48 protein-coding genes and 2 pseudogenes (1 of these 50 running past the window's edge) are annotated in these 57,671 nt (G+C 46.1%); 30 read left to right on the top strand and 20 right to left on the bottom strand.

The annotated features are described in order from the left end of the window. Window positions 1-954: the 5' portion of a phosphatidylserine/phosphatidylglycerophosphate/cardiolipin synthase family protein gene (locus tag ACE3T3_RS12440; RefSeq protein WP_374667386.1), read on the bottom strand. 681 nt of this gene lie to the left of the window's left edge; only the first 954 of its 1,635 coding nucleotides appear in the window; the start codon lies at window positions 952-954; the stop codon falls past the left edge of the window. A 103-nt stretch (window positions 955-1,057) separates the two neighbouring features. Between ACE3T3_RS12440 and ACE3T3_RS12435 the strand changes: the two genes are divergently transcribed. Together ACE3T3_RS12435 and ACE3T3_RS12430 are read left to right on the top strand one after the other, a co-directional pair. Beyond that, on the top strand, window positions 1,058-2,068 hold the full coding sequence (locus tag ACE3T3_RS12435) for a metallophosphoesterase (RefSeq protein WP_374667384.1): 1,011 nt from the start codon (window positions 1,058-1,060) through the stop codon (window positions 2,066-2,068). Between the two features lie 162 nt (window positions 2,069-2,230). Beyond that, window positions 2,231-2,578 carry a hypothetical protein gene (locus tag ACE3T3_RS12430; protein ID WP_374667382.1) on the top strand — a complete coding sequence of 116 codons (348 nt, stop codon included), beginning with the start codon at window positions 2,231-2,233 and terminating at the stop codon, window positions 2,576-2,578. Between the two features lie 105 nt (window positions 2,579-2,683). Here the strand turns inward: ACE3T3_RS12430 and ACE3T3_RS12425 are convergent, their stop codons facing one another. Then, window positions 2,684-3,997 (bottom strand): MFS transporter, encoded by a 1,314-nt coding sequence (locus ACE3T3_RS12425; protein WP_374667380.1) that lies wholly within the window; start codon window positions 3,995-3,997, stop codon window positions 2,684-2,686. 145 nt (window positions 3,998-4,142) lie between these two features. After that, on the bottom strand, window positions 4,143-4,787 hold the full coding sequence (locus ACE3T3_RS12420) for a hemolysin III family protein (RefSeq protein ID WP_374667404.1): 645 nt from the start codon (window positions 4,785-4,787) through the stop codon (window positions 4,143-4,145). A gap of 105 nt (window positions 4,788-4,892) precedes the next feature. Between ACE3T3_RS12420 and ACE3T3_RS12415 the strand changes: the two genes are divergently transcribed. Then, complete coding sequence (locus ACE3T3_RS12415; RefSeq protein WP_374667378.1) at window positions 4,893-6,116, top strand: SAM-dependent methyltransferase; 1,224 nt, start codon at window positions 4,893-4,895, stop codon at window positions 6,114-6,116. A gap of 11 nt (window positions 6,117-6,127) precedes the next feature. After that, window positions 6,128-6,550, top strand: coding sequence for a GNAT family N-acetyltransferase (locus ACE3T3_RS12410; protein ID WP_374667376.1), 423 nt, complete (start codon window positions 6,128-6,130; stop codon window positions 6,548-6,550). Between the two features lie 59 nt (window positions 6,551-6,609). On the opposite strand, the gene ACE3T3_RS12405 is transcribed toward ACE3T3_RS12410, so the two are convergent. The 4 genes from ACE3T3_RS12405 to ACE3T3_RS12390 all read right to left on the bottom strand — a co-directional run bounded on the left by ACE3T3_RS12405 (window position 6,610) and on the right by ACE3T3_RS12390 (window position 11,766). Continuing rightward, on the bottom strand, window positions 6,610-6,936 hold the full coding sequence (locus ACE3T3_RS12405) for a hypothetical protein (protein ID WP_374667374.1): 327 nt from the start codon (window positions 6,934-6,936) through the stop codon (window positions 6,610-6,612). 161 nt (window positions 6,937-7,097) lie between these two features. Then, window positions 7,098-9,230: a 3-hydroxyacyl-CoA dehydrogenase NAD-binding domain-containing protein gene (locus ACE3T3_RS12400; RefSeq protein WP_374667373.1), complete on the bottom strand. Its 2,133-nt coding sequence runs from the start codon at window positions 9,228-9,230 to the stop codon at window positions 7,098-7,100. 11 nt (window positions 9,231-9,241) lie between these two features. Continuing rightward, entirely contained in the window at window positions 9,242-10,447 is a 1,206-nt protein-coding gene (locus ACE3T3_RS12395; RefSeq protein ID WP_374667371.1) for an acetyl-CoA C-acetyltransferase, read from the bottom strand. 308 nt (window positions 10,448-10,755) lie between these two features. Continuing rightward, window positions 10,756-11,766 carry an AraC family transcriptional regulator gene (locus ACE3T3_RS12390; RefSeq protein WP_374667369.1) on the bottom strand — a complete coding sequence of 337 codons (1,011 nt, stop codon included), beginning with the start codon at window positions 11,764-11,766 and terminating at the stop codon, window positions 10,756-10,758. A gap of 211 nt (window positions 11,767-11,977) precedes the next feature. On the opposite strand from ACE3T3_RS12390, the gene ACE3T3_RS12385 reads away from it, so the two are divergent. The 6 genes from ACE3T3_RS12385 (at window position 11,978) to ACE3T3_RS12360 (ending at window position 20,706) form a co-directional block, all read left to right on the top strand. Then, on the top strand, window positions 11,978-13,096 hold the full coding sequence (locus ACE3T3_RS12385) for a CaiB/BaiF CoA transferase family protein (protein ID WP_374667367.1): 1,119 nt from the start codon (window positions 11,978-11,980) through the stop codon (window positions 13,094-13,096). A 125-nt stretch (window positions 13,097-13,221) separates the two neighbouring features. Further along, window positions 13,222-14,502, top strand: a complete 1,281-nt coding sequence (locus ACE3T3_RS12380) for a carbohydrate porin (protein ID WP_374667365.1) — start codon at window positions 13,222-13,224, stop codon at window positions 14,500-14,502. A gap of 139 nt (window positions 14,503-14,641) precedes the next feature. Then, a complete protein-coding gene (locus ACE3T3_RS12375) occupies window positions 14,642-17,044 on the top strand; it encodes a glucose/quinate/shikimate family membrane-bound PQQ-dependent dehydrogenase (protein ID WP_374667363.1) in 2,403 nt (800 codons plus the stop codon). A 254-nt stretch (window positions 17,045-17,298) separates the two neighbouring features. Beyond that, window positions 17,299-18,942, top strand: coding sequence for a nitrite/sulfite reductase (locus ACE3T3_RS12370; protein ID WP_374667361.1), 1,644 nt, complete (start codon window positions 17,299-17,301; stop codon window positions 18,940-18,942). Then, window positions 18,935-19,420 carry a DUF934 domain-containing protein gene (locus ACE3T3_RS12365; protein WP_374667359.1) on the top strand — a complete coding sequence of 162 codons (486 nt, stop codon included), beginning with the start codon at window positions 18,935-18,937 and terminating at the stop codon, window positions 19,418-19,420. Before ACE3T3_RS12370 ends, ACE3T3_RS12365 begins: the two co-directional genes overlap by 8 nt. Window positions 19,421-19,719: 299 nt before the next feature. Beyond that, window positions 19,720-20,706, top strand: coding sequence for a diaminopimelate dehydrogenase (locus ACE3T3_RS12360; protein ID WP_374667357.1), 987 nt, complete (start codon window positions 19,720-19,722; stop codon window positions 20,704-20,706). Window positions 20,707-20,843: 137 nt separating this feature from the next. Here the strand turns inward: ACE3T3_RS12360 and ACE3T3_RS12355 are convergent, their stop codons facing one another. From ACE3T3_RS12355 to ACE3T3_RS12345, 3 genes are all read right to left on the bottom strand, one after another. Next, complete coding sequence (locus ACE3T3_RS12355) at window positions 20,844-21,293, bottom strand: VOC family protein (RefSeq protein ID WP_374667356.1); 450 nt, start codon at window positions 21,291-21,293, stop codon at window positions 20,844-20,846. A gap of 207 nt (window positions 21,294-21,500) precedes the next feature. Then, a complete protein-coding gene (locus ACE3T3_RS12350) occupies window positions 21,501-22,676 on the bottom strand; it encodes an acetyl-CoA C-acyltransferase (RefSeq protein ID WP_374667354.1) in 1,176 nt (391 codons plus the stop codon). A 110-nt stretch (window positions 22,677-22,786) separates the two neighbouring features. Beyond that, window positions 22,787-23,308, bottom strand: a complete 522-nt coding sequence (locus ACE3T3_RS12345; RefSeq protein ID WP_374667353.1) for a GspH/FimT family protein — start codon at window positions 23,306-23,308, stop codon at window positions 22,787-22,789. A gap of 378 nt (window positions 23,309-23,686) precedes the next feature. Here ACE3T3_RS12345 and omp38 point away from each other — a divergent pair, with 378 nt between their 5' ends. After that, on the top strand, window positions 23,687-24,736 hold the full coding sequence (gene omp38 / locus ACE3T3_RS12340) for an outer membrane protein Omp38 (RefSeq protein ID WP_374667351.1): 1,050 nt from the start codon (window positions 23,687-23,689) through the stop codon (window positions 24,734-24,736). Window positions 24,737-25,521: 785 nt separating this feature from the next. Here the strand turns inward: omp38 and ACE3T3_RS12335 are convergent. The 3 genes from ACE3T3_RS12335 to ACE3T3_RS12325 all read right to left on the bottom strand — a co-directional run bounded on the left by ACE3T3_RS12335 (window position 25,522) and on the right by ACE3T3_RS12325 (window position 29,457). Continuing rightward, window positions 25,522-26,985, bottom strand: a complete 1,464-nt coding sequence (locus ACE3T3_RS12335; protein ID WP_374667349.1) for an amino acid permease — start codon at window positions 26,983-26,985, stop codon at window positions 25,522-25,524. Window positions 26,986-26,994: 9 nt separating this feature from the next. Beyond that, on the bottom strand, window positions 26,995-28,020 hold the full coding sequence (locus tag ACE3T3_RS12330) for a methyltransferase (RefSeq protein ID WP_374667347.1): 1,026 nt from the start codon (window positions 28,018-28,020) through the stop codon (window positions 26,995-26,997). Between the two features lie 66 nt (window positions 28,021-28,086). Beyond that, on the bottom strand, window positions 28,087-29,457 hold the full coding sequence (locus ACE3T3_RS12325) for a uracil-xanthine permease family protein (protein ID WP_374667345.1): 1,371 nt from the start codon (window positions 29,455-29,457) through the stop codon (window positions 28,087-28,089). 452 nt (window positions 29,458-29,909) lie between these two features. Here ACE3T3_RS12325 and ACE3T3_RS12320 point away from each other — a divergent pair, with 452 nt between their 5' ends. The 3 genes from ACE3T3_RS12320 (at window position 29,910) to mscL (ending at window position 32,728) form a co-directional block, all read left to right on the top strand. Then, on the top strand, window positions 29,910-30,098 hold the full coding sequence (locus ACE3T3_RS12320; protein ID WP_374667343.1) for a hypothetical protein: 189 nt from the start codon (window positions 29,910-29,912) through the stop codon (window positions 30,096-30,098). 132 nt (window positions 30,099-30,230) lie between these two features. Continuing rightward, entirely contained in the window at window positions 30,231-32,069 is a 1,839-nt protein-coding gene (gene typA / locus ACE3T3_RS12315; RefSeq protein WP_374667341.1) for a translational GTPase TypA, read from the top strand. Between the two features lie 224 nt (window positions 32,070-32,293). After that, window positions 32,294-32,728: a large conductance mechanosensitive channel protein MscL gene (gene mscL / locus ACE3T3_RS12310; protein WP_374667339.1), complete on the top strand. Its 435-nt coding sequence runs from the start codon at window positions 32,294-32,296 to the stop codon at window positions 32,726-32,728. Window positions 32,729-32,766: 38 nt separating this feature from the next. Here mscL and ACE3T3_RS12305 read toward each other — a convergent pair whose 3' ends face one another. From ACE3T3_RS12305 to mutM, 3 genes are all read right to left on the bottom strand, one after another. Beyond that, window positions 32,767-33,141 carry a hypothetical protein gene (locus ACE3T3_RS12305; protein ID WP_374667337.1) on the bottom strand — a complete coding sequence of 125 codons (375 nt, stop codon included), beginning with the start codon at window positions 33,139-33,141 and terminating at the stop codon, window positions 32,767-32,769. Between the two features lie 198 nt (window positions 33,142-33,339). Then, complete coding sequence (locus tag ACE3T3_RS12300) at window positions 33,340-33,618, bottom strand: peptidylprolyl isomerase (protein WP_374667335.1); 279 nt, start codon at window positions 33,616-33,618, stop codon at window positions 33,340-33,342. A 13-nt stretch (window positions 33,619-33,631) separates the two neighbouring features. Beyond that, window positions 33,632-34,468 carry a bifunctional DNA-formamidopyrimidine glycosylase/DNA-(apurinic or apyrimidinic site) lyase gene (gene mutM, locus ACE3T3_RS12295; RefSeq protein WP_374667333.1) on the bottom strand — a complete coding sequence of 279 codons (837 nt, stop codon included), beginning with the start codon at window positions 34,466-34,468 and terminating at the stop codon, window positions 33,632-33,634. 373 nt (window positions 34,469-34,841) lie between these two features. On the opposite strand from mutM, the gene ACE3T3_RS12290 reads away from it, so the two are divergent. The 4 genes from ACE3T3_RS12290 to ACE3T3_RS12275 all read left to right on the top strand — a co-directional run bounded on the left by ACE3T3_RS12290 (window position 34,842) and on the right by ACE3T3_RS12275 (window position 40,724). Beyond that, window positions 34,842-36,107, top strand: coding sequence for a carbohydrate porin (locus ACE3T3_RS12290; protein ID WP_374667331.1), 1,266 nt, complete (start codon window positions 34,842-34,844; stop codon window positions 36,105-36,107). Between the two features lie 24 nt (window positions 36,108-36,131). Then, a complete protein-coding gene (locus ACE3T3_RS12285) occupies window positions 36,132-38,270 on the top strand; it encodes a TonB-dependent receptor domain-containing protein (RefSeq protein WP_374667329.1) in 2,139 nt (712 codons plus the stop codon). A 230-nt stretch (window positions 38,271-38,500) separates the two neighbouring features. Then, entirely contained in the window at window positions 38,501-39,622 is a 1,122-nt protein-coding gene (locus ACE3T3_RS12280; RefSeq protein WP_374667402.1) for an NADH:flavin oxidoreductase/NADH oxidase, read from the top strand. Window positions 39,623-39,737: 115 nt separating this feature from the next. Further along, window positions 39,738-40,724 carry an AEC family transporter gene (locus ACE3T3_RS12275; protein WP_374667327.1) on the top strand — a complete coding sequence of 329 codons (987 nt, stop codon included), beginning with the start codon at window positions 39,738-39,740 and terminating at the stop codon, window positions 40,722-40,724. 166 nt (window positions 40,725-40,890) lie between these two features. Here the strand turns inward: ACE3T3_RS12275 and ACE3T3_RS12270 are convergent, their stop codons facing one another. Next, entirely contained in the window at window positions 40,891-41,697 is an 807-nt protein-coding gene (locus tag ACE3T3_RS12270; protein ID WP_374667325.1) for a tetratricopeptide repeat protein, read from the bottom strand. A 293-nt stretch (window positions 41,698-41,990) separates the two neighbouring features. Between ACE3T3_RS12270 and ACE3T3_RS12265 the strand changes: the two genes are divergently transcribed. Continuing rightward, entirely contained in the window at window positions 41,991-42,236 is a 246-nt protein-coding gene (locus tag ACE3T3_RS12265) for a hypothetical protein (RefSeq protein ID WP_374667323.1), read from the top strand. Between the two features lie 209 nt (window positions 42,237-42,445). After that, window positions 42,446-43,630 (top strand): sorbosone dehydrogenase family protein, encoded by a 1,185-nt coding sequence (locus ACE3T3_RS12260; protein ID WP_374667321.1) that lies wholly within the window; start codon window positions 42,446-42,448, stop codon window positions 43,628-43,630. Window positions 43,631-43,668: 38 nt separating this feature from the next. Here ACE3T3_RS12260 and ACE3T3_RS12255 read toward each other — a convergent pair whose 3' ends face one another. Together ACE3T3_RS12255 and ACE3T3_RS12250 are read right to left on the bottom strand one after the other, a co-directional pair. Beyond that, window positions 43,669-44,394 (bottom strand): folate-binding protein YgfZ, encoded by a 726-nt coding sequence (locus ACE3T3_RS12255; RefSeq protein ID WP_374667319.1) that lies wholly within the window; start codon window positions 44,392-44,394, stop codon window positions 43,669-43,671. 132 nt (window positions 44,395-44,526) lie between these two features. Next, window positions 44,527-46,662: a multicopper oxidase family protein gene (locus tag ACE3T3_RS12250; protein WP_374667317.1), complete on the bottom strand. Its 2,136-nt coding sequence runs from the start codon at window positions 46,660-46,662 to the stop codon at window positions 44,527-44,529. 660 nt (window positions 46,663-47,322) lie between these two features. Between ACE3T3_RS12250 and acnD the strand changes: the two genes are divergently transcribed. The 3 genes and pseudogenes from acnD to ACE3T3_RS12235 all read left to right on the top strand — a co-directional run bounded on the left by acnD (window position 47,323) and on the right by ACE3T3_RS12235 (window position 51,665). Continuing rightward, complete coding sequence (acnD, locus tag ACE3T3_RS12245) at window positions 47,323-49,941, top strand: Fe/S-dependent 2-methylisocitrate dehydratase AcnD (protein WP_374667315.1); 2,619 nt, start codon at window positions 47,323-47,325, stop codon at window positions 49,939-49,941. Window positions 49,942-50,015: 74 nt separating this feature from the next. Then, the gene (locus ACE3T3_RS12240; protein WP_374667313.1) at window positions 50,016-51,356 is read left to right on the top strand and encodes an SIR2 family protein; all 1,341 of its coding nucleotides are present in this window, start codon (window positions 50,016-50,018) and stop codon (window positions 51,354-51,356) included. Between the two features lie 77 nt (window positions 51,357-51,433). Next, window positions 51,434-51,665, top strand: a pseudogene (locus ACE3T3_RS12235) (antitoxin). 136 nt (window positions 51,666-51,801) lie between these two features. On the opposite strand, the gene ACE3T3_RS12230 reads toward ACE3T3_RS12235, so the two are convergent. Then, complete coding sequence (locus tag ACE3T3_RS12230) at window positions 51,802-52,155, bottom strand: hypothetical protein (RefSeq protein ID WP_374667310.1); 354 nt, start codon at window positions 52,153-52,155, stop codon at window positions 51,802-51,804. Window positions 52,156-52,521: 366 nt separating this feature from the next. On the opposite strand from ACE3T3_RS12230, the gene ACE3T3_RS12225 reads away from it, so the two are divergent. From ACE3T3_RS12225 to ACE3T3_RS12195, 7 genes and pseudogenes are all read left to right on the top strand, one after another. Then, a complete protein-coding gene (locus ACE3T3_RS12225) occupies window positions 52,522-52,665 on the top strand; it encodes a hypothetical protein (protein WP_086179435.1) in 144 nt (47 codons plus the stop codon). 148 nt (window positions 52,666-52,813) lie between these two features. Next, window positions 52,814-53,392 (top strand): DUF4126 domain-containing protein, encoded by a 579-nt coding sequence (locus tag ACE3T3_RS12220; RefSeq protein WP_374667400.1) that lies wholly within the window; start codon window positions 52,814-52,816, stop codon window positions 53,390-53,392. Window positions 53,393-53,584: 192 nt separating this feature from the next. Then, on the top strand, window positions 53,585-53,791 hold the full coding sequence (locus tag ACE3T3_RS12215; RefSeq protein WP_374667308.1) for a hypothetical protein: 207 nt from the start codon (window positions 53,585-53,587) through the stop codon (window positions 53,789-53,791). Between the two features lie 413 nt (window positions 53,792-54,204). Next, window positions 54,205-54,948 (top strand): annotated as a pseudogene (locus ACE3T3_RS12210) (hypothetical protein). A gap of 78 nt (window positions 54,949-55,026) precedes the next feature. Then, window positions 55,027-55,269 carry a DUF6868 family protein gene (locus ACE3T3_RS12205; protein WP_374667306.1) on the top strand — a complete coding sequence of 81 codons (243 nt, stop codon included), beginning with the start codon at window positions 55,027-55,029 and terminating at the stop codon, window positions 55,267-55,269. A gap of 111 nt (window positions 55,270-55,380) precedes the next feature. Next, the gene (locus ACE3T3_RS12200; RefSeq protein WP_374667304.1) at window positions 55,381-56,085 is read left to right on the top strand and encodes a DUF1003 domain-containing protein; all 705 of its coding nucleotides are present in this window, start codon (window positions 55,381-55,383) and stop codon (window positions 56,083-56,085) included. 771 nt (window positions 56,086-56,856) lie between these two features. Then, entirely contained in the window at window positions 56,857-57,306 is a 450-nt protein-coding gene (locus tag ACE3T3_RS12195; RefSeq protein ID WP_374667302.1) for a hypothetical protein, read from the top strand. Window positions 57,307-57,671 lie beyond the last annotated feature (365 nt).

The raw sequence follows: 57,671 nt of genomic DNA, 5'->3' as shown, positions 1-57,671 counted from the left end.
AATTTTGCTCGGCGAGTCTTTGACTACTTCTGCCTTAACCCAGTCAAACTGAATTTGATTATTCAGCCAATTTTCAAAGGCGTGCGAACGGTTGGCCAAATCCAGATAATTCTGCACGGTGATTTCCTGGTTGAAATCCTCCAGCTGCTGTTTCAGCCCTTCAAAGCGCAGGGTGTAATGGCGCGGATTGACCAGCTGCTTGACCGGAAAAGCATAGTCATCGTTCCAGTATTCATCAAAAGAATGAATAATTTCATCAGACGCGGAGCCGACTAGCATGACGTCTACATCGGAAAATTGGTAGTTGTCGCTCAGGTTGTAGTATTGATTGCTCATGTTGCGCCCGCCGATGAGCGCAATCTGATTGTCGGCAATAAAGCTCTTGTTGTGCATGCGGCGGTTGATGCGCTTCAGATTCAGCAGCATGTCCATGGCGCGGTAATGCCGGAAGCGGTAGGGGTTATACAGGCGGACTTCAATATTGGCGTGCTGGTCCAGCGCCAGATAAATGCCTTCCATTTTCTTTGAATTGTTGTCATCAATCAGCAGGCGGACTTTGACGCCGCGGTCTGCCGCCTGAATAATCGAATGCAGCGCCATGGAACCGATTTTGTCGTTGTCCCAAATGTAATACTGCAAATCTAAAGATTTTTCGGCTTTCTTGATCAGTTCCATACGGGCCGCCAGCGCTTCCAGCGGGTCATACAGCACATGATAGCCTGTCAGCCCGGGATTGGCATTGCGCAGCGGCAGCACGATTTTCGCTAATGGTGTTGCATCTGTGGGCGTGCTGAAGGCATATTCCATGGGCTGCGGTGTTTGCTTGGGCAGCGTCGAACAGGCGGGAAGCCCCAAAATTAAACTGCAGCCGAGCACGATGGCCGCTGACTGAGCGGGATTGCGCACTTTGGCAGCATCGGCAGCTGTATATGCAGTATTGAGGGGATTGGTCATGCGTGCAGAAAATCAAAAAATTAGAATTGAGTATAATTGCGAGCTATGAAAAGATAAATATAAGGATGGTGAATTCCAGCCGGTCAATTTGTTGAGTATTCGTATGTGGGATCGAGATTCTGTTGTGATTTATTTTTATATCGGTATGGGACTGCTGGCGCTCTGGGCGATTTCTCAGGCGTGGCTGAGCCAATCGCGTACGGAAACGATCCATCCTTTTAAAGCCTTTGTGCATCTGCTGGCATTCTATTTGTCGTATCTGCTGATTCCTCTGTTTTTCTTCAGCCTGTATGCCGGGCTGAGCGGCTATTATTTCCTGCATGAAGCGGTTTTTGTGTTCTTGGTCTGCGGCGTGCTGTGCTATGCGCGCTTTATCGAGCCGCATTTGGTGCGCTTAAAAACCACGCGCTATCAGCTGAATGAAGACAAGGCGCTGCTGAAGCCGGTGAAAATTGCGCTGGTGGCGGATCTGCATATTGGCTTGTTTTCAGGGCATGAGCGCCAGCTGAAGCTGATCGTGAAAAAAATCAATAAAGCGCAGCCGGATTTGGTTGTGGTCGCTGGCGATTGGACTTATGAGCCGGAAAACAAGCTGGCGGAAGAACTGGCTGTCTTAAAAGAGATTCATGCGCCTGTATATTCAGTCAATGGCAATCATGATGAGCAGTATCCAGGGCCGCCGATTCAGGAACTGCTGCGCAATGCGCTGCAGCAGAATGATGTCATGGATATTGAAGGCCAAGTGGTCGAGTTTAATGAATTCCGGCTGATCGGCATTGGCGATTTATGGGCAGGCAAGGCGGATATGCGTTTCATGCCTGAGCTGCCGCAAGACAAGCCTTGGGTTATTTTGTCGCATAACCCGGATACGGTGGATATGGTGCCGGCTTTGCCGAGCCGCCCGCTGATGCTGTCTGGGCATACCCATGGCGGGCAGGTTGAATTGCCGTGGCTGACCGATTATGTGATGAAAAAGGTCTCTATTCTTGGACATAAAAAGGGGCTGTACCGCCATGAGCACGCCGATGTCTTTGTGACAGTCGGCACAGGAATGGTCGGTGTGCCTTTTCGCTTCAGAGTGCCGCCTACAATTGATATTATTGAATTAATTTGATTTTACTGCTTGTTTTGTAGACGTATTTCACATTATATTTAAACGGTTAAATGCTCATTTTAACGAAACGGCAATGCCATATTTGCGTCAACATGCGCATTTCTGCGGACCTTGAATCAAGAGCTTTGACACAGCGCAACGTGAAAATAAGAGTAAAACAATATGTCGGAATTTTATAAAGAAGTTGGAACTCTATTTGGGCTCTCTGAGCAGCAGGCGGCACGGCTGGAAGAGGGCTTAAACCAGCTGGCGCAAGATTTTTCTGCTGCCGGTCAAGTGGATGATCAGGCATTTTCTGCAGGCTTTTATCAGAAATTTCAACAGCTGGCTTTGAACAATGGATTGCAGGAAAGTGATCTGGAGCCTTTGATTGGCGTGCTGTATTTTACTGAGGGGCATCAGCAGGTTACCGCTTATATCGTGCCGAGCTTTTACAATGCCGGCGGTGACCGTGAAATGTATGCAGACACGTATCAATTAATGATGGACGAGCTGAAACAGGCTATTTAAACCGCTGAGCGCATATTTGTTCTGCGGAAGACCTTTTCATGCTAAATCTTAGAACAATACAAAAAAAGCCGGCGCTGGACGCCGGCTTTTTTTGAGTCAACCGTTTTAGATTTGGTTGTTTACATCATCATTTTTCGTTTCACGGATCAGCAGGAATGCGATCAGGGAAAGAATAGACGCGGCTGTCAGATAGTAGCCTACCGCATAGAGGCCATAGCCTGTCGCCAGCTTAGTCGCAATCAGCGGCGCAAAAGATGCACCGAAAATGCCAGCTAAGTTGAATGTCAGCGCAGAACCGGTATAGCGTACTGAGGTCGGGAAGATTTCAGACAATACTGTGCCGATTGGGCCATAGGTTAAGCCCATGATGGCCAAACCGATGCAGAGGAAGAGGAATACAATGGCGGTGCTGCCGGATTCCAGCATTGCAGAGAATACGAGACCGAAAAGGGCGGATACAACACATACCGCAATGGATGTGGTTTTACGGCCGAATTTCTCAGCAAAGACTGCAGACAGCGGAATAAAGGCGGCGAAGCACAGTGTCGCGATCAATTGCAGCTTTAAGAACTCTTCACGAGTATAGCCGAGCTGCGTTGTTCCCCATTGCAATGCAAAGACGGTTGTCAAATAGAACACCACGAAAGTGCAGATGGCGGCAATGGTGCCTAAAATCAGCATGCCCCAGTGCTTGGTCAGCACTTCTTTAAACGGAACATTGACTTCTTTCTGCTTGTTTAAAACTTTTTGGAACGCTGGGGTTTCATGCAGTTTTAAACGAATCCACAGGCCCATGATCACCAGCAGCGCGCTTGAGATGAAGGGAATGCGCCAGCCCCATTGCATAAACTCAGCTTCAGACATGAAGTGGCCCAAGGTCAGGAATGAACCTGTTGCCAGGATGAAGCCGATCGGTGCGCCCAGCTGCGGGAACATGCCGTACCATGCGCGTTTGCCTTCCGGCGCATTTTCGGTTGCAAGAAGCACCGCGCCAGACCATTCACCGCCCAAACCTAGTCCTTGCCCTAAGCGGCAAAGCGCCAGCAATAACGGCGCAGCAATGCCGATTTGCGTATAGGTTGGCAGCAGGCCAATGCACACGGTTGAAATGCCCATGGTCAGCAGCGCGGCGACCAAGGTGGCTTTACGTCCAATTCTGTCGCCTAAATGGCCGAAGAATGCCGCGCCAATCGGGCGGGCAATAAAGGCAATTGCAAAGGTGGCTAAAGACTGAATGGTTGCAGTGGTCGGATCTGTGCTTGCAGGGAAGAACAGATGCGGAAAAATAATCACTGCAGCCGTAGCATAGATATAGAAATCGAAGAATTCGATTGTTGTACCTACAAGACTTGCTGTAAGTACGCGGAATTTTGAATTTGTTGGTTGCTGTTCTGATACAGCAGCACTTGAAGACGCCATGGTAGACCTTACACTTACTAAAAATAATTGAACTTAGTTTTAATAGCGTAATCTTTTTAAAAAAGGCGTAATTTCTTAAAAAAACACGAAATACCTGCTTACAATCTGCGGAATTAGGGTCACTAAAGAATGCAGTGTGAGCGGTTTATATCACGTAGAGATAAATCGACAGGAAATGTGATCCTGCACCTATCAATACAAAAATATGCCAGATAGCGTGGGTATATCTTACTCTTTTTAATGCATAAAACAATGCGCCAACGGTGTATGAAAGCCCGCCGATGATGAGGCAGGTTAAAGCTTGAGCATTTAGAAAGCGTTGCATATCGTCAATGACAAGCAAGGCGAGCCAGCCCATGACCAAATATGCAATCAGCGAAATTTTCTGGAAAGAGTTAATGAATATTAACTTGAATAGTGTTCCAATTATGGCGATCACCCATAACGCGATCAGCAAATAGTGCGCTTTAGCTGTGGGAATGGCGATGGCGAGAAAGGGTGTATAGGTGCCGGCAATTAAATAATAAATGGCAGTATGATCGAGTTTTTTATAAAAATAGCGCCGGTCTGCAGACGTGGACATGTGATAAAGCGTTGATGCCGAAAACAGCAGAATCATGCTGAGGGCATACACCCAGAGGCCAAACCACTGGCCGGCTGGCAAGTATGATCCTTTAATAATCAATAAAATACCGGAAATGAGAGCCAGTGCAGCGCCAATGCCGTGACTGAGAAAATTCAGGCGTTCTTCAAGCGGGTCGTAATCGGGGGCAAATGGAGCGTTGTTTATCATTTAATGTCGCTCAAGTAAAATATACAAATGTATAGTAATTCAATTTTGCATTTAGCGTAAGACGATTTAAACTTTAGATGCAATTCTTTTCAGGTCTCTATTATGTCCGCTTCGGCTTCTCTTTTTCCACAGGAACAGCAATTCTTGGATGCGTTTCAGCAAGCGCTTGATTCGCAGAAGTTTGAGCGCTTGATTCTAAGCCAATATAAAGGCGAATTAGAACATTTGGAAAAAATGACCTTAAGGGTCATTTCGCTGCAAAATGAAAAAATGCTGAGCTGCCTGTACCGCTATAAAACGCAGGATGTGACCAAGAACTTCCCTTTGGCGGATGCCGTGGCCTTTGTCCGCAGTTTGCTGCCGAGCTGCAAGCAGGCCAACTTATTTACAGCTGAAGAAGAGCTGCAGCTGAAAAAAAATAAGAAAAAAGCCATGCTGACGGTGAGCAAAAGCCAATCAGACAGCAAGAAAATGATGAATGATGCGCAAGGCCATGACCGCGCCAAACAGCGCTATGTCGATCAGGACAGCTTCTTTTTGCAGCCGCTGGGCATTACCGATGCCAAAATGCAGATTATTCCGAGCATGGCGCGCAAATGGAAACAGATCAATAAATTTGTTGAAATCTGCGCAGGCGCCTTGGAACAGCTGAAAAAAACCGATCAGCCGCTGCATGTGGTGGATTTTGGATCAGGCAAGGGGTATTTGACCTTCGCGCTGTATGATTATTTGGCCAAGCATCAGCAAACGCCTTTTGTGACAGGTGTCGAGCTGAATCCGAAAATGGTGGCGTTTTGCCAAGAGGTGGCCGTGCAGTCGCATTTCAGCCAGCTGGATTTTTTCCAAGGCGATGTGCGCACCTATAATCCGGCACAGCTGGATGTGATGATTGCCTTGCATGCCTGTGATGTGGCGACGGATTTCGCTATTCATACTGGCATCCGCCTGAATGCGCAGATGATTATGTGCGCGCCTTGCTGCCATAAGGAGCTGCGTCCCCAGCTGACAGCGCCGAAAGTGCTGGCGCCGATGCTGCAGTTTGGCATTCATGCCGGGCAGCAGGCGGAAATGCTGACCGACACGATTCGCGCCTTGCTGCTGAAAGCCTATGGCTATGAGACCAAGGTCTTTGAATTTGTGGCGCTGGAGCATACCAGTAAAAATAAAATGATATTGGCTGTGAAGCGTAAAGACTATGCCGCACCGGATCAGGCTGTTTTAGCGCAGATTCAGGCATTGAAAGAGATGTACGGCATTCAGAAGCATTCCTTGGAGCTGCTGCTGAATGATCAATGGGATCAGCAGGATATTGGCTGTAAGTGCTGAGGGAGGAAAGTATGCAGCAGCTGCAAATTCGTTCGGGAAAATGGGCGCAATTAGAACAGGATGCGAAACTGATCCGTGAACAGGTGTTTATTCAGGAACAGCAGATCGCACCGGAAGATGAATGGGATGCAGAGGACGCGGTTTCATTGCATTTCATGGTTTATGATCAGGCGCAGCCGGTAGCGACAGCCCGCCTGTTGAACAGCAACAGCATTGGCCGTGTAGCGGTGCTGAAAGCCTATCGCGGTCAAGGCATTGGCAAATTGCTAATGGAAGCCGTGATTTCACAGGCGCGTACTGAGCGCCGTGAATTTTTAAAACTGTCATCGCAAGTACATGCGGTTCCGTTTTATGCCGGGCTGGGCTTTGCTGTGCATGGTGAAGAATACTTGGATTGCGGCATCCCGCATATCGACATGCAGATGCAGTTTTAGCAAAAATAAAAAGCGCTGAATATTCAGCGCTTTTTACAGATGGCTTTACCGCTGCTTGATCAGTGGCCTGCTGCCTCATGCTGCATATTATCCATATGCGCATGTTCATTTTCAGTCATGCTCATATCCGCTGCAGCTGGCTTTTGAGCTGCTTCACGGGCTTCTTTTTGCTGCTGCGCTTCGGCCATTTGTTCCTGAGACATAGCAGGCGCATTTTTAAACGCATGCTGCTGGGTATTGTCTTTCTTTTGCTGGCTTGGCATGTAATCCGGCTCATTGCTGACCGCAAGCCAGAAGAAAACCATGAATAACAGGCCTAAAATGCAGGCGATAATCAGCGCTTTCCAGCCCCAAGGTGATTTTTCAGGAGAAGAATGATCTGTCATAACAGCATACTCAATCGGATAAAAAGAATTCAAATATTTGTTACTTTATAACATGAAAACGGCTGAACGCATGCGTAAATTTTAGACTGGCTGCAGATCCGCAGATTGAGCAGCGTGAAAAAAGGAGCGCTCGGCTCCTTATTTAATTTGCATCGGATGGATCAGATCAGCTCATTTTTTGCGGCTTTGTCTTTCAGCAATTGCGGCGTTTTAAAGCGTTCGCCGTATTTCGCTTCCAGTGTATTGGCGCGTACCAATGCTTTTTCCAAACCATATTGATTGAGGAATTGCAGCGCGCCGCCTGTCCATGGGGCAAAGCCAATGCCGAAAATTGAACCGACATTGCCATCTACAGTCGATTCCAGCACGCCTTCTTCTAGGCAGCGCAGAGTATCTAAAGACTGCACAAACAGGAAGCGGTCAATCATTTCCTGTTCAGAAATGTCAGTATCCTTTTGCCATTTGCTTAAGCCTGCCCATAGGTGCTTTTTGCCGCCTTCCGGATAGTCATAGAAGCCTGCGCCCGCGGTTTTGCCTTTGCGGCCAAACTCATGAATCATGCTTTGAATCACTTCATCAGCGCCTGAATGCGGCAAGTCTTTGCCTTCTGCCTGCAGCGCTTTACGAGTTTCATTCGCTACATGTTCAGATAGCGTCAGCGAGACTTCGTCTTGAATGGCCAGTGGGCCGACAGGCATGCCGGCTTTCAGCGCAGCCATTTCAATCCGTGCAGGATGAACGCCTTCGTGCAATAATCGCAAACCTTCCTGTACAAAGGTGCCGAATACACGGCTGGTGAAGAAGCCGCGGCTGTCATTGACCACAATTGGGGTTTTGCCAATTTGCTGTACGTAGTCGTAGGCTTTGGCTAAGGTTTCTGCCGAAGTATTTTTTCCTTTGATGATTTCCACCAGTTGCATTTTATCGACTGGACTGAAAAAATGAAGGCCAATAAAATGCGCTTGATCTTTTGAGGCTTCCGCTAGACCTGAAATCGGCAAAGTCGAGGTATTGGATGCAAAGACACTGTTATCGGCCAAATAGGCTTCGGCTTCTTGAGTGACTTGGGCTTTCAGTTGCTGATTTTCAAACACGGCTTCAATGATCAAGTCACAGCCTTGCAAATCCGCTGCTTCTGCTGTGGCATGAATCAATCCTAAAACTTGATCACGCTGTTCTACGCTGAGACGACCTTGCGAAACTTTTTTATCCAGCAATTTTTGGCTATAAGCTTTGCCTTTTTCTGCATTTTCAAGGGATACATCTTTCAGTACAACGGCAATGCCTTTGGACGCAGTCGCATAGGCAATACCGGCACCCATCATGCCTGCACCTAAAATACCGACTTTAGCCGCTTTCCATTTCGCTACATCTTTGGGGCGGCTGGCGCCAGATTTAATTGCATTCAACCCATGCCAGAAAGTGCCGATCATATTTTTGGAAATTTGACCGGTGGCTAAATAAGTGAAATAGCGCGACTCAATGGTCAGTGCGGTATCAACATCAACCTGAGCGCCTTCAACCGCAGCCGCCATAATCGCTTCAGGCGCTGGGTAACAGCCTTTGGTTTTATCGCGCAGCATCGCAGGGGCAATCGCCAGCATTTGCGCCACAGCAGGCGTAGAGGGCGTGCCACCCGGAATTTTATAGCCTTTGACATCAAAAGGCTGCTGTGATTTTGGATTGGCTTTAACCCAAGCTATCGCTTTGTCTAGTAATTCTTGCTCTGAATCTGCTGTATCATGAATTAGCCCGAGTGATTTAGCTTTATCCACACCAAATTGTTTACCTTCCATCAAAAATGGAAACGCATTTTGCAGACCAAGTAAACGCGTCATACGTACCACACCGCCACCACCTGGCAGTAAGCCTATAGTTACTTCTGGCAAGCCAAATTTTGCCTTAGCATCATTTAAAGCGACACGGTAGTGACAGCCTAAAGCTAACTCCCAGCCGCCGCCTAAAGCGGTGCCATTCAGTGCTGCTGCCACAGGGATGCCACGGGTTTCGATGTAGCGCAGTTTGGCTTTCATGTCTTCAACCATGTTGAAGAAGTCAGCTGCATGTTCGGGTGTAGCTTGAATCAGTTCATCCAGATCACCGCCGGCAAAGAAGGTCTTTTTTACGGAACGGAAGATGATACCCGCAATGTTTTCATCGGCTTGCAGTTTTGCTACTGTTTCACCCAGTGCTGTGCGGAAGTCTGCATTCATGGTGTTGGCAGACTGGTTTGGAGAATCCAGTGTGAGGATGGCGATGTTGTCGGCATTTTTTTCAAATTGAATTGCGCTCATTTTTATTCTCCTTATACCAGCTCAATAATGGTGGCAATGCCCATACCGCCGCCCACACACAAAGTCGCTAAACCGCGTTTTTTTCCTTGGCGCTCCAGTTCATCGAGCAGTGTGCCTAAAATCATCGCGCCTGTGGCCCCTAGTGGATGCCCCATGGCAATTGCGCCACCATTCACATTGACTTTAGCTGGATCTACGTGAAGTTCATTAATGAAGCGCATGACCACTGCAGCAAAGGCTTCATTCACTTCAAATAGGTCAATATCGTCAATGGTTAAGCCAGCTTTGGCTAAAGCTTTACGCGCAGCGGGCGCAGGGCCGGTCAGCATGATGGTCGGATCAGCACCGACTAATGCCGTTGCCAGCACTTTGGCACGCGGCTTTAAACCTTGTTCTTTGACTGCTTTTTCAGATGCCAATAAAACCACGGCAGCACCATCGACAATGCCGGATGAATTGCCCGCATGATGCACATGATGAATCGTGCCAACTTCAGGGTATTTTTGCAGTGCAATGGCGTCAAAACCCATTTGCCCCATCATGGCGAAACTTGGATTCAGTTTGCTGAGGCCTTCTGTTGTTGTGCTCGGTTTAATAAATTCATCTTGGGCTAAAATCGTCACGCCCGCTTTGTCTTTGACAGGTACGACCGATTTATTGAAATAGCCATTGGCTTGGGCTGCTGCCGCTTTTTTCTGAGAGTTTGCGGCAAAGGCATCGACATCTGCACGGCTATAGCCGTCAATGGTGGCAATAAGATCCGCACCAATGCCTTGCGGCACAAAATGTGATTTTAAATTGGTTTCTGGATCCAGCGCCCAAGGCCCGCCATCGGAACCCATCGGTACGCGCGACATGGATTCAACACCGCCCGCAACCACTAAATCTTCCCAACCCGAACGGACTTTTTGCGCAGCCATGTTGACGGCTTCCAAACCGGACGCGCAGAAACGGTTAATCTGCACGCCTGCAACATCATTGTCCCAGCCGGCAGCAATGGCCGCTGTTTTGGCAATATCCGCCCCTTGATCGCCAATAGGGGTGACACAGCCTAAAACAATGTCATCGACTGCGGCGGTGTCAAATTGATGGCGGCTTTGCAGTTCATTCAGCAGGCCGGTGAGCAGGCTGATCGGTTTAACTTCATGCAATGAACCGTCTTTTTTCCCTTTGCCGCGCGGTGTGCGAATGGCATCAATGATGTAAGCCTCGCTCATAACTGTATCCCTTTATTTATGCATTAAAATTTTTATGTGTTTTTGAGTGTACGCATTAATTGAGCGAGTGCAATGACGAGAACGGATCAGATCATTTGACATTTTTTGCCATGAAGCGGTTGCGAGCGTTGGAATATTTAAGCTTCAGGCGCTGAGCTGGAGCTCATATCCTGTAAGGTGTACGCGGATTCAAAGGATTATTTTTTAAAATTGGCTTTTTTAACCAGCCGTTGCCAGCCGATCTGTTCTTGATCTGCGCTTTAAAAAAAAGCGCCTTTTTAGGCGCTTTTTTGAATCTGGAATAAAACTTAGTGATAGCCGTGCAGCTGGCGGTACAGCCCCGGTGTAACCCCGGTCCATTTTTTGAATGCGCGGTGGAAAGTACTGGTTTCACTGAAACCGACTTGCTGGGCCACATCTTCCAAAGTCAATTCTGGGTTTAGCAGCAGGTGAATCGCGGCGTCACGGCGCAGGGCATCTTTCACGCCTTGATAGCTCTTGCCTTCAGCAGCCAAGCGGCGGCGCAAGGTTTGCGGCGACAGATACAGCATGGAAGCCACATCGTTCAGCGTCGGCATTTCTTCGCCAATCTGGCTCTTCAAGACTTCACGGATGCGCGAAGTTAAAGAGTTGGTGTTTTTGAATTTCACCAGCAGCTGCGCAGGCGCGGCTTTTAAGAATTCTTCCAAAGACTCTTCATTTTGGCGGATCGGCAGATCCAGATAATCCGCTGCAAAAGTGATTTCTGTGCGCGGCGCATCAAACTGCATTACCGGCGCAAAGAACAGCGCATCGTACTCATCGGCATGTTCTGGGCGGCTGTAGCCGAAATGCACGCGCTCTAAAGGCAGGCGGCGTTCAATCAGCCAAGACGCCAAGCCGTGCCAAATCATCAGCATGCTTTCAGTAATAAAATGATCCGGGTCCATCGATTTGGGAATCAGCGGCACCAGGCGCGCTTCGTGCTTATCGCGCTCCAGTGATACAGACCATTCATCGCCGAATAATTTATAGAATTGCGATGAAAGTTCCAGCGCCGCGCCCAGCGTTTTGGCATGGATGATCAGCTGGCACATGATGGCAAAAGTGCCCAGACGGCGCGGCTGAATATCAAAGCCGACGTGTTCATCCTGAGTCACCATCCACAGCATTTTAATAAAGCGGGTGTATTGTTCGGGTGAAATACGCGCCTTAGGCTGACGCAGAAGTTCTGCCTCAATGCCGACATGAGACAATAAAGTTTCGACATCCATGCCCAGGCGCTTGACACCGGATAAGGCTGCGTTGACGAAATGGATACTGATCGTATCGCGACTCATGTTAATTCCTTCAGTCTCTTTAATGTTCACTAATGTTTGACCTAAATGACGCTAAAAAATATATGTATGGCAATTTACAACAGCAATTTTACCATTTTTACATGTTAAATTGCCGAAACTATCAAGGTAAATGGCTGAACATGACATTGTTTTCATTCTTTTATATTTCTAATATGCCTGAAAATGCAATATAAATAGAGTAAAAACTCCAATGGCTTATCCGTTAAAAGGTTTGAAAGTTCTCGATTTTTCCACACTGCTTCCCGGCCCATTTGCAACCTTGTACTTGGCGGACATGGGAGCGGAGGTTGTGCATATTGAATCACCGACGCGCCCGGATTTAGTACGCCTGATGCCGCCATATTCGCATGGACAGGCGGCTTCGCACAATTACTTAAACCGCAATAAACAGTCTGTGGCCTTGGATTTAAAGAATCCTGAAAGCATTGCGCTGCTCAAATCCAAAATATCTGAATACGACATTGTCGTGGAGCAATTCCGGCCGGGGGTGATGCAGCGCCTAGGGCTGGACTATCAAAGCCTGGCGGAAATCCATCCGCAATTGATTTACTGCTCGATTACCGGCTATGGCCAAACCGGCCATTATAAAGACCGTGCTGGACACGATATTAATTATTTGGCGCTCTCCGGCATTGCTGGCCACAGCGGCCGTCAGGACAGCGGCCCGCCGCCGCTGGGCATTCAAGTTGCTGATGTCGCAGGCGGCTCGCTGCATGCGGTAATTGCCATTTTAAGCGCAGTGATTGAGCGTAGCCAAAGCGGTCAGGGCCAGCATATTGATATCTCCATGACGGATTGCGCCGCCACCTTGAACAATATGGCGGCCGCAGCAGAAATTGCCGGTAATGAACGGCAGCAGCCGGAGCATTCGCATCTCAATGGCGGCACCTTTTATGACTATTATGAAACGCGTGATGGGCGCTATTTATCCATCGGCAGTCTGGAACCGCAGTTTATGCTTGGGCTGGCACAGCTTCTGGAATTGCCGATTGTGGCTGAAAAGGGCGCGTCCTTTGCTGCGGATGACCGGCGGGCGGTGAAACAAGCCATACAGGATAAAATCCGCACTCAGGATTTTGCGTTTTGGACGGAATTGTTCCGCACGCAGGATGTCTGTGTTGAGCCGGTATTGAGCCTGGAAGAAGCCTTGCATTCAACGCTTGCAGAGGAGCGGGGCTGGCTGGTTGCTGTTCCGCTACAAGAGGGAAGTACAAAAAACGAACAACAATTGGCTTGTCCAATTAAGTTTTCACGATCCACAATGAGGTACGAATTTATAGGCAAAGCATTGGGTGAAGATGGTTTATAACGTCATTCATCATGAGCGAAAGTTCAACGCATTAGGCTGGGCTGCATTGAAGAGGGATATGAGGCCGCATATCAAATAAGCGCAGCATTCATATCAATATGATTCTGCAAATAAGGTCGCCAATCATGAATAAACTCAGAAAAAGTTGGTGTTTTTATACGGTGCTGTGTGTTTTCGGCTTTGACATCCAAAGCGCTTCCGCTGCTGACGCCTTCAATGCGGCAAGCCCTTGGATGTTTGGTGACTGGAATGGCCAGCGTACTGAGCTGCAGCAAAAAGGCTATGATTTCAGTTTCGGCTATACCGGTGAAATGGCCACATTGCTGGATGCCAAAAATTCATCCAGCCACGGCACTGAATATGCGGATCAATTCGCTCTCGGCGCCCACTTCGATTTAAGCAAAATTCTCGGCTGGCAAGATACTGAAGCGAAAATCACCATGACAGAGCGCAATGGCCATTCCCTGTCGCAAACCTCTGATGCCTTAAATGGACATTTAAGCTCAGCCCAAGAAGTCTGGGGCCGCGGTCAAACCTGGCGTTTAACGGACTTTGGGATTAAGAAACAGTTCCTGAACCAAAAACTGGATGTGAAAATCGGCCGTTTTGGTGAAGGCGAAGATTTCAACACCTTTGATTGCGATTTCCAGAACTTGGCGCTCTGCGGTTCGCAAGTCGGCAACTGGGTTGGCGATCAATGGTACAACTGGCCCGTCAGCCAATGGGCCGCCCGCGTCAAATACAGCATCCGTCCAGATTTATTTGCCCAAGTCGGGGTGTATGAATACAACCCCGAAAATTTGGAACGCGGCAAAGGCTGGAACTTAAGCACGGATGGCTCACATGGCGCAATCCTTCCTGCAGAAGTGGTCTGGTCGCCGAAAGCCGGCGCTGCACTGCTTCCGGGGGAATACCGCGCCGGCTATTATTACAGCACTGCTGATGCCGATGTAATTAACAGCCCTGGGAATAAAAAAGATCATCATCAAGGCGGCTGGATTGTTGCGAAACAGCAGCTGACTGCGCATCAAGGTGATGCGTCACGCGGGTTAAGCGGTTTTGCCAACCTGACGGTTCATGATTCAGACACCAACAGCGTCCGTGATATGCAAAATATCGGCTTGGTTTACAAAGGCGCTTTCGATGCCCGTCCGCAGGATGAAATTGCGGTTGGTCTTGGCCGCATCAGCATCAATGATGATGTGAATGACGCCAATATTGCCCATAACACCGTCGATGCGCGCGGCCTGCAAAGTGAAGAATACGACGCTGAAATTTATTACGGCATTCATGCAGCCAACTGGCTGACAATCCGTCCGAATATTCAATATATCCGCCATGTCGGCGCATATAAAAATGGAGAAAATGCTTGGGTTGGCGGGATCAAGCTGCAAACCGCATTCTAGTCCTCAGCTGTGCCTTCGGCTGCAAGCCGGGCCGCGCGCTGTTCTTGCTCGGGTTTTGAAGATCTAAAAACTACAAAAAGGCGCTCATATTCCACAGTCAATATGAGCTTTAAAAGAATCCTAAAAATAGGTGGTCAATATGAGTACTCCATCTTCAGGTTCAGCACTGAAAGCGATTGCAGCGGTCATTGCCGCCATCTTTGGTTTGGTGCTGCTGGTTGGAGGGATATATCTGGCAGTGCTTGGCGGGTCTTGGTACTACATCATTGCAGGTATTTTCTTCATCGCTGCAGCAGTCTTGCTGCAAAAACGAAAAAGCGCCGCTTTAACGGTTTATGCTGTACTGGTGCTTGGAACAGTCATTTGGGGGCTTTGGGAAGTGGGTTCCGACTTCTTTGCGCTTGCGCCCCGCTTGGATATTTTAGGCCTGTTTGGCTTACTCCTGCTTATTCCTGCAGTCACCCGCGGTTTTGACAATAGCACAGGCGCAAAAATCGCATTGACTGGCTCATTGGCCATTACTATTGCCGTGATGATTTATTCAGTGTTTAACGATCCGCAGGAAATCCGCGGTGAATTAAGCGCTGCACAGCCTGCAGCATCGCAGCCGATTCCGGGTGTTGCTGATGAAGACTGGCCCGCTTATGGGCGCACGCAATCCGGTCTGCGTTATTCTCCGCTGAAGCAAATCAACTCTGACAACGTTAAAAACCTAAAAGTCGCTTGGGAGTACCATACGGGCGAATCTAAAACGAGCAATGACTCCGCTGAAACCACCAACCAAGTGACGCCGATTAAAGTGGGTAGCAATATGTACATCTGCACCACTCACCAAAAATTGACGGCATTGGACCCTGCAACCGGCAAAGCCAAATGGACCTTTGATCCGAAGCTGAAAGCGGACCATACCTATCAGCATTTAACCTGCCGCGGCGTTTCATATTACGATGCCAACAACACTGCCGGTTTTGAAGTCAGCTTGGCGGCGAAAAAAACAGCGTCTGCTGAATGCCCGCAAAAAGTCATTCTGCCTGTCAATGATGGCCGTTTGGTTGCGGTGAATGCAAGCACAGGCAAACCATGTTCTGATTTTGGCCATAATGGCGAAGTCGATCTGCAAAAAGACATGCCATTCCCTTATCCGGGCGGCTATATTCCGACTTCTCCGCCGGTGATTACCGGAACAACGATTATTATTGGCGGCTCCACCACCGATAACTATTCGACTGAAGAGCCGTCCGGCGTGATCCGCGGCTATGATGTGAATACTGGCGCACTGCTTTGGGTCTTTGATACAGGCGCAGAAGATCCAAATGCGATTCCCGCGCCGGGTCAAAAATTTGTTCATAACTCGCCAAATGCATGGGCGCCTTTAGCGTATGATGCAAAACTGGATATTGTGTATGTTCCGACAGGCGTAGGCACGCCGGATATCTGGGGCGGCAACCGCACAGAATTGGATGAGCGCTATGCCAATGCAATGCTGGCGCTGAATGCGACGACAGGCAAATTGATCTGGAGCTTCCAAACTACTCACCATGATCTGTGGGATATGGATGTGCCTTCACAGCCGACTTTGGCGGATATTAAAGACAAATCCGGCAGCATTGTTCCCGCAATTTATGTTCTGACCAAAACAGGGAATGCCTTTGTACTGGACCGCCGCACCGGCAAAGCGATTGTGCCGATTACCGAGCGTCCAGTGCCGCAAACCGTGAAATGCGGCCCGCAAACCAAAGGCGAGTATTATGCTGCAACACAGCCATTCTCTGACTTTGACCTGGCGCCGAAAGATAAATTGACCGATAAGCAAATGTGGGGCGCAACCATGTTTGATCAGATGATCTGCCGTGTGTCTTTCAAAAAGCTCAACTATGAAGGCATTTATACTCCGCCATCAGAAAACGGCACATTGGTCTTCCCGGGCAACTTAGGCGTATTTGAATGGGGCGGCATGTCTGTCAATCCAGACCGTCAAATTGCTGTGATGAATCCAATTGGCTTGCCATTTGTCACTAAACTGATCCCAGAAAATCCGAACCGTCCGAAAACCGCCAAGGGCGCAGGCACTGAAGCCGGCGTTCAGCCGATGTATGGCGTGCCTTACGGTGTTGAAATCAGCGCGTTCCTATCGCCGTTTGGCTTGCCTTGCAAACAGCCTGTTTGGGGCTTTGTGGCCGGTGTGGATTTAAATACCCATGAAGTTGTATGGAAACGCCGTATCGGCACCATCCGTGACAGCATGCCGGGTATTCCATTGCCGCCATTCAAAATGGGGGTTCCAATGCTGGGCGGTTCAATTTCAACGGCGGGCAATGTGATGTTCATTGGCGCAACTCAGGATGATTATATCCGCGCCATCAACGTCACCAATGGCAATGAGCTGTGGAAAGGCCGTTTGCCGGCTGGCGGCCAAGCCACTCCAATGACATATGAAGCCAATGGCAAGCAGTATGTGGTGATTATGGCCGGCGGCCATGGTTCATTCGGCACTAAAATGGGCGACTCCATCGTGGCTTATGCATTGCCGGATAAAAAATAAGGGTTGAAATTGTCTGAACGAAAAGGCTTGATTGATCAGGCCTTTTTTTATTATGAAAATAAATGCTAAGGAATGAATAAAATAATCAATATCGATAAAAATCAAGCAAAAAGCGCTGAAAGGCTTTATATCAGTGAACTCTGCATCGCCTTATCAATAAAATCGTTATGAAGTATGTAAAAAACGCATTTTCTTGATAGATCAAATCTGGTTATGCTGTGCGCCGTTATAATGGAAATGACTAGCTGTACGCCATGTATTTATATACTGATTTTGACCAGCAACTGGTTAATGAACGTGTTGCACAGTTCCGCGATCAAACGGAACGTTATTTAGCAGGCAAATTGACGGAAGATGAATACCGTCCGCTGCGTCTTCAAAATGGTTTATATGTTCAGCGCTATGCGCCGATGCTGCGTATTGCAGTGCCTTATGGCCTGATGAATTCCAAGCAGCTGCGTAAAATTGCGGATTTGGCGCAAGAATTTGACCGCGGCTATGCGCACGTATCAACACGTCAAAACATTCAGTTTAACTGGCCTGCACTGGAAAATGTACCGGACATGCTGCAAGAGCTTGCTTCCGTGCAAATGCATGCGATTCAAACTTCAGGCAACTGTATCCGCAACACGACAACCGACCAGTATGCCGGTGTGGTTGCAGGTGAAGTGGCTGACCCGCGTCCTACTTGTGAGCTGATCCGCCAGTGGTCAACCTTCCATCCAGAATTCGCTTTCTTGCCGCGTAAATTCAAAATTGCAGTATCCGCATTGGAAGAAATCGACCGCGCAGCAACGTCATTCCACGACATAGGTGTTTACATCGTGCGCAATGAAGCCGGGGAAATGGGCTATAAGATCAAAGTCGGCGGCGGTTTAGGCCGTACTCCGGTGATTGGCAGCTTTATCCGTGAATTCCTGCCGCGTGAAGATCTAATTGCTTATTTAGAAGCGGTGCTGCGCGTCTATAACTTGCATGGCCGCCGCGACAACAAATACAAAGCACGTATTAAAATTTTAGTGAAAGCGCTAACGCCAGCGGTATTTGCAGAAAAAGTTGAAGCTGAATTTGCGCATACCATCAAAACTTTAAAAATTGATGCCGATACCTTGAAGAAAATGGATGAGAACTTCACGCCATTTGACTATCAAGACCATGCGGATGAAGACTTTTCTGCACAGTTCGCAGCTGAGCCGAAATTCAAGCAATGGTTCAATATCAATACCAATGCGCACAAAGTCAAAGGCTACCGTATCGTAACCATTTCTTTGAAGCGCGCAGGCATTGCGCCGGGCGATATGTCTGTTGAGGAAATGAAGCTGATTGCGGATCTGGCAGACCGATACACTTTTGGCGAATTGCGCACCACGCATGAACAGAACATTTCTTTAGTGGATGTGCCGCAAAAAGACTTGTTTGAACTGTGGAAAACCTTAGATCAGCATAACCTTGCGCGCGCGCATATCGGCTTTATTACCGATATTATTTGCTGCCCGGGCGGTGACTTCTGTTCATTGGCGAATGCGAAATCGATTCCGATTTCTGAAGCGATTTCACGCCGTTTTGATGATCTGGATACAGTATATAACCTGGGCCATATTGACCTGAATATTTCAGGCTGCATGAATGCCTGCGGCCATCACCATGTCGGCAACATCGGCATTTTGGGTGTGGACAAAAAAGGCGCTGAATTCTACCAAATCACCTTGGGCGGCAACGCAGACCATGATGCATCCATTGGTGATATTCTTGGGCCATCATTCGCCGCTGATGCCGTTCCAGACATCATTGATGAAATTTTAAATACCTATTTAGATTTGCGCACAGAAGGCGAAGAGTTCATTGAAACTTACCGCCGTGTCGGCATTCAGCCATTTAAGGAGCGTGCATATGCTTAATCCAGCACTTCAAGTCCTCTCTAAAGATGGCTCTGTTGCCGACAATACCTATCAGCTGATTGCTGAAGATGGCGCGCTGCCGCAAGGCGATGTGGTTTTGACCGCTGAACAGCTGGATCAATTGCCGCAGGTTTCGGGTAAAAAAGCCTTGCTGGTTACCGTTGACGCTTCACCGGAAATTCATGAATTTCCGCTGGATCAGCTGGATTCTATCTTTATTGATTTTGCGGGCTTTAATGATGGCCGCGGCTATTCATTTGCTGCGTTGCTGCGCCGTCAAGGTTTTCAAGGCGAACTCCGCGCAACAGGCGATGTATTCAAAGATGTCTTGAACTACATGAAGCGCGCAGGCTTTGACTCTTTTGTCGTGAAAGAAGGCAAGGATATTCAGGAAGCTGCGGCAGGTTTAGGCGATTTTACTCATCCTTACCAAGCTTCGACTGCTGTGCCTAAAGCGCATTATCAAACCGGCGCTTAAATTAGGCCGGATTGCATGAAAAACCCGCTTAAAGCGGGTTTTTTATTTTAGATTCAGCGGCGGCCTATTTATGTCGTGGCCACGCCATCCGCTGATGGCGCATGTGCAATTTAGGTGTTTAGGTTGTTGAAAGCAGCTTTGCTGAATCCTTACGTTTAAAAAAAGCCTTATTTATCGATATATGTTTTTTTAACGGATTAATTTGGTAGATTATTATACGGTAAAAGGCAGATTCAGCCCGTGACTGCTGTGAAGTCATGATTTTACTTATTTTTTTATAGTTGTGTGACATTATATTTATGCAAAATTCTATTCGTATCGGCATCGCCGGCTATGGCAATCTTGGCCGTGGCGTTGAAACTGCGGTTCAAAAAAATCCAGATATGGAACTGGTTGGCATTTTCAGCCGCCGCCCGCCAAGCACTGTTTCTCCTTGTTTTGCTACAACGCCAGTGTATAGCATGGATTCGCTGCAGGATTTCCGTGACAAAATTGATGTGCTGATTTTATGCGGCGGCTCGAAAGATGACTTGCCTCAGCAAGGCCCGAGTTTAGCGGCTCACTTTAATACCGTAGACAGTTTTGATACGCATGCGCGTATTCCTGAATATTATGCAGCTGTGGATGCGCCTGCATTGGCCAATAAAAAAACAGCAATGATCTCAATTGGCTGGGATCCAGGCATATTTTCAATCAACCGCCTTTTTGGCGAAGCCTTGCTGCCTGATGGTGAAACGTATACTTTTTGGGGCAAAGGCTTAAGCCAAGGCCATTCTGATGCAATCCGCCGTGTTAATGGCGTCAAAGCAGGTGTTCAATATACCATTCCCTCGACGGATGCGATTGAGCAGGTGCGCAGCGGAAAACGCCCTGAATTAAGCACTAAAGATAAACATCATCGTGAATGTCATGTTGTGCTTGAAGAGGGGGCAGATGCGGCTCTTGTTGAGCAAACAATTGTGACCATGCCTGATTATTTTGCTGACTATAATACGACGGTAAACTTTATTGATGAAGAAACCCTGAAAAGAGATCATCAAAAAATGCCGCATGGCGGTTTTGTGATCCGCAGCGGCAATACAAGCGATGAGCAAAATCAAGTGCTTGAATTTTCTTTGAAGCTGGACAGCAACCCCGAATTTACGGCAAGTGTATTGGTGGCATATGCCCGCGCATGTTACCGTTTAAATCAGATGCAGCAGTATGGTGCAAAAACTGCATTGGATGTGGCGCCAGCCTTGCTTTCAATGAAAACGCCTGAACAGCTGCGCAAAGAATTGCTCTAAGCGGCTTGAAATTGAAAAACCTCTAATGCTTCTAGGATTAGAGGTTTTTTTAATTGTGCAGTGCCGATTGCGGTCTTTATTGCTGCCTGATAATCATTTCAGGGAAACACCTTGAAAATCTCTTATGCAGGCTGGCTTTATTCAGTTTCCAGCTGGCAGTTGATCATCCATTGAATGCCGAATTGATCTGTAAAAGCGCCGTACAGCGCGCCCCAGAAGGTTTTATCCAGCGGCATTTTTATTGAGCCGCCTTTCGACAGCGCATCAAACAGTGTTTGGGCCTGATGTTGTTCACTCGGGTCTAAGTTAATGGAAATATAATGATTATTGCCGGCAGTAAAGGGGCGGTTGGTCTGCGCGCAGAATTGCTCACTCACATCAGAGGCCATGAGGATGGTGCATTCATTGATCGGCAGGGAGATATGCATAATCTTCTGCTTGTCTGCATCGGATAGCGCACCGCCTTCTTGAGCAGGCATGTCGCCATAGCGCATCAATGCTAAAAATTCTCCGCCAAATACCGATTGATAAAAGCGGAAGGCAGCTTCGGTATCGCCTTTAAAATTCAGATAATGATTGAGCTGCATGGTGATTGTCCATTTTTTTTATTGATTCATTTTTAATTTTATAGCGCTTTTCTGAACTTTAAATGATGCATCTATTAAAAAATGTAAGCATAAAAAATCCCTCAACAGAGGGATTTTCAGTCTCCCTCCTTTATTCAAGGAGGGGCTGGGGGAGGATTTAAGAATAACCCCTCTAAATCTCCCTTCGGTAAGGGGGATTGCAAAGCATTAAAGCAATTCAACCGCTACAGCAGTCGCTTCACCGCCGCCGATGCACAGCGCCGCGATACCGCGTTTGCCGCCAGTGCGTTTCAGCGCATGGATCAGGGTCAGGATAATGCGTGAACCGGTCGAACCTACAGGATGGCCCAATGCGCAAGCGCCGCCATTGATGTTGACTTTTTCTGCATCCAGCTTGAATTCATCCATTGGACACATGGTGACCATCGCAAAGGCTTCGTTGATTTCCCAAAGGTCGACATCTTGCGCGTTCCAGCCAGTTTGATTCAGCACTTTTTGGATTGCGCCCACTGGAGCAATGGTGAATTCTGAAGGATGCTGCGAGTTTGAAGCATAAGCCACAATTTTCGCTAAAGGCGCTAAGCCTTTGGCTGCCGCATGCTCAGCAGAGGTTAAAACCAAAGCCGATGCGCCGTCAGAAATGGAGCTGGCATTGGCTGCTGTAATGGTGCCGTCTTTGGCAAAGGCAGGACGCAGCGTCGGAATTTTGTCGATGTTGGCGTTAAACGGCTGTTCATCTTTATCGACAACCACATCGCCTTTGCGGCTTGAAACAGTAACAGGCACAATTTCATCAGCAAAGTAGCCTTCAGTAATCGCAGTTTGCGCGCGCTTCAGGGAACGGATCGCAAAGTTATCCATTTGCTCCCGGGTATAGTCTTTGGTATTGGCCATATCTTGCGCAAAAGAACCCATCAGGCGGCCTGTTTCAGCATCTTCAAGGCCATCCAGGAACATGTGGTCTTTCACATCGCCATGGCCCATGCGGTAGCCCGCGCGTGCTTTGGTTAATACATAAGGCGCATTGGTCATTGACTCCATGCCGCCGGCAATGGCAACGTGCGCAGAGCCTGCTTTGATCATATCCGCCGCCTGCATTACTGCCTTCATGCCTGAGCCGCAAAGCTTGTTGATGGTGACTGCGCCAGTCGAATCTGGCAGGCCTGCCTGACGCATGGCTTGGCGCGCCGGACCTTGCTTTAAGCCAGCTGGAAGCACACAGCCCATAATGACTTCTTCGACATCGGAAGGCTGCAAGCCTGAACGCGAAATGGCTTCTTTGATGGCGGCTGCACCCAGCTCCGGTGCCGTTAAGCCTGCAAGGCTGCCTTGGAATCCGCCCATTGCGGTGCGTGCGCCATTTACAATTACGATGTCGGTCATAGTCCTTTCTCCACAATTTTTTTAATTAAAAAATATCCTAGCCTGAGCAGTATATTGAAAAAAAATGAGGAATAAAGCGCATAAGTGTCAAGTAATAAAACCCATGAGTTCTAGCATGCGCTGATCTTTTCGAGGCGCAGATGCCCCATGCGGCTTAGATTCAGCTTTTGATGCGGCTGGTCAGTGAGCGAGCAATAATAGAAACCGCCGTTGGAGCCGTTCGGCAAACCGGTTGAGGCTTGAAAGGTCAAGCTGGGAATGCTGAGCGTGCCTTTCCAATCCAGCGTGCCGTATTGCAGGTCTAAACGCTCCGTTTGCAGAATCTTCTCACCCGCATCAACGGTACGGTTTTTATTAAGATCGATAAATACAATGAAGCCGCGGCTCCACTGAGAAGATTGACATTGGCTCAAGCTGCTGCTGGGGCAAATGACAATATTGGCATGATGCAATAACGCTGAGTTTTTAGCGGATTGATTGGCGTGGCCAAGCTTGGCCATAGTTTGCATAACTTCTTGTTTAGCCATGTATTGCTGAAAAGAGGGAACGGCAAATACGGCAAGAATGGCAATGATCAAAATGACAGCGATGAGCTCAATCAGTGTAAAGCCATTTTTTATATGAAAAAGCATAAGATTAAACCTATTGTTATATATTGTTTTTATAAGAATCGTGATATTAGTTAATTGTTTTAATGCGTTCTTAAGCCATGCAGTTAATTTTATTACTCAAGTTTTGATAAAACTGCTAAAATAAGGGCAAGTGACAATAGGCTATTCGCAAGAATAAATTGAGTAAAAAATTACCGAATTACAACGGAAATTGTAAGTAATTTTGTCAATAATTTACTTGATTAAATTAATCAAGCACTTGGAAAAATAAAAAAGTGTTTGTATGATTCAGCGTGAATAGCTTAAAAATAAAACTGGGGTATTTAGAAAGCCTATCTCAGGATAGCCAAATTTAGGCTTAAGCTTGAACAACAATTTTTATCTCTGGAGGATAAATCCATGAAAATGAGTCGTATTGCATTGGCAATGCTCGTAGCAGCTCCTTTAGCTGCTGCAAACGCAGGCGTAACTGTTACTCCATTAATGCTTGGTTACACTTTCCAAGACACTCAGCACAACAACAGCCGCGGTAACTTAACGAACGGCGGTCAAGAGCTTCAAGACGATTTATTCGTTGGCGCTGCGCTTGGTGTGGAATTAACTCCATGGTTAGGCTTTGAAGCGGAATACAACCAAGTAAAAGGTGATTCTGATCTTGTTGGTGGTGGCAGTGCTGACTATAAACAAACTCAAATCAACGGTAACTTCTATGCTACTTCTGATTTGATCACTAAAAACTATGACAGCAAAATCAAGCCATATGTATTGTTAGGTGCTGGTCACTACAAATATGAATTGGATTCTTTAGCTGGTCGTGATGCTCGCGGTTATGACGAAGAAGGTACTTTGGGTAACGCTGGTATCGGTGCTTTCTGGCGCTTAAACGATGCTTTGTCTCTACGTACTGAAGCTCGCGCGACTTACAACATCGACGAAGATTTCTGGAACTATACTGCGCTTGCAGGCCTTAACGTAGTTCTTGGCGGTCACTTGAAACCAGCTGCTCCAGTTGTTGAAGTTGCTCCTGTAGCTCCAGCTCCTGTAGCTCCAGCTCCACAAGAGTTGACTGAAGACCTGAACATGGAACTTCGTGTGTTCTTTGATACAAACAAATCAAACATCAAAGATCAATACAAGCCAGAAATTGCTAAAGTTGCTGAGAAGTTAGTTGAATATCCAAACGCTACTGCTCGCATCGAAGGCCACACAGATAACACTGGTCCACGTGCATTGAACGAACGTTTATCATTGGCTCGTGCTAACTCTGTTAAATCTTCACTTGTAAATGAATACAATGTAGATCCAGCTCGTTTGTCTACTCAAGGTTTCGCTTGGGATCAACCGATTGCTGACAACAACACTAAAGAAGGCCGTGCTATGAACCGTCGTGTATTCGCGACTATTTCTGGCAGCCGTACAGTTGTTGTAGAAGGTCAACAAGCTCAATAATTTATTATTGAACTGATCTAAAAAAAGCAGCCGCAAGGTTGCTTTTTTTATGGATTTTTTTATCCGGCAGGCTGGGATTAAGTTTGATTTAGATCATGTTTTAGGCATTTATTGGAAAAATTATCGTTGGCTATTAGCGGATAGTGAATCCGCTTGGGACATGATTGCAAATTTTTCATAGACTAAATGATTGTTCAGCTTTTTTGCATTGCATTGGGAGGCCAAGCGGTTTTAAGCAAGCTTGTAAATCTAATGCAGGAAATAGGCTCAAGCAGGATTTGAAATCTATTCTGTCGTGATTAAGGTTTACATCTGCAAGGAAAAAATCTTTGCTTTCAGACGGATGTATTGCCGATTCTGTAACTGTCCATTTTGGCTTGATCTTATCAAGCATCAAAAAAACACAGGCAGTCAATTTTATGAGGCTATTTTAGGACCTTGCTGGTGAGAGTAATCGTTCTGTGTATATGGGATAGATGAGCCGGAAGGAAGTATGCTTTTGGCCGATTTAAGATTGATCCCCATCATATCATTTGCAGTAGTGTGAGTTAGACAGGATGTACTGTCAAGCTTTGGCAATTGTCATGAACGGCTTTAAAATTTTCTGCTGTGAATCGCTTTTTATCTGCAGAATATGATATGGCTAGCTTTGTATTGATTGAATTGAAACAGTTGAATTAAGCTGAAGCTTTCAATCCAAGCATCTAAATAGCATATGCATCAATTGGGTATTGAAGTGAAAAATAAAAAAACAGCCCGGAGGCTGTTTTTTATATTGGTTTCATTCAGTCACGGTTTGGGTTCATCGGCTGAACATCCATGTCCTGATACGATACCAGTTTGGTTTTGTATTTCCATTTATAGCCGAGCCAAATGGCCAAAAATAAGAAAATGCCGATATAGGTCGACAATACGGCCAAGAAATCACCGTCCAGAACTGCCTGATAGTTTTGACCCAACACTACAATTGAGCAGAGAATAAAGGCAAACCATGGCGCAAAAGGGAAGAATTTCGCACGGTAAGCAAGATTTTCAATCTTGTAGCCTTGCGCGATATAGCCTTTGCGGAAGCGGTAATGCGATACCGCGATTCCGAGCCAGACGATGAAGCCGCACATGCCCGACATGTTGAGCAGCCAGTTGAACACCACTTGTTCGCCGATGAAAGTAGTTAAGAAGCACAGCGCTGCAATGGCGGTGGTGGCATAGAGCGCATTCATTGGAACGCCGCGTGCATCCAATTTAGAGAAGAATTTCGGCGCGCTGCCATTTCTCGCCATATTGAACAGCATGCGGGTAGATGAATACATGCCTGAGTTTCCTGCAGACAAAATGGCCGTCAAGATGACCGCATTCATTACACCGGCAGCAAAAGCAAAACCTGCTTTTTCATATAGCAGCGTAAATGGAGACAGCGCGATATTTTCACTGGATGCCGCTTGCAATAAGCGCGGATCATCATAGGAAATCAGTGTGCCGATGATGAAAATACACACCACATAGAACAAAAGGATGCGCCAGAAAATCTGCTTGATGGCGATCGGAATGGTCTTTTGCGGATCTTTGGATTCACCCGCAGCCACACCGACCATTTCCGTGCCTTGGAAAGAGAAACCGGCAATCATCGCCACGCCGATCAAGGCAGACAGGCCGCCCACAAAAGGCGCCTCGCCTTTGGTCCAGTTCGCAAACACTTCGGTACCCGGCGTCATCATGATCTTGACAATCATAAAGATGCCGATGGCAATAAAGATGATGATGGCCAGCACTTTAACGAGCGAGAAGAAAAACTCACTTTCACCAAAGCCCCTGACGGACAGCGCATTAATGCCAAAGACGACCGCAAGGAAGAGGGCGCTCCAGTAGAAGCCTGGAATATCGGGGAACCAAAACTTCATGATGAACTGGACGGCGACCAATTCAAAGGCGACGGTAATGGCCCAGTTGTACCAGTAGTTCCAGCCCAGCGCGAAACCGAAGCCGCCTTCGACATATTTGGTGCCGTAGGTAAAGAATGCGCCGGACGTCGGGTTATGCGTTGCGAGTTCGCCAAGGCTGGTCATGAGGAAGTAAATCATCACGCCAATTAAGCAGTATGCCAATAAAGCGCCGCCTGGACCCGCATTGGCAATGGTTGCGCCTGAGGCCAGAAAGAGGCCGGTACCGATAGAACCGCCGATTGCGATCATATTCAGATGGCGGGCGCCGAGCTTGCGCTGCAGGTGCTCCGGTTGAGTGGTTTCGCTCATCGTTGTTCCTTAAGATTTTTTTTGAGTGCTGGCGAAGAGCACTTTGAAGCCTTGCTGATCAGCCTTTGTGATGCACTGACCAAAACTTTGCTCAATTAAAACGGGATAATTTAAAAAACGGTTTGCAACAATCCATAATTCACCGCCTGATTTTAAATGGCGCCGCGAGGTCTTGCACAAATTTTCACTGGCATTGTAATCGGTATAGATGCCTTGATGGAATGGGGGATTGCTGACTATGGCATGCAAGAACAGCGGAGCGTCTTCAATGCCGCTGACAGCTTTGATCTCAAGCTGTTCTGGCAAAAGGTTATTTTTATCAAAAGTCAGCTGTGTAGAAGCCAAAGCAAAAGCATCCACATCTAAGGCGAAAATCCGGTTTTTAGGATTCAGCTTGGCCAAATAAGCGCTGATGACCCCCGCACCGCAGCCAAAATCAGCAATTTTGCCGGATGTGACGTGCGATAAATACGGCAGCAGCACAGCCGTGCCGACATCCAGTTTGCTCTGGCTGAATACGCCCGGCAGGGCGCAAATGCTGAGGCTGCCGTTTGGTGTTTCAATTGAATATTCCTGCACCCAGCTTTGCAGTGTGCGCTGTTCAGGGCAGACATTGCTGGTCAGCTGCCACATTTGGCAATGGCGCGCGCTGTCCAGTTTAATAGCGCTGCCATAAGGCTGCAGCTGTTTGGCCGCGCGTTCGACGCCGCCTTTTTTCTCACCGACCAGAAACACCGATGAACCTGTTTTTAAACGGCTCAGCACATTGTGCAGCACATAATTCAGCAGTTCTTTAGACTTCGGCACAAAGATGACTGCCTGATCAAAATCTGCGTCAGGCAAGCCTGTGCCGAAATGGATATTGGCCTGCAGGTTCTGGAAATACAGGAATTCGTTATAATTCCAGGTCCAGAATTGCGCATTGACCGCTTCAGGCATTTGGCTGTGCAGCTCATCGCAAGGCGCGTTGATCAGCAGCACATTGCCTTTGAGATAGTCCTGCTGCCGAAGAACAACTTCACTTCTTGGATCCATAGTTCATTACTCCTAAGTAAAAACGAAGCCCAGGCAAGGCTGGGCAGCGTACATACTGAAATGAAATTATTTCTTCGTTTCAGGAAGAATGATATTTAAAAGCAAGGCTGCAATGCCGCCTGTCGCTACGCCAGAACTGAAAATATTGCGGAACAGTTCAGGCAGATGTTCAAGGATTTGCGGCACTTGCGCAACGCCCAATCCCAAAGCCAAAGAAATGGCAATAATCAGCAAAGCGCGGCGGTCTAAAAGAATGCCGGACAGAATGTTAATGCCGGATGCCGCAACAGCGCCAAACATCACCATCACAGCGCCGCCGAGTACGGCTTGCGGCACCGCTTGAATGACGCCAGCAACGGCAGGCAGCAGGCCTAAAATCACTAACAGCGCAGCAATCCAAATGCCGACATAGCGGCTGGCTACGCCTGTCAATTGAATCACACCATTATTTTGCGCAAATACAGAGCTTGGGAAGGTGTTGAAAATACCGGCAAGCAAAGAGTTGGCGCCATTCACCAAAACACCGCCTTTAATGCGCTGCATCCACTCAGGGCCGTCTACAGGCTGATTGGACAGCTTAGAGGTTGCGGTAATGTCGCCAATCGCTTCCAAAGACGTCACCAGGTAGATGAATGCCATCGGGATGAATAAGCTCCAAGAGAAGCTTAAGCCAAAATGCATCGGTGTTGGAATTTGCACCAGCGGTGCATCTTTTAAGCCGGAAAAATCCAAGTGGCCCATAAAGCCTGCGAGCGCATAGCCCGCAAGCAGGGCAATTAAGATTGCAGAGCTTTTTACCCAAGTAATGCGGACACGGTTGAGGATGATAATCAGCGCTAACACCGTGCATGACATAATCAGGTTGTCGGCATTGGCAAAGGTTTTATCGCCCATGGCCTGATAGCCGCCGCCCATGCTGATTAAGCCTTCTTTAATTAGCGTCAGGCCAATCAGCAGCACCACGATGCCAGTGACCAGCGGGGTAATCAGCTTTTTCACCCACGGCAGAATGCGCGAAACACCCATTTCAATAAATGAACCGGCAATCACCACACCAAAAATCGAAGCCATGACAGCCTCTACAGGCGTACCTGCTGCAACCATAGCGGAACCAATACCAATGATGGGGCCGATAAAGTTGAAGCTGGTGCCTTGAACAATCAGCAGACCTGCGCCAAATGGGCCGACTTTTTTACATTGCAGAAAGGTTGCGATACCCGAGATCACCAATGACATGGATAAAATCATGTTGGTGTCTTCTTTGGAAACGCCCAAGGCTAAACAGATCAGCAAGCCCGGCGTGACAATCGGCACAATGATGGCCAGCAAATGCTGAAAGGCCGCGAGAAATGCAATTAAAGGTTTCGGTCGGTCATTCAGTTCATAGACTAAATCAAGTTGATCTTTGGGGGAGGGAGATTGATCTAAATCAGACATGTTCAAAGCAAAATAAGGCAAGGTGGCGCTATTCTAATCTGATTACACAGCTTTACAAAATTAATTACCGAAGATCTGGGAGAAAACAGACGGATATAGTGCTGAATCTGGCGCATTATAATGTTGAACGCAGATTGCTTTTGTGCTTGAGAATTTTCCTATTGTTATGATTTATATATTTTTTACACCATTGAGATTCACTTGATCAAGAATATCAATCCATCCGCAAGTGCGCAGTTATTTTTATTTGGGGGGAAGGGAGTGTTCATGCGTGCATAGAAATGCGCAGCGTAAAATAAATTGCGCTGATTTTAAGAGGGAGCCTTTTAACTCTTCACACTTCAGGATGAAAAATGTGCAAATTTACCCATCTCGCTCTTTTGGGCAGCTGAAAAATTAGCCAGTCGAAAGCTTTGAAGGTGTCTGCACCCGCAGCATTCAGATGATTGGGGATGCGCAAACTGAAGCGGATGAATTTTGCTGCAAGCGGGATGTATTTGAGCATAAAGGCACTCTGGCCTGAACTTTCCAGATGCAGATTTTCATCATTGCTGCCGGAACAGCCGTATTTAACGCTTCTTTTTGAGGGTGTGGGTCATTTTAAAGAGCAGCTGAGGGCGCTAAAAAACAAAATAAAATGAGCTGAAATGATAATAATCATCAGGTTTTTGAGGACTAAGAAAAAAAATCGATATTGTCAATAAAGTGTCACTATAAAAACTTAGTATTTTTCTGTATAATTTGCCCTCAAATTTAAAGCGTATCGAATTTACATGTCAGATATTAAAACTCTCCGTAATATTGCCATCATCGCGCACGTCGACCATGGTAAAACGACTCTAGTCGACAAACTTTTACAACAATCAGGTGCTTTGGGTGAACGCGCGGGTGAGATCGAGCGTGTTATGGATTCAGGCGCTATTGAAAGCGAACGCGGTATTACCATTCTTGCAAAAAACACTGCAATCAAATGGTTAGATAAGCGTACTGATACTGAATACCGTATCAACATCGTGGACACCCCGGGACACGCCGACTTCGGCGGTGAAGTTGAACGTGTAATGTCGATGGTTGACTGCGTACTGCTTCTGGTTGACTCACAAGAAGGCCCTATGCCGCAAACTCGTTTCGTAACGCAAAAAGCGTTCGCGCGCGGTTTGAAGCCAATCGTGATCATCAACAAAGTCGACAAGCCGAACGCGCGTCCTGACTGGGTTATCGATCAAGTATTCGATCTTTTCGACAACCTTGGCGGTACTGACGAACAGTTAGACTTCCCAGTCGTTTATGCTTCAGGCCTTCGCGGTGTGGCTGGTCCATCTCCAGAAGAATTGGCTGAAGACATGACACCATTGTTCCAAACAATCGTGGATATCGTTGAACCGCCAGCAGTTGACGTTGATGGTCCATTCCAAATGCAAGTGTCTTCACTTGACTATAACAGCTTCGTTGGCGTAATCGGTGTAGGCCGCATTCAGCGCGGTTCTGTTAAGTTGAACACACCTGTGACTGTCATCGATAAAGAAGGTAAAACACGTAACGGCCGTATCTTAAAAATCATGGGTTACCATGGTCTTGAGCGTATTGATATTGATTCAGCATCTGCAGGTGACATCGTTTGTGTAACTGGTATGGAGGAACTTCATATCTCTGACACAATTTGCGATCCAAAAGCAGTTGAAGCGTTACCGCCATTGTCTGTCGATGAACCGACAGTGTCGATGACTTTCCAAGTCAACAACTCGCCGTTTGCGGGTAAAGAAGGTAAATTCGTAACTTCACGCAACATCCGTGAACGTCTTGACCGCGAATTGATCCACAACGTAGCGCTTCGTGTTGAAGATACTGACAGTCCTGACCGTTTCAAAGTATCAGGCCGCGGTGAGCTTCACCTTTCAGTATTGATTGAAAACATGCGCCGTGAAGGCTTCGAGATGGGTGTATCTCGTCCGCAAGTAATCTTGAAAGAGATTGACGGCGAAATGCAAGAACCATACGAAAACGTTACTTTTGACGTTGAAGATCAGCACCAAGGTGCGGTAATGGAACAAATGGGCCACCGTAAAGGCGAAATGACCAATATGGAAGTTGACGGCAAAGGCCGTATCCGTATTGAAGCAACTGTTCCTTCACGCGGCTTGATTGGTTTCCGTTCTGAATTCATGACGATGACTTCTGGTACAGGCATCATGACTTCAAGCTTCTCGCACTACGGTCCGATGAAACAAGGCACTGTAGCGAAACGTCAAAACGGTGTGCTGATTTCTATGGTTCAAGGCACTTGCTTGGGCTATGCACTGTTCACGCTTCAAGACCGCGGCCGTCTATTCGCTAAACCGCAGCTGGAAGTTTATGAAGGCATGATCGTAGGTATTAACTCACGTTCAGACGACATGACTGTGAACCCGACTAAAGCGAAACAGTTAACTAACGTACGTGCTTCTGGTACGGATGATGCGTTGACGCTAGTGCCTAACATCGAATTTACGCTTGAACAAGCGCTTGAATTCATTGAAGATGATGAGCTAGTTGAAGTAACACCGAAATCAATCCGTATCCGTAAGCGTTACTTGACTGAGAACGAACGTAAACGTAACCGTTCTGGTAAATAAGATTGAACATGCTGTTGCTCCTGATGGGGCAACATCATTTAAAAATGTCATCAAGTGATTGATGACATTTTTTTTGTTTCAAATTAGCAAAGCGATGTATAAAAGCAGATGATTTCTGAGTAAATTACAAGGAATTAATGATGCTTATATATTATAATTTGTGATGTATATCACCAAAATATTTTAATAAACAATATAGTTACGAACATTCGCTGGAGATTTAGATGAGTATTATTCAAGAATTTAAAGAATTTGCCGTAAAAGGCAATGTGATGGACTTGGCTGTCGGTGTGATCATCGGCGGTGCGTTCGGTAAAATTATTGACTCAATGGTGAAAGACATCATCATGCCTTTTATCTCGTGGATTTTAGGCGGTGACGTTGATTATTCCAATTGGTTCTTGGTATTGGGCGACAACCCGAATAATGTAACGACCTTAAAAGCGGCGCAAGATGCAGGTTTGAACGTCTTAGCTTATGGTAGCTTCCTGACCATTTTAATTAACTTCCTGTTATTGGCATGGGTGGTATTCTTGCTGGTGAAAGTGATGAATAAAATGCGCCGTCAGCAGCCTGCGGAGCCTGAAGCGCCAGCAGCTACGCCAGAAGATATTGAATTGCTTCGTGAAATTCGTGATGAGTTGAAACGTAAAGGTTAATTCATGCATTCATAGAACGGCGCTTGATGCGCCGTTTTTTATTCTGAATTTTGTTGAGGCGTCATTTTCATAAACTTAGGTTCTGATGTCGAAAAAACAATGCCATTTCGAATGCCTGTAAAGACTTCAGCTTCTTCTTCAGGTGATTCGGGTGCGCAGGCTTGTTGACCTAATATAAATAAGACCAAAGGGTGATTTTTAGATAATTTGCTAATCTGTTGTATCGCATCATACCATTTTGATTCATCGTTACGATCCCCATCTAAATCCAGTGCCAACTGGACTTCACCATGAGGGTTCATCTCTTGATCATCATATAATGCTTGAATAAGTGCATGCTTTTGTTCACCTCGAATGATCGTAAAATCTGTTGTATCGACAGTGCCGAGACGAAAATAATTGTAATAGCCCAATGGAATGTCCTTTTATTTATTATTAAACAGGGTTGATTTACAGCAAGAATATCTGGTCGCCATGATTTATATTATATGATTGGAAACGACCAGCCAATGTTCTGAACGATTGAAAAAAATACTGGGATTATGTGCTTTAATATGAAAAGCACATATTCAAGAGATACCCGTTATCGCATGTTCAGCGTGAGTGCCATGTTACATCCGAAACTTAATTTCCAATAAATGCCAACCGAATTGGCTTTTGATGGGGCCATGCAGTTCACGTTCAGGCAGGGTAAAAACCGCCTTATCAATCGGGCCGACTAGCTGGCCTTTTTTAATTTCGCCGAGTTCGCCGCCTTTTTTGCCCGAAGGGCAAGTTGAATGCTGCTTGGCGATTTTTGCAAAGTCAGCGCCGCCTTTAATTTTCTTTTTCAGCTGTTCGCACAGCTCTTTGTCTTTCACTAAAATATGACGGACGATTGCGGATTTCATGCTTTCTGACCTTTTAAAACTTTTTGCTGTTTGATTTTAACTTTTTTAAGGGCTGACACTCAGGACAAAACACTGAAGCACGTTGCCCCAGTTTAATATTCTCTAAGGCAGTTTCACAGTTGATGCACATTTCACCGGCACGGCCGTAGGCGAGTAAGGTTTGTTGAAAATAACCATTTTCACCCATGGCATTTGAGTAATCACGCAGCGTTGAACCGCCTAAATCAATCGCTTGTTTTAAAATACGTTTGATTTCAATGACCAGCTTTTCTACTTGTGCTGGATTTAAATCTTTGGCTGGCTGTGCAGGATGAATACCTAAATTGAATAAGCTTTCTGTCGCGTAAATATTGCCTACGCCTACGACAATATGATTATCCATTATGGCGACTTTAATGGCTGTATTTTTATTTTTCAGTTTTTGTATTAAATACGCGGCAGTGAAGGTATCACTTAGAGGTTCTGGGCCAAGCGTATCGATCAGTTTAGTTTGTGAGTATGTATCCAGCCATAAGATGCAGCCAAAACGCCGCGGATCATGGTAACGCAGCTGTATATCTTCAAATTGAATAATTAAATGGTCATGTTTGCGAAGCTCCTCATGCGCTTCGCACAAACGGAAACTGCCTGACATGCCTAAATGCCAAAGCATGGTGTCTTGTTCAAACTCTGCCAAAATATATTTAGAGCGGCGTGTTAATTTGACCAGACGTTGGCCGGCAAGTTTTTGCAGATCATTTGGAATTGGCCAGCGCAGACTAGACTGACGCACTTCAACATGCTTTACCGCCTGATTGAGCAAGGGCATTAAACTGGTTTTGGTGGTTTCGACTTCTGGTAATTCAGGCATTCGGTGAGCAATACTGTGATGATGGCTTTTAATATCGGGCTGAACGCTGTGAATTGCAAGTCATCTGGCTCAATCAGCGTATGCTGCCAAGACAGGAAAAAATTGCAGTCATATCTGCCTGCCGAAGATTTTTAGGCGCATATGGCGGTTTTCTGAAAATTACAGGAGAATATTTATAAGATTTTGATAGTTATAGTAATTAATTATAAATTTTGAAATAAAAGTTATTAAAACCTATAGAGTGATAACTAAAAGTTTAATGAATGATAAAAATTATGCAGATAAAAACATTTAATAATTATGTAATTATTCATGTATTGAATTTCAATTGATTGAATTGAAAGCATTTCGTTATCAGATTCAGGTTTTTCCCATGAACAAGATTCATCTTGCCCTATTGCCAGCATTTTTAATGGCCGCTACCACCCAAACACAAGCGGCCGAACAGCCGTTTGATCTGAAAGGCCAGTATATGCTGGGGGATTGGAACGGCAAGCGGACTGAATTGGCGCAGCAAGGTGTGAAATTTGAAGCCAATATTGCTGCCGATGCGGCGTATCTTGCAGCTGGCGGACGAAATCCAGATCATTCCGCCACCGTGGCCAGCCAGCTTTGGCTGGGGACTGCGCTGGATATGGAAAAATTGGCAGGCTGGGATGGCGTGACAGTGCGCGCGGTGATGACTGCGCGCCAAGGCCAAAGCACGACTTTAGATGATTTGCAGGACCCATCTGCGCCGCAGTGGGCCAATGTGCAGGGGAATTACGGCCGCGGCAATCAAAAAAGCCGCTTGTCAGAACTGTCGATCGAAAAGAACTTTAAGGAACAAGGCATCAGCATTAAAGCCGGCCGTTTAGGCTTAGGCATGGACTTTAACGTGATGGGCTGTGATTTCCAAAGCAATGCCTTTTGCGCTGCGCAAATGGGCAAATGGCAAGGCAATATCTGGATGAATACACCAGTGGCGCAATGGGGCGGCCGTGTGAAATATCAGGCGACACCTGAATTGGCTGCACAGGTGGGTGTGTATGAATACAACCCTGAAAATGCATTGGAACGCCATGGCTGGAATTTAGATACAGAGAATGCCGATGGCGTAACCATTCCTGTAGAAATGATTTGGACGCCTAAAGCCTTGGTAAATGGCCTGCCGGGCAGCTACCGTGTCGGCGGCATGTACAATACGGCAGATGATGTTAAAAATCAGAAAGACATTCAAACAGGCGAGCAGCAAGACCGCACTTTTGCCGGCTGGCTGGCCGTGGAGCAGCAGCTGACTTCCGCAGGCGCGGGCAAGCAGGGGCTGCATGGCTTCGCCAACTTTACGTGGCATGACCGCGTGACCAACAAAGTGGATAATTCACAGCAAATCGGCCTGAAATATGTCGGCTTGTCTGCAGCGCTGCCAAATGACTATGTTGGCTTCGGTGTGAACCGTGTGCATGTGAATGAGCGTTTTGCTGAAGGCAAAGCGCAATATGACGCGCATGCGGAATACAACATTGAGCTGAATTACAGCTACAACCCGGCTAAATGGCTGATGCTGCGCCCGAATTTACAATATGTGGTTAACCCTGGCGCGACAAACAAGGTTGATGATGCTTTCTTAATTGGTTTAAGCTCTAAAGTAATCTTCTAATGAACTGAGCAAGCAGGTGTCCTGATGGCAAGTAAAGCGTTGAATCGTCCTGTGCAAATGACTTTACTTGGACTGGCGGCAAGCATCTGCCAAAGCCTCTATGCAGAAACAGGTTCTACGGAACCTGTTTTGCTTCCTGTCATTACCATTGAAGTCGCGCGGACTGATGCTTGGCTGAATACGCCCGCTTCTGTGTACCGCATAGAAGCCAAAGACAATCAAAATAATATCGGTGTGAATTTAACCGAAACCCTGCAAGGCGTTCCGGGACTGCAGCTCAATAACCGTGAAAACTATGCGCAGGACTTGCAGCTGTCCATGCGCGGCTATGGCGCGCGCTCGACTTTCGGCGTGCGCGGCATCCGCTTATATGTGGACGGCATTCCAGCCACCATGCCGGACGGTCAGGGGCAGACTTCCAATATTGACCTCAGCAGCCTGGATCATATCGAAGTGCTGGGCGGGCCATTTTCATCGCTGTACGGCAATTCATCCGGCGGTGCAATCTTAACGACGACTAAAGAAGGTACGGGCAAAGACTCGATTGAACTGGGCTATTCCGGCGGCAGCCACAATAAGAGCCGGGCCGATGTGATTCTGCAAGGCGGCGCAGACAAAGCCAGTGAGCCGAGCTATGTCGTCAGTTCATCGTATTTTGACGCCGATGGCTACCGTGAGCACAGCGGCGCGAAAAAACTGCTCAGCAATGCCAAATTGACTTGGGACTTAGACGATGGTTCCAAAGTGAACTGGATTGTGAACCATGTCGATATCAATGCCGATGATCCGCAAGGCCTGACCCGCGCGCAGTGGCAGGAAAATCCAAAACAGCAGGTGCCGTTTTTAAAGCAGTTTGATGTGCGCAAAGAAATTGCTCAAACCCAAACCGGGCTGACCTGGAGCAAGCCGCTGAATGATCAGCATGAGCTGTATGTCATGGCTTATATGGGGCAGCGTGACGTGGTGCAGTATCAGTCTATTCCGGGCAGTGCGCAGGCCAATCCACGCCACGCAGGCGGTGTGATTGATTTTAGCCGTGATTACTACGGGACAGATTTGCGCTGGACCGGCAAGGACCTCTTGCCGAATACCCGTTTGACTGCGGGCTTGGCTTTTGACTCTATGGATGAAGACCGCAAAGGCTATGAAAACTTTGATGCCGGCGGAAATTATGGAGTGAAAGGCAATTTGCGCCGTGATGAAAACAATACGCTGTGGAACTTAGACCCGTATGTGCAAGCCTCGTGGATCTTCCTGCCGGTGTGGACTTTCGATGCCGGCCTGCGCTACAGCAATGTGCATTATGAATCCAAAGATCACTATATTGCCGCGGGCAACGGCGATGACAGCGGCAAAACTGACTATGACAAAGTCTTGCCTTCAGCCGCTTTCAGCTGGGCCATCACACCCAATGTCAGCAGCTATCTCAGCTATGCCAAAGGCTTTGAAACGCCCACCTTTACAGAGATGGCTTATTCGGCCAATGACGGCATGAATTTTAATTTACAGCCGGCCAGCAGCGACAACTATGAGCTGGGCTTAAAAGCGCAAAACGCATGGGGCAATTTCACTGCCGCGGTGTTCCGCAGCAAAACCCACAATGATATTGTTTCTGCCGGCACCATGGATGGACGGGCAACGTATCGAAATGCCGATAAAACGGTACGGGACGGTGCAGAAGTGTCATGGAATAAACAGCTATGGCGCGATTTAAAAGCCGAGGCCAGCTACAGCTATATTGATGCAGTGTTTGACGCTTTTGTTGCTGAAATTCCAAATCCGGCAGATCCTAATAATCCTAAGGCGCCATCGATTGCATCGGGCAATGCCATTCCCGGCATTGCCAAAAATCAGGCTTTTGCCGCTTTGGGCTGGCAGCCGGAAACTGGCTTCAATGCGGGTCTAGATGTGCGCTATATGGATCAGGTCTATGTGGATGATGCCAATAGCGATGCAGCGCCAAGCTACACGGTCATTTCTGCCAACGCGGGCTATGTCTGGGCGCAGGCGGACTGGAAAGTGCGGACGTATGTGCGCGCAGACAATTTATTGGACAAACACTATGTAGGTTCGGTGATTGTGAATGACAGCAATGGCCGTTATTTTGAACCGGCCGATGGCTTGAACTGGAGTGCCGGATTAAGCGTCAGCAAAGCTTTTTAAAGCGGGCACGGCATAATTTGAAAGAGCATTTTTTACCCATGCTTCAATAGTTTTTATTGTTCAAGGATAAAGTTAAAGCAGAGCTTCAAGGATTTTCAAGATAGAATGCGTGTGCAGCCATGATTGGACATGGAATCCATGTCATGCTGCGCAGGCCATTTACAGCAGGCATCCAAGCGGTTATGCCTGCAGCCGATACAGACAAAAAGAGAAACAGCAAGGAGATCAGCGTGGTTTTATTATTTCAGCCGATTCATTTTGACCAGCTGCAGCTGAGCAATCGAATCATCATTGCACCGATGTGCCAGTATTCTGCCAATGAACAGGGGGAGCTGAGCTATTGGCACGAACAGCAATGGGCCAATTATGCATTGTCTGGCGCAGGGCTGTGCATTGTTGAAGCGACAGCTGTGCAGCCGGAAGGCCGCATCAGTTATGCAGATTTGGGACTGTGGAACGATGTGCAGCGTGCTCAGATCAAAGCGCTGCTGGCGAAAGTGAAGACGCTTTCACCGATACCATTCGGCATTCAGCTGGCGCATGCCGGCAGAAAAGCATCGACCGATAAGCCTTGGGATGGGCGCGGCCAATTGGCGCCAGAACATGCGCAGGGCTGGCAAACTGTTTCGGCCAGTGAGCTGTCGTTCAATCCGAAGGATCATGCGCCGCATGCGCTGAGTGCGGCTGAAATTCAGAACCTGATTGCCGATTTTGCAGCATCGGCTAAACGCGCGGTGGATGCCGGCTTTGAATTGATTGAGCTGCATGCAGCGCACGGTTATTTATTGCATCAATTTATGTCGCCGCTGTCCAATCAGCGCAGTGATGAATATGGCGGCAGTTTTGAAAACCGCATTCGCCTCACGCTGGAAGTCTTTCAGGCCATGAAAAATGCGGTGCCGGAGGGCTATCCAATCGGTGTGCGCCTTTCTGCAACAGACTGGATGGAATATGCGGGCGTAGACAATTGGAATGTGGAATCTGCTGCCGGTTTATCTAAAGCGCTGGAACAGCTCGGCGCAGCCTATATCCATGTGTCCAGCGGCGGCCTGCATATCGACCAGAAAATTGACCTGCATGCAGGCTATCAGGTGCCTTTTGCCGAAGCGGTCAAAAAAGCGGTGGGTATTCCGGTAATTGCGGTCGGGTTAATTACAGAAGCGCTGCAGGCTGAAGGCATATTGCAGTATGAACAGGCCGATGCGATTGGCCTAGCCCGGGCCATGCTGTATGACCCGCGCTGGCCGTGGCATGCTGCAGTGGAGCTGGGCGAAACAGTCGCGATTGCGCCGCAGTATTTACGCTGCCAGCCGCATGGATTGCGCGATTTATTTAAACCTTTTGGCGGTTAAGCGGCGCATATTTTCGGCCGTTTTGGATTGATAGCGCCTGCGGCAAAACCGGCTTCAAGCTGAACTGAACTGTACTGTACTGTACTGTACTGTACTGTAATTTAAGGATGATGCTGTGCTAGCGACTGTGCTGTTGCCCATTTGTTTGATTGTATTTTTAGGATATTGGGCGGTTCTGCGCGGCTATATTGCTTCCGCCAATCTTCAGCCGCTGAGCCAATTTGTCATAAAAGTGTCTTTGCCTGCATTTTTGCTGCAGGCGCTGGCCGGGAAGAATCTGGCGGAAATTTGGCATCCCGCTTATTTTCTTGGTTATGGCGGCGGCTCGCTGCTGCTGTTTGTTCTGGCTTACTGGGTGTGCCGTAAGATGTTCAGCCAGCCAATGACGCAGGCCAGTGTTTTGGCGATGGGCGCATCCATGTCCAATACGGGGTTTATCGGCACGGCGATTCTGACGTTGCTGCTCGGCAGCCATTCGGCCGTGTATTTGTCTTTAACGCTGATCATTGAAAATCTCATAATCATGACGCTTATGCTGATTCTGGCCGAGAAGGGGCTGTATCAAAATGCGCTCGATGCGAGCGGCCAGCATATGCTCAACCGCTCACAGCGCCTGTCGCAGCAGGGAACACTCTTTTTCAGCCTGCTGAAACGCTTGCTGCAGAACCCCGTGATTTTAGCGATCATCATCGGCCTGAGCTGCGTGCTGCTGCAGCTGAAACTGCCGGCAGCGCTGGCGCAAGTTTTGGAAATGCTGGGGAAAACCGCTTCGCCTCTGGCGCTGTTTGTGATTGGCGGCAGTCTGGTGAGAATGAAGCTCAGCAGCATCAATCTGCAAAGCGCCGTGCTGGTCTGCTTTAAAGTGCTGCTGATGCCATTGACGATTTTTGGCCTGCTGTGGCTGCTGGATGTCAGCAGGGAAATGCTGTTTGTCGGCACTTTATTGGCGGCGCTGCCGATGCCTGTGGCATTTGGAATTTTTGCCCAGCATTATGGGCTGAATGAGAAAGCTTTGGCGCCGCTGGTGGTCAGCACGGTTGCCGGCTTTATTGCGGTTGGGCTGCTGCTGTCGCAATCGGCTGCTTTTATTGCTGTGCCGTAAACTTTGCCATCAATTTTGCCATGCATGAATGTTTGGCATTGCAGAAACAGTGCTTCAAGGCGCTGCTTATCAAAATAAAAGAGCTAATAAAGCCAAACACAAGGTTTGGCTTTATTCATTTCTGCGCTGCAGATCTCAACGCAGAATCATCATGTTCTATTGCTGCTTAGCTTTTCTTTTGCGCGGCTTTGGGATTCTTCGCTTGTTCTGCAATCAGTTTATTGACTGTCGCCAAAGACTCTTTCGCTTGCGGAACATTTTCTTTCGCTAAAGCGGTGAAAATCTTTTGCGCTTCAGGCAAGTTCTGCGGAATGATGTTGCCGTTTGCAAACATGTTACCGACAGCCATCAATGCTGGAATGTAGCCTTTTTTCGCCAAATCCTGAATGCTGTTCAGGCCCTGCTGGATAGGCTTATCATCCTTGTTTTTAAAGCCCGTGCTGATGTCATACAGCGCTTTGGCATGGATGGCCTGATAGTTGCCTTTTTTCACTAAAGGATCCAGCTTTGCCAAGCCGGCTTTGTCTGATTCTGGCTTGTTTTCAGAAAACAGCAGGACCGCTAAATCCACACTGGCGTCATCAAAACCTTGCGCAGAGGCTTTTTCTAAATACTGTTTCGCTTTGGCTGCATCGGCTTTTAAGCCCATCGTGCCTGCAACGTAGTTTTTAGCGAGCACATAGTTGGCCACAGGATAGCCTTTGGCTGCAGACTGTTCATACAATTCAATGGCTTTCTTTTCATTTTTTGCCGTGCCTTGGCCCGTTTGCGTTAAATAGCCTAAGTTATACAGGGCTTGCGCATTGCCTTGCTTGGCTAGTTTTTCGAGTGCTTTATAAGCGCCAGTCAAATTTTTTGCTTTAACCATTTCTTCAATTTTTGCAAATTCAGGATCAACGCCGTTTGCTGGAGCTTCGGCTAAAGCCCATTGAGAAGAAAGAGCAATTAAACCCGCCAATAGAAGTTTTTTCATTTTTAAACCTTTTGTAATACAGCAGCATAAATCCGTTTATGTGCAGGTGTCTATTCATGTGTTGAAACAGTATGTCTCATCATAATTAGAATTATGTGAAAGTAAATATGCCTTTTGTGAAATATTCCAAGCGGTCTGCAATTGCGGACATGCGGCGGCTGAAGTCAGAACGTTCCGCACAAGGCTGGAATGACATTACTGCTGTTTTCTGAATTGATGCTGAATTTCAGATTTTCCTTTTGCCGCATTTTTTGTTTAAATCTGCGCAGTCCTTCCTTTAAAAGAGCAGATGCATGTTTATTAAAAGCATTAAGCGCAACTATGACAAGATTAACCAAGATGACCGCATTGCGCATGAAGACAAAATTGATGCTTTGCTGATTGCGCTGGGCGGCGCGTTTTTGGTGAGTAAAGAGGACCGTGTTTACCTGTTTAAAAAGGGCGATCTTGAAGCAAAATTTGATGCCAAGCATGCGCGGGACTATTCTTTTAAGGAATACTTATGCAAGGACATGAATAAGCTGTTTCATGGTTTTTGAATAAAAGCGTCTTGTCTTGAAAATGGTGATTTGAGGGAAAGGCTTCGTTGCCTTCCTCATTTTGGCCTTCTGCATAGCAGGTCAATGGAATAATGAAAAATATTAAGTTTCAATAAGATAATAAATTTAAAAACATAAATTGAATATAAAATATACAAGCAGTTTATGATGAAAACTGTTTTATCAGATTAATTGAGATAGCTCTACAGATGATAAAAATAATATCGATCTTATTCATAAGCTTAGCCTGTTCCATAACAAGCTGGGCTCAGCAGCCGAAGCTTGTTCCTCATCCCATCAGCTTGAAAAATGGCAAGCATTTTTCGCTCAATCTGCCGGCGGATTATGAAATCATTCCTGCGGCTGAAGGTTTAAAACGCGTGCGATTTTTTGCTCAAGCGCCAGACGGCAGAATGTTTGTGACCGATATGCACGACTTGTCCGACAATAAAAAAGGCGTGGTATATATTTTGGAAGACTGGAATGCAGCGACAGGGAAATTCGGCAAAGTCATTCCGTATATGACGGGGCTGAGAAATCCCAACTCAGTCCAATTTTATACCGATGCGCAAGGGCAAGATTGGCTGTATTTAGCGGAAACGCATCAGCTCAGCCGGCGGAAATTTACTCCAGGTGAAACTCAGCCCGCCGCTAAAGCTGAAGTTTTAGCGACATTTCCCGATTATGGCTTGAGTTATAAATATGGCGGCTGGCATTTAACTCGGAGCATTGCCGCCGGCGGAAACGGCAAGATTTATGTGTCCGTCGGCTCAAGCTGCAATGCCTGCGCCGAGAAAGAAAAAGTGCGGGCAACCGTTCTGGAAATGAATCCCGATGGCTCGCAGCAAAAAATTTACGCCACAGGCTTGCGCAATGCTGTCGGTTTGAGATGGGTGGGTAAATTTCTGTTTGCCACCAATCAAGGTGCCGATCATTTAGGCAAGGACAAACCAGACGAAACTTTTTATGCGCTGAAACGTGATGCTGATTATGGCTGGCCCTCGTGCTATTCATCAAAAGGGAAAGTTTTAGCTGATCCTAAATTCAGCCGTGCCTCTGGCTGCAAGAATACACCGCCGCCTTATGCTTATTTCCCTGCGCATTCATCGGCACTCGGTTTTGACTATTTTGATCATCCAGATACAGATGACATTCTCAAAAATGCTTTTTTAGTGGCGCTGCATGGCTCTACAGATGCAGCGGTTGGCCATGGCTACAAAATTGCGATTATGCGTAAAGGTCAAAAATTACAGACCTTTATGGATGGGTTTTTAGTGGGGAATACGGTGAATGGCCGCCCTTGTGATATTTATCGGGTTGATGAGAACTCATTTTATTTTTCGGATGATAAAGGCGGCGTGGTTTATTATGTCAGGAAGAGAGCATCCCCCTGACCTTTTATAGCTTTACTTTGATGATCTTTACTCTGAGTTTACTGCGGTCTTGCTACATCGCCGCTTAAATATTCAGGCAAATCCAAGACCGTCACGCCTAGCTCTTCCAAAGCGTCAGGACGCGCCACCACAAGCGAAATATAGCCGCTTTCAAAAGCGGCGCTATTCACCACTTGCACGCCTTTATTCAGCTGTTCGCCCAAAGCTGGAACATCCCCTGAACCCTGAATCGCATGCAGCCAAGCTTTCGGTTTGGCTTTAAACCATAAACGCGCAATAACTTCCTGACCCAAATAGCAGCCTTTGTCATAATGCACGCCTTCACGCTGATGCAAGCGAAGCTCTTGCGGCTGGAACAAGCCTTCCGTTTTTTGAACGATGAAAGCCTGGCCATTTTGGATTGCGGAGATTTCCCAAGCCGTAATATCTGCGACTTCTGCTGAAAAAACAGTCGTGTCTGCTGCAAGTGCCGGAAAAACTGAGCCCGCGGGTTCGAGTTTCATTTTAGAGAAAGCGCCATATTTTTTGATGTGCTTGGAAAATTCGTCTGCCTGGTCGGCAGTGGTGACAATTTCAAAATGTTCAGGATTGACCTTTTTCAGCCACAAACCGAAGTGAATACGGCCTTTCAGATCACAAATGGCCGTATAGCGCGTGGTATTTTCAGCCAATGCCTCTGCATTTAGAGTCACTTGCCCTTGCAGGAATTTTTGCGCTTCGGCGCCAATTAAGGTGAAAGATGTAAATGCCATTGACGTTGACATGACAAGCCTCTATATAAATTTTATCAATCTTGAATATGGATATTTTGCAGCAAGCGCGGCAGATAGGCAAACAAAAAGCCTATATCGCTATAGGCTTGCTGCTTGGCGTATTGAAATGACGTAGCGCTCTGCTCAGTGGCTATGCGCCGATAAATCGCTGGCAGAAGAAACATCACTGGCGTTCATGTCCATATCCATGCCGGAATCCATCGAGGCGTGATGGCTGGGCGGCTCAGCATTGCAATCATATTGATCTCCGCAGATCCGCACGGTTTCCATCATGCCTTGATCTTCATGATCCAGAATATGGCAATGCAGCACGAAGTCGCCTTCAAATTTTTCATATTTGCTGCGCACAAAAATCTTATAGCCTTGCTTGATCAGCAGCGTATCTTTCCACACGCCTTTTAAGCCATGGTACTGCGAATCAATATTGCCGGCGCTGTCTTTATCCGAGCTGCCAATGGCGCTGACATCGGTGCCATCGGCATTCAAAATTTTCACAATTTGAAAAGGATTGATATGGATATGGAACGGATGGTTGGCCAAATTGCTGCTGAGTTCCCATTCCTGTGTTTTGCCGATCGGCAGTTTGCGGACATAGGTATGATGGGTATGGTCTTCACCATGATAAGCATCACCAAAGCCAATCAGCGTGCCATTATCTTCATGGCGCAGGCCGAATTTGACGCTGCCGTCAGTATTGAACAGAATGTCAAAATTGGTGATTTGCTTCGCCATGCCTTTCAGCATTTCGTCCACTTCTGGGGTCATTAGGCTGGCATGCGCTGTAAAGGCAGAAAGATCGCCTTTTGCAACTTGCTGAATGATTTCAGGCGCCAGTCCAATGCGTTCGGCTTGGCCGGCCAAAAAAGCATAGGGTGTTTGTTCTGGAAGCGTGGTCGCCTGAACATTCACCCAGCCGAGCAGCTGCGTATTCAGGATTTCACCGGCAGCGCTGCGCAGCAGTGAGTTGGACTGCGCGGTATTGATCTCATCTTCCAAATTCAGTTTGGCATCATAGACACAATATTTATTCAGGCTGGGAAAGGACAGCATGGCATCCAAACGGTAGCCGGGCTGGAATATTTCAATCCCTTGCTTTTGTACTTGGCCCATGGTGAGGCCATCTTGTGCAATCGTATAAAGCGGCAGGGTTTTCATTGCTTTAAATTGCGATGCCATCGCTTTGCCTTGATATTCGCTGCAGGCAGCAACAGTTTGCTCGGCGGTAAAGGCTTGTGAATCCGGAAGCTCTTTAATGGTCAGGCCAATGGTGTCGCGGATGCCGCCGTGAATCATGCGCCAGCGGTGGTACTGATTTTGATTGGCTTTGATTTCACCCTGCATTTTGCCGTTGATGCTGGTAAAGCGGTTTTCTGTGGCCCAGGAGTTGGGAATATCCAGTTTGGAATAGTCTTCTAAAGCATAGATGCACGGCGAGTCGTCCGTGGGTGTCAGTGCAGGATCACAGTCCTCGCTGTATTGAATCTGCTGGAAGACCATAATTTTTTCATGGTCATCGTTTGATGAGCTGGGGTTTTTCCACAAAATGTCCAAATCGCCATGCTGTGTGACCTGTCCATCGCTGACCGCTGGCTTGCGCTCGCCCTCAATAATCAGCGGGCCGGCCATGCCGCTGGAAACTTGAATGGCTGTTGAGCCATGGACATGCGAGTGATACCAAAAAGTGCCGGCAGGGTGGTTCGGTTCAATCTTAAATTCGTAGTGAAAATCTTCTTTCGGTTTCAGCATTAAAAAGACATTATCGCTATTGCCTTGCGGGCTGACCCATAAGCCATGGGTATGCAGATTGGCGGTATTGAAGCAGTGGCCTTGGTTGATATTGTTCACAGAGTCAGGGCAGGTCGCTGCTGATTCGGCAGGCAGATGATTCACCAAATGGATTTTTAAGCTTTCGCCTTGTTTGGCGCGGATTTGCGGGCCGACTAAAATATCGCTGACACTGCCATCTGCATTTCTGCTGTTCCACAATTCAGGTTTGGTCAGATAGCCGCGCAGATGCAGCGCGTCATTTTCTCCGGTTTCCGGATCAAACAATTGCTGTGTTTTGTAGGTAATAATTAATTCATGTTCACCTGCGGCATTGGCTTTTAGCTGTGGCGGATTGGAAATAACCGCAGGTGAATCAATGGCCTTTTCTTGGATCTGGGATTCTGAAGAGTCCTGATTGCTGTCACCGCATGCATATAGGGCTAAACAGCCCAGCAAGCCGGCTGAGCTAATCATGCTTTTAAACTTATTCATGATTTTCTCCAAAATAAAATGATGCAGTGACAGCTGTTTTAATTGTATTGAAGTCCGCTATTTTTGAGGTTCAAAGCTTATGACATGCGTGCAGCGGGCGTGTGCAAGCGCATTCCATGCAGGCCGTTTTATGTCTTCAGTCTTTTTCCATTCAATTTTTGTCATCGCTATTGTCATTGCGCTTTTTTGATGATTTTTTGGTTCAGTTTATTATTGGAAAGTTTTAAAAAGAGAAGATATCCCCAAAATAGGGGGATGATTTAAGCAATATGTTTCAAACTTTTTATTGTAAATGAGGTTTTTGTCTCATTTTATATATTTGGAGCTCTTGCCGGTGAAAGTCTCAAAGACGTCCGGCTCAGCATGCTGCCGTCAAAGCTAGCTGTGGCGCGCTTTTGAGCGTCTTGGCTGACGAGTAGATGCAAATTTGAGCGGGTCTGACAGCTCTTAGACTAAAGGATTAGCTGGATTTTCCGCTATTTTTCAAAAAAATTCATATTTAGAGCAAATATTCCATAAAAGTTGTTACGGAATGTTTCAAAAACCCCTGTTTTTACACTTAAATATATGAAATATAAATGATTTGGGAAATGGGTTTTCGACAGTGTAGTATGCCAATCATGATAACGCAGTACAAAATGATGCAAGAGGCACAAACGAATGAATAACAATTACCGTAAACCGCTGCAAGGTACCCAGCTCGAATACTTCGATGTACGCCAAGCCGTAGAAGATATTCAGCCAGGCGCATATGCAAAACTTCCATATACTTCAAAAGTTTTGGCTGAACAATTGGTGCGCCGCTGCGACCCAGCCATTCTTGAGCAATCTTTAAAAGAACTGATCAACCGTAAGCAAGATCACGATTTTCCTTGGTATCCTGCGCGCGTTGTGTGCCATGACATCTTGGGTCAAACAGCATTGGTTGACCTTGCAGGCCTGCGTGATGCGATTGCGGATCAAGGCGGCGACCCATCTAAAGTCAACCCAGTGGTGCCAACCCAGTTGATCGTTGACCACTCTCTGGCTGTAGAGTTTGGCGGTTTTGACCCAGATGCATTTGAGAAAAACCGTGCCATTGAGGACCGTCGTAACGAAGACCGTTTCCATTTCATCGAATGGACCAAAACTGCGTTTGAAAATGTCGATGTGATTCCTGCGGGCAATGGCATCATGCACCAAATCAACTTGGAGAAAATGTCTCCAGTGGTGCAAAACCGTGAAGGCGTAGCATTCCCAGATACGTGCGTGGGTACAGACTCACATACACCGCATACCGATGCGCTTGGCGTGATTTCGATTGGTGTGGGCGGTTTGGAAGCTGAAAACGTGATGCTTGGCCGTGCATCGTGGATGCGTCTGCCGGACATTATCGGTGTGGAATTTGTCGGTCAGCGTCAAGCAGGCATCACAGCAACCGATATCGTATTGGCATTGACTGAGTTCTTGCGTAAAGAACGTGTGGTTGGCGCATATCTCGAATTCTTCGGTGAAGGCGCAGACAGCATGTCTGTGGGCGACCGTGCAACGATTTCGAACATGACCCCTGAATATGGCGCAACTGCAGCCATGTTCTATATCGATCAAAATACGATTGATTATTTAACCTTGACTGGCCGCGAAGCGGAGCAAGTGAAATTGGTTGAAACCTATGCCAAAGAAATCGGTCTTTGGGCATCGGACATGAAACAAGCCGAATACCCGCGTGTATTGCGTTTCGATCTTTCAACCGTGACACGCAACATTGCAGGCCCATCGAATCCGCATGCACGTGTTTCTACGGCTGACTTAAAAGCCAAAGGCATTGCAGGCAACTTAGAGGCTGCGCGTGCGCAAGAAGCTGAAGGCTTAATGCCAGATGGTGCAATCATCATTGCAGCAATCACGTCTTGCACGAACACCTCTAACCCACGTAATACTGTTGCTGCAGGCTTGCTTGCACGTAAGGCGAATGAACTGGGCTTAGTGCGTAAACCTTGGGTGAAATCATCATTTGCACCGGGTTCTAAAGCAGCAGCGCTCTACCTTGAAGAAGCAGGCGTATTGGGTGATTTAGAAAAATTGGGCTTCGGTATCGTGGCGTATGCATGCACAACTTGTAACGGCATGTCAGGCGCGCTAGATCCAGTGATTCAGCAAGAAATCATTGACCGTGACTTGTACGCAACTGCGGTACTTTCAGGCAACCGTAACTTCGATGGTCGTATCCATCCTTATGCAAAACAAGCGTTCTTGGCATCTCCGCCTTTAGTTGTGGCGTATGCGATTGCAGGTACGATTCGTTTTGACATTGAAACAGATGCATTGGGTACAGACAAAGACGGCAATCCAATTTACTTAAAAGACATTTGGCCATCAGATGCTGAAATTGATGCATTGGTGAAAGAAGCAGTGAAGCCTGAACAGTTCAAAAAAGTCTATATCCCAATGTTTGATTTGGGTGTGGCTGAAAAATCTGAAAGCCCGTTATACGACTGGCGTCCGCAAAGTACTTATATCCGCCGTCCGCCGTACTGGGAAGGCGCGTTGGCTGCACCGCGTACTTTGGCGAATATGCGTCCGCTTGCAATCTTGCCGGATAACATTACCACTGACCATTTATCACCATCGAATGCGATCATGATGGATTCGGCTGCGGGTGAATATCTGCATAAAATGGGCGTGCCTGAGGAAGACTTCAACTCATACGCAACGCACCGCGGTGACCATTTGACGGCACAGCGTGCGACATTTGCCAACCCGAAACTGTTCAACGAAATGGTGGTCCGTGCTGACGGCACGATCAAGCAAGGTTCGAAAGCACGTGTAGAGCCAGAAGGCGAAGTGATGCGTATGTGGGAAGCGATTGAAACCTACATGAACCGTAAGCAGCCGCTGATCATCATTGCAGGTAAAGACTACGGTCAAGGTTCAAGCCGTGACTGGGCTGCGAAAGGTGTACGCCTTGCTGGTGTGGAAGTGATTGTTGCGGAAGGTTTTGAACGTATTCACCGTACTAACCTTGTGGGTATGGGCGTGCTGCCGCTTGAGTTTAAAGCAGGCACTGACCGTAAAACCTTGAAGCTGGATGGTACTGAGCTGTATAGCGTGATTGGCAATATTGCGCCGCGTTCTGACCTGACTTTGGTGGTTGAGCGTTCAACTGAGAATGGTCAAAATGAAATCATTAAAGTGCCAGTAACTTGCCGTTTGGATACAGAAGAAGAAGTATCTGTATATGAAGCAGGCGGTGTATTGCAGCGTTTCGCGCAGGACTTCTTGGAAGCGAGTGCGGCGTAAGACTTTAAGCCGATATAATTGATTTTGTTGTAAAAAGACCCTACATTTATGTGGGGTTTTTATTTGAGAAAAAAATGAGTAATTATTTTGATATTGCATATGCTGCTGTTAATAATCGATTATGTCTTATAACTGGAGCAGGCTTTACTAAAGCAATTACTAACCAAGAAGCCCCAACATGGGAAGACCTGTTAAAGAAATTGTGTGAAAAATGTGACAACACTGGAGAGCTTGAAAAAAAACTTTTTCAAAAAATGATAAAAGAAAAATGTCCTAAATGTACTGAAGAGCATGAGTTTATTGTTAATATGCCACTTTTAGCTTTAGATGAATTAGCAGAAATCATATCTACTAAATTAAAAGAAAAAGAATTCGATATTTATGAAGAGATAAAAAAAATAATTGAACCTTTAGAGCTTTCTGGGAAATATGAAAATATAGAAAAGTTTTTTAAAGAACAGTCATTTAGAGTGGTTACAACGAACTACGATAAATTAATTACACAATTATGTGAAGAGGGAGAGTGTCAAACCATTTCACCTGGAATGCTAATTCCACGTTTGAGATCTAAAGTAAAAGTTTATCATGTGCATGGTTCAATTGACGCGCCAAAACATATGATTGTAACATCTAATAATTATTTTAATTTCATGAGTTCTGAAAGCTATTTTTCAAGAAAGCTAAGTACTTTACTTTATGAAAATACAATAGTTATCCTTGGTTATGCATTAAATGATAATAATTTAAAATCAATATTTAATAATTATAAAGAGTTTTCTAAGAGGGTTATGACAGCTCCTAATATTATTTTAGTTACTAGACGAGAAATTGAAAAAAGTATTAAAGATTTGTATAAAAATGCGTATAACATGCGCGTGATTGATGGAGTGGAAATTGATCTTTTCTTTAAGAAACTAAACATTCAGATTCCAAAAGCCGAAGCATGTAAAAAAAGATCTATGAAATCCATAAAAAATGTTATGGATGGTAAACTGAATAACGTTTACAAAGAAGACTATTTACGATCAAGTGATTCATTCTTTGAAATTTTTAATGCAATGACCTCTTCTGGCTATGAGTTTAATTCTAAAATAGCACAAAATAAATTTTTAGATATATTTGAGAAAAAGAAATCACTCACAAGTGAAAGTGGCGCATGGAATCAATATAGTGAGCTAGCAAATTGGCTAACATATTTTCTTGCCAGTATAGATATCTCAAGGTTTCATAATAAGGATAAATTTTTGGAAATAATATTCCATTCATTCGATACCATGAGTGAGAAATTATTATTAGGTTATTCTTGGGAAGCTTATTCAATATGGAAAAAGCAATGGAATGATCTCAATGAAAATAATAAAAAGTTGATATCTGATTATTTAGATACAAAAGGCAAGAAAATCGATTTTATTTGATTTTAGTATTTGTTGATTAGAATACGATCAACATATACCTATCATAGGATATATATCAAAACTAATGAAGTAGCCCTATGACTAACGCAAAAGTTTTTATGACAGGTCGTAGTCAAGCCATCCGTTTACCGAAAGAATTTCGCTTTGAAGGTAAAGAAGTTGAAATCTTTCGTCGTGGTGGTGAGGTGATACTTTGAGAAAAAATTAGTCATAGCAGATCAGTTATTTAAAGTTTTGGCGCGAATGCCAGACGATTTCTGTGCAGAAACAAGAGTGGATGAACCACCGCAAGAACGAGAAGATTTGTAAAGTATAAAATTGGACAGAAATCCGCCCGAACAAGAAATTAAGGAAAAACTCTTCCATATCGTTGTAAGCGGTGCAATCAATACCACTTTTTACGATATATGTATTTTTAACAGGTGCTTAGAAAACCCATAGAATACTAATAAATGCTAATACGTGTCGTGACTTTAATTTTACGACAGTCAGGATGACCTGTTACAAGGCTTGTAATTTTAAAATCATCAAAATACACTTTTCCTTTTTGCATATTAAACTGCTCAGGTGTTTTAATTTCTAAACATTCAAAAGGTTGCAGAGCATTGAGTATTTGCTTTTGTGGCTCAGTCATTTTTTTCGTAGCTAAATAAACATAACCTTTGGTTGTTTTTAACAGCACAGCATCATTTTGCATTTCAGCAGAAGAAGTCAATTTGACAACATGGGTTTTCAAGACCTTGCATGCGCTACATATCAGTGTGATCAATACCAAAAGAGCAATAAGTTTTATTTTCATAGGGCAAACATTTTCTGATTGTTAGCGAAGTAAACATGAAATAGATTTCATCTGCAAGCACATGCAATACATAAATATTTGTGAAACGAGAGATTATATTTGACGATTGAAGCATGCTAAAAGACCTCAAAATAAATTGAAACAAATACCGTAAATAGGAAATTCAAATTATTTTTAAAATTTTGAGAGAATAAAATAGATAAAAGTGTAAATTTGGTCACAAAACAATAATCTATCTGGTGAAAAAATCATTTTTAGTATTTCTTGCAAAAATGACATCATCATTTATTAAAATAGACAATAGACAGCTGTTATAATTTGGATATACACTAAGTTCACCATTTCTAAAACCTATGGAGAACAAAAATGGTTACTGCTGGCTCTAAACCCGGAACAGGCTTCTATTTTTGTGTCAAATGCGGACACCGCACCTACTTAGAAATTGGTACTGATCGTTTACCACCGTGTACCAAATGCCAAGGCAATCAATTTAACAATAAGAATGCCTAAGCTGCAAAAAAACAAACAGCTACCCGCTGCTTTGAACAAAAGCCCTGTCACACGATAGGGCTTTTTATTGCCTGCCAAGCGTGCTGTAATCAACATAAATCATCCGTTCGTAAAATAACAACGCGCCACAAGGCAGGGAGCAAGCATGATCGAAACTATCATCGGACTGTGCATCGGCATTGGACTCAGCGCGGCTTGCGGCTTTCGCGTATTTGTTCCGCTGTTTGTCATGAGCCTTGCTTCACTGACAGGCTGGTTTGAACCTATGAAAGGCTTCGAATGGCTGGCGATGCCATCGGTCTGCATCGCGCTGGCGGTGGCAACTTTATGTGAGGTTGCCGCTTACTACATCCCTTGGGTAGACAATGCCTTAGACACCATTGCCACGCCTGCGTCCATGATTGCAGGCACCTTGGCGACAATGGCTGTCAGCAGCGGTGAAATGTCGCAATTTGCCAGCTGGGCCGCGGCGATTATTATTGGCGGAGGCACCGCAGGCGTAGTGCAAATGAATACTGTCGCTGCCCGTGCCGTGTCTACCGGCGCAACAGGCGGCATTGCCAATCCGCTGCTTTCTACAGGCGAACTGATCGGTGCGGTTTTGCTTTCTGTATTGTCCTTGATCGTGCCTGTGCTGGCTGTTTTACTGGTCATTCTTAGCGTCATTTGGATTGTGCGCTGGATTCACCGGAAACGCGCGGCAAATCTTGACCATCCTGCAGCATAAGGGAAGAGCCAGTTTTATAGAATAAAAGGCTGTTTTATATCAAATTTAAAAAACAGCAGATTTCAATTTCTCCTGAAATTTTGATTGATTTTTACGCAATAAAGGCATAAAAACAATATGGAGTTAAATCCGTAATTATTTTATGGGATTGTTCGCCTTTAAACTTTAAAAAAAATATTAGGGGAATGCTGCATGATAAAATTTATTGTTGATGAAAATGCTTTGCCAAATGGCGTGCATCAAATTCATAACGCCTCATTGGGCTGTGAAGCGCTGCCGGAATTTGAGGATCAAATCCTCATTGGCTATTTTGCAGATTTTAAGCTGGCCTATAAACGCGCCAGAATGAATTGGCCGACAGAAAAGGTCGAAGGCTGCAGCAAATGCTGTGAGCTTTGATGGCTGTTTGAATTTGATGGCTATTTAAATTCGAAAGTTATTTAGATTTGAAAACTATTGGAATTTGAATGCCATCTGAAACAGCGTTCAGCGTGTTTCGGAAGATCGGGCGGCGCAAAGCTTTAGATGATGTATTTGAAATAAAGGCATTGAATGCCGCTGTCGCAAACATTAGATGGCTATACATAAGAACTCTGCTGTTGGGCAGAGTTTTTTATAGCCTGCTATTCAAGAGCATCGCTGTGAAAATATGCGCTTTTTAACTTTAACGCTAACTAAAGCGGCCCGCTGAAACTGAACCCGCCAAACCTCAAGCCGTTTAACATCAGTTAAACGGGGATAACCCAAATAGAACAAAACAGGCAGGGCTGAATATGCGCAAAATTTTCAGGTTCGGCGCATAGATGGAGAACATGATGTTCAAAGCATGTAAAAACCAATTGCAGCTGTTAAGCGGTGCTCTTTGCGCATCCGTACTGTTGAATGCGCCTGCTGATGCCGCCGGTTCATCATCCGCTGCGCCTTTATCTGCCGAGCATATACAGCTGCAAAAAGACCAGCAGAAATACCAAGCGTATCTTCCGAAAAATTATGTGCTGTTTGAAGCGCTGCAGGGTGATTTAAACAAAGACGGCAAGGCCGATGCGGTGCTGATCGTTAAAAGCACGGATCCCAATATGTGGCTCAAAAATCAATTTGGCGAAAAAGTGGACCGCAACCGCCGCGGCGTGATCGTGCTGCTGCATGACAAGGGCAGCTACCAAAAAATACTGCAAAATCTTTCCGCTTTTTCTTCAGAAAATGAAGACGGCGGCGTGTATTTTGCGCCGGAACTGGCTCCATCTATCGAAAAAGGGCTGCTGAAAATCCATTATGCGCATGGGCGCTATGGCTATTGGACATACACGTTCCATTTGGAAGGCTAGGACATGCGCCTAATCGGCTATGATGATTCTTCAAATCACGGGCCAGTGGTGGACAGTGAAACCAGCATCAATTTTTTAACGCAGAAAAAGCGCCACAGAGATAATTTAAATAAACATCAAGATGATGATGAACTGCATTTTAAAGAAACGTGGAGCCGTGTCCATGCGGTCCCGATCTATCTTTCAAGCATAAAAGATTTTGATGCGCTGGATTTCTCGGATATTCAATAAAAGGCCGACGCAAAATCATTATTCAAACAGCTGGAACTGGCATAGAATAGAAAGAAAGACTCTCAATGGAGATCTGCCATGAATATGATTCACTTGACCGATTTCTTGCTGTACAGCTTAATTATTAATTATTTGATTTTAATCATTTGGTTTGCCGTTTTTGTCTTTGCTAAAGACTGGATGAAACAGGTGCATGGACAATGGTTCAATTTGTCCAGCGGGCAGTTTGATGCTGTGCATTATGGCGGAATGGCGGTCTATAAAATTGGCATACTGCTGTTGAATCTGGTGCCTTTTATCGCCTTGAAAATGCTGAGTTAATGCCTGCCCGGAGCCTAAAAAATTCATTCATTGATCAATCAGGCTGTTGCGTTGAAATTGCCTGAAACGCTATGCTCAAGCAAGCAAATGATTGAATTGGAGCGGGGCTGAATGAACGGAAAAACAGAATGCCATGCCTGTTTGGTGTGCAAGCAGAATTTTCCTCTGAAAAATCTCATCCCGATGGGGACTGTGCGTAAAGTCATTACCGAAGAAATCGGTCAGGACTATCCAGAGTGGAGCGTTCAGGACTACATTTGCCAGTCCGATTTGACCAAATACCGTATGCAGTATGTGCAGTCTATTCTCAGCTCCGAACAGGGCGAGGTCTCTACTTTAGAATATGAAGTGCTGAACAGCATGCAGCAGCACGACTTGATCAGTAAAAATGTCGAAGACAAACTGGAGCAGCAGTGGACTTTTGGCGAACGGCTGGCTGATAAGATTGCGACTTTTGGCGGCAGCTGGTCATTCCTGATCTGCTTTACGATGTTTTTAGCCATCTGGATTCTGGTCAATACGGTGGTGATGGTGAAGCATCCTGCGGACCCGTATCCTTTTATTCTGCTGAATCTGATGCTGTCCTGCCTTGCTGCGATACAGGCGCCGATTATCATGATGAGCCAGAACCGTCAGGAAGCCAAAGACCGCATGCGTTCAGAAAACGACTATCAGGTGAATTTAAAAGCTGAATTGGAAATCCGCCATTTGCATGAAAAGATGGATCATCTGCTGATGCATCAATGGGACCGTTTGGCCAAGATTCAGGAAATTCAGCTGGATTTGCTGTCCGAGATGAGCAAAAAGAAACCATAGCGGCTTGGAAAGCATCTGCAAGGCAGAGCGTGATGCTGTTCTTTGGAGAAAATATTCCTCTTAAAATGGATTTTTATGCAATAAAAATAGTGAAAAAATCCCTTAAAGGGAAAAAATACTTTGATTTTTAAGCCGAGCGAAAAATATTCCTAAAATTTCTGAAAATCGTCCAATCTTCGGGAATTAATCCCTGAGCTCATTGGCTACTATAAGTCTCAAGGGTGTGACAGAGATCGAAAAGAGCAGCATGCTGTGCGGGCGCAAAACGCGTGAGCAGTACTTACCCAAAAGGTCTCGATTCGGCTTAGGACGCTATAGATCACAAGTTTATAGGCTATAAGATCAGGACTTACAAAGTCAGGATAGTTGAAGTAAACGATTCAGTTTTCTCTTACACCGCCCTAAAAAATTTCTAAATCTGCATATTATAATTTCTACAGCAACTTCTTCTGCTGCATCTATCCCAATCCATTGACAGCATTCCAATCCATCTGCAGCGCATCAATCTCTAAACAATATTAAATTCATTCAATTTAAGCTCATGTGCATTGAAGCGATGGCTCTCTATTCCTGCCGGGATGCTTTGATAAAACTGCATGTGCATGCGGTTGTTTTTTATGCATGTCAGATTTATGAAAACTTATGTGAATTATGTCGCTAAATTTCGTTTCTGAAGATGATGAAGAGCAGATAATCATTTAAAAACAAAATGATGGTTTTTTTAAAACGCTTGATAAAATTTACCAAAGAATATAATTAAGGCGAACAGCAATGGCTATATTTGATTTGGATATTAGACAGCCGCAGCACCATTCGGATGATGAAGCTGAGTCTTTTGGAGATATGTCTGCCGAAGAAATCATGGAAAAATTCAACGCCATGAATTGGAAGCAGCTGCAGATTCTAATGCTGCAGATGCGCGGCGGAAAAGCGGTATTTACAGCAACAGATATTGAGCAGAATCTGGCAATGCAGGTCAGCCTGATTGAAATGCCGGAAAGCGGCGCGCTGGCCTTTGATGTGGAAAGCGATATAGAAGTTGAGGTGGAGCAGAGCAATTTATTTGGCTTGCTGAAATACCATGCCAAGAAAGATGTTGCGTTGCCGCATTTAAGCTTAACGGAAACGCGGGAGATGCTGGATGCTTTTACCCATCAAGAGCTGGATAAAATCCGCCAATTCTATCTGCTAAAGACCCATGTATCTGCGGCGGAGCAATGAAGTTTTGCATCTAAGTGGCAGGGCGGAAGGCATGTGCAGCTGAAGAAAGGCTGCACATCGGCGGCTTAGCCTGAGAAAACATGGGCAGAAAAGGGATGGACAAAATTCTCTAAAAAAGGATCAAATGTGATAAAAAAAATGAATAAATTGTATTGAATGGAAATAATTTTCATAATTTAAGTGTATGTGGGAAATTTTTTTAAATTTTAAGAAAATTGCGCGCTTTCAGGGAAACAATCCCGCAGCCTATTGGCTACTATAAGTCTCAAGGGTGTGACAGAGATCGAAAAGAGCAGCATGCTGTGCGGGCGCAAAACGCGTGAGCAGTACTTACCCAAAAGGTCTCGATTCGGCTTAGGACGCTA

Source organism: Acinetobacter sp. (assembly GCF_041919735.1).
Lineage (GTDB): Bacteria > Pseudomonadota > Gammaproteobacteria > Pseudomonadales > Moraxellaceae > Acinetobacter.
This window is presented reverse-complemented; position numbering and strand designations above follow the sequence as displayed.

Coding starts and splice junctions, on each gene's coding strand:
- ACE3T3_RS12435 (WP_374667384.1), top strand. CDS start 1,058: ATGTGGGATCGAGATTCTGTTGTGATTTATTTTTATATCGGTATGGGA.
- ACE3T3_RS12430 (WP_374667382.1), top strand. CDS start 2,231: ATGTCGGAATTTTATAAAGAAGTTGGAACTCTATTTGGGCTCTCTGAG.
- ACE3T3_RS12425 (WP_374667380.1), bottom strand. CDS start 3,997: ATGGCGTCTTCAAGTGCTGCTGTATCAGAACAGCAACCAACAAATTCA.
- ACE3T3_RS12415 (WP_374667378.1), top strand. CDS start 4,893: ATGTCCGCTTCGGCTTCTCTTTTTCCACAGGAACAGCAATTCTTGGAT.
- ACE3T3_RS12410 (WP_374667376.1), top strand. CDS start 6,128: ATGCAGCAGCTGCAAATTCGTTCGGGAAAATGGGCGCAATTAGAACAG.
- ACE3T3_RS12405 (WP_374667374.1), bottom strand. CDS start 6,936: ATGACAGATCATTCTTCTCCTGAAAAATCACCTTGGGGCTGGAAAGCG.
- ACE3T3_RS12400 (WP_374667373.1), bottom strand. CDS start 9,230: ATGAGCGCAATTCAATTTGAAAAAAATGCCGACAACATCGCCATCCTC.
- ACE3T3_RS12395 (WP_374667371.1), bottom strand. CDS start 10,447: ATGAGCGAGGCTTACATCATTGATGCCATTCGCACACCGCGCGGCAAA.
- ACE3T3_RS12390 (WP_374667369.1), bottom strand. CDS start 11,766: ATGAGTCGCGATACGATCAGTATCCATTTCGTCAACGCAGCCTTATCC.
- ACE3T3_RS12385 (WP_374667367.1), top strand. CDS start 11,978: ATGGCTTATCCGTTAAAAGGTTTGAAAGTTCTCGATTTTTCCACACTG.
- ACE3T3_RS12380 (WP_374667365.1), top strand. CDS start 13,222: ATGAATAAACTCAGAAAAAGTTGGTGTTTTTATACGGTGCTGTGTGTT.
- ACE3T3_RS12375 (WP_374667363.1), top strand. CDS start 14,642: ATGAGTACTCCATCTTCAGGTTCAGCACTGAAAGCGATTGCAGCGGTC.
- ACE3T3_RS12370 (WP_374667361.1), top strand. CDS start 17,299: ATGTATTTATATACTGATTTTGACCAGCAACTGGTTAATGAACGTGTT.
- ACE3T3_RS12365 (WP_374667359.1), top strand. CDS start 18,935: ATGCTTAATCCAGCACTTCAAGTCCTCTCTAAAGATGGCTCTGTTGCC.
- ACE3T3_RS12360 (WP_374667357.1), top strand. CDS start 19,720: ATGCAAAATTCTATTCGTATCGGCATCGCCGGCTATGGCAATCTTGGC.
- ACE3T3_RS12355 (WP_374667356.1), bottom strand. CDS start 21,293: ATGCAGCTCAATCATTATCTGAATTTTAAAGGCGATACCGAAGCTGCC.
- ACE3T3_RS12350 (WP_374667354.1), bottom strand. CDS start 22,676: ATGACCGACATCGTAATTGTAAATGGCGCACGCACCGCAATGGGCGGA.
- ACE3T3_RS12345 (WP_374667353.1), bottom strand. CDS start 23,308: ATGCTTTTTCATATAAAAAATGGCTTTACACTGATTGAGCTCATCGCT.
- omp38 (WP_374667351.1), top strand. CDS start 23,687: ATGAAAATGAGTCGTATTGCATTGGCAATGCTCGTAGCAGCTCCTTTA.
- ACE3T3_RS12335 (WP_374667349.1), bottom strand. CDS start 26,985: ATGAGCGAAACCACTCAACCGGAGCACCTGCAGCGCAAGCTCGGCGCC.
- ACE3T3_RS12330 (WP_374667347.1), bottom strand. CDS start 28,020: ATGGATCCAAGAAGTGAAGTTGTTCTTCGGCAGCAGGACTATCTCAAA.
- ACE3T3_RS12325 (WP_374667345.1), bottom strand. CDS start 29,457: ATGTCTGATTTAGATCAATCTCCCTCCCCCAAAGATCAACTTGATTTA.
- ACE3T3_RS12320 (WP_374667343.1), top strand. CDS start 29,910: ATGCGCAAACTGAAGCGGATGAATTTTGCTGCAAGCGGGATGTATTTG.
- typA (WP_374667341.1), top strand. CDS start 30,231: ATGTCAGATATTAAAACTCTCCGTAATATTGCCATCATCGCGCACGTC.
- mscL (WP_374667339.1), top strand. CDS start 32,294: ATGAGTATTATTCAAGAATTTAAAGAATTTGCCGTAAAAGGCAATGTG.
- ACE3T3_RS12300 (WP_374667335.1), bottom strand. CDS start 33,618: ATGAAATCCGCAATCGTCCGTCATATTTTAGTGAAAGACAAAGAGCTG.
- mutM (WP_374667333.1), bottom strand. CDS start 34,468: ATGCCTGAATTACCAGAAGTCGAAACCACCAAAACCAGTTTAATGCCC.
- ACE3T3_RS12290 (WP_374667331.1), top strand. CDS start 34,842: ATGAACAAGATTCATCTTGCCCTATTGCCAGCATTTTTAATGGCCGCT.
- ACE3T3_RS12285 (WP_374667329.1), top strand. CDS start 36,132: ATGGCAAGTAAAGCGTTGAATCGTCCTGTGCAAATGACTTTACTTGGA.
- ACE3T3_RS12270 (WP_374667325.1), bottom strand. CDS start 41,697: ATGAAAAAACTTCTATTGGCGGGTTTAATTGCTCTTTCTTCTCAATGG.
- ACE3T3_RS12265 (WP_374667323.1), top strand. CDS start 41,991: ATGTTTATTAAAAGCATTAAGCGCAACTATGACAAGATTAACCAAGAT.
- ACE3T3_RS12260 (WP_374667321.1), top strand. CDS start 42,446: ATGATAAAAATAATATCGATCTTATTCATAAGCTTAGCCTGTTCCATA.
- ACE3T3_RS12255 (WP_374667319.1), bottom strand. CDS start 44,394: ATGTCAACGTCAATGGCATTTACATCTTTCACCTTAATTGGCGCCGAA.
- ACE3T3_RS12250 (WP_374667317.1), bottom strand. CDS start 46,662: ATGAATAAGTTTAAAAGCATGATTAGCTCAGCCGGCTTGCTGGGCTGT.
- acnD (WP_374667315.1), top strand. CDS start 47,323: ATGAATAACAATTACCGTAAACCGCTGCAAGGTACCCAGCTCGAATAC.
- ACE3T3_RS12240 (WP_374667313.1), top strand. CDS start 50,016: ATGAGTAATTATTTTGATATTGCATATGCTGCTGTTAATAATCGATTA.
- ACE3T3_RS12230 (WP_374667310.1), bottom strand. CDS start 52,155: ATGAAAATAAAACTTATTGCTCTTTTGGTATTGATCACACTGATATGT.
- ACE3T3_RS12225 (WP_086179435.1), top strand. CDS start 52,522: ATGGTTACTGCTGGCTCTAAACCCGGAACAGGCTTCTATTTTTGTGTC.
- ACE3T3_RS12215 (WP_374667308.1), top strand. CDS start 53,585: ATGATAAAATTTATTGTTGATGAAAATGCTTTGCCAAATGGCGTGCAT.
- ACE3T3_RS12205 (WP_374667306.1), top strand. CDS start 55,027: ATGAATATGATTCACTTGACCGATTTCTTGCTGTACAGCTTAATTATT.
- ACE3T3_RS12200 (WP_374667304.1), top strand. CDS start 55,381: ATGAACGGAAAAACAGAATGCCATGCCTGTTTGGTGTGCAAGCAGAAT.
- ACE3T3_RS12195 (WP_374667302.1), top strand. CDS start 56,857: ATGGCTATATTTGATTTGGATATTAGACAGCCGCAGCACCATTCGGAT.